We start from the raw sequence: 57,671 nt of genomic DNA, 5'->3' as shown, positions 1-57,671 counted from the left end.
AAATTGTCTCCCATAGAATCGCTTGGCATAGTTAAGCAATACTTCAAGATTGGAAACAATTAAGTCCGTCGAGTATATATCTATATTCTGGCTGAACTCCTCGATGAGGATATGCACTATTTTGGTTACAATATCCTTCTCCTTTTCTGATACATGAAGGGCCTCATTCGCTGCATAAGAAAAGAAAGTATACTCATCCATTTTGCTCCCTAATGTACTTTTTCTAATCAAATCCGGATGAAAACATAGCATCCATCCTTCCGAACCTTGATCACCCGGATCGTAGTCAACCGTTAATAGCTGCTCCGGCGCCACGAAGATCATACTTCCTTCACTAAAATCATAGTAGCGACGCCCATATTTGATGTCAAAATTCTCACCGTTCTTTAATGAGATCGTATAAAATCCGTTGATAAATTGACTGTTCTGGTATGCCATCCCCGGATTAAATTGGTGTAGTTCTATACAAGTTATCAACGGATGTTTAGGTTTATCATATCCCAAAAGCTCATGTAAGGAAGAGATTGAATCAATTCGGATCATTTCGTTCATCATATCATCCTTTAGTTATTACCATTAGAATTTAATTCCCGTCATTTCCTCTGAACGTTTCCATAATTCCTTGGCCATGGTTTCATCATAGGATCGTTTGTTCGATGAGTGTGCAACGGGATACCCTCTCATATTCATCAATTTTGATGGTCCATAAAACTCTCCAGCTTTGGCATTTTCATCAAAAGCAGCTCTGAGGGTAGGTAAAACTCCCATATGCACACGCTGCGCAAGAAACCTATTCATTCCGCTCATGAAAGCTGAGTTTCTCTGTAAGTCTGTAGCTGTCCAACCCGGATGTGCAGCCGTGATTCTGGGATGATCCCCTTCTTTACTTAGCCTTCTTGCAAGCTCATAGGTGAAGTAAAGATTTGCTAATTTACTGTCCCCATAAGCTTTCTGTGTATCATATTTTCTCGCTTTCCAGTTCAAATCTTCAAAATTGAGATTTCCCATCGTATGACCCAAACTGGATAGTACGACAATTCTTGATCCTTCTGTCTTTTTTAATAGCGGCATGAGTAAGCCAGTTAACGCGAAGTGGCCTAAATGATTGGTTCCGAACTGATTCTCGAACCCGTCAACCGTTTTGGAGTAAGGAGGAAACATAATTCCTGCATTATTAATCAGTATATCCAGTCGATCATAATTCTCCATCGTTAAATTAGCAAAAGCTCTTATAGAACTTAGATTGGATAAGTCTAATTTTCTAACGTCAATATCCGCTTTTTTGAATTCCTTTTTGATTTCATTGACAACCTCTGTACCCTTACCCACATTTCGAACAGCCATGATAACCTTTGCGTTCTTACCTGCAATGATTTTTACAGCTTCTTTACCAAGACCGCTCGTTGAGCCTGTTACGATAACCACTTTTCCTTGTTGATCAGGTATTTTGGTTGCGTCCCAATGTTGTTTACTCATCCTCGTCTCCTGCCCTTCTCTTCTTTCATTTACTTATTTTCTTAAGATTAGGATACTATTGTTCAACAGCTTGGTACATATACGCATCCACTGTGGAATTATCCAAATCTCTGTACTTTGTTGCTTGGTCTCAGAAAATTCCTTAAAGGGTTTCTATACTAAAAAAGGGTCCCGACAACATAGCAGTCGGCACCTTTTTTACAACATATAATGATTCCGGAGACCCTTTTTTACGCTTTTGACACAAGCGAATTCTATTCATCAATATACAAACTTATCTGGGACTGCCCCGTTTGCTTGATACACTATACCCTAGTACAACTAAACACTCCTTTGAAGCTTGACATCAAATTCTGTCGTTGACGCAGTTACATACTCCATATAATTCACAGATCCGTTAAAGTTCAAATAAGCTTCATAACGCATGCGGATTCCAGGTAAAGTAATCAAATCCAGAACACTTTCCTTCGGTACCCACCTACATTCGCTCGTTTCATTAGAAGTCGCTAACTCTCCACCCACAGCTTTACACACGAAATCAAACATGACCTTCGTAGGCACATCAGTCACACCGTCATACCACTTATGGATTGCTGTATTCGAAACAACACTAATCAAATGGCTAACCGTGGCATCTATTCCACTTTCCTCTTTGATTTCACGAATGACGCCATCAATTAGGTTTTCTCCTACTTCAGTTATCCCACCAGGATATACCCAACCATCGTCATGAGCTTTTACTAAAAGGATATTTCCAGTTCCATCTTCTACAATTCCGCCTGCAGATACAATATGTGTCGGGAACACCATTTTACAACCTCCAAATAAGATAAAGTTGTATATTTATTCCGTGCAATTCCTACATTTTCCTGCCTTTGTGAATTTCTAAAAGATACTGCCGACATGATTGAACCACTCTGCCAGTTGGCTTAATGAGGCATCATCACTCTAATATAATTTCTTTGTTCTCTACCGTCCCTAAAGGTATATAAAAAGGATCGTCAGCATTTCTGTAACGATCCCTATTATCATCCACTAGTTGTAAACCGCAGTTACCTTGGTTTTGTTATTGAATTCTATCTGAATTTATTCTCCATCTTCACTAAACTATCCCGGTCGTTAGTTGAACTTAATAGAATACCTGTAGGGAATTTGTGATGCATGAAAGTACAATAATTCAACGGTTAATGCATTCAACGTCGATACCAATAAATATATACTAATCCCACCACGTTAAGATAATGAATCACAACGGAATCGGAGGTGTAAATGACATGAATCAAAATTTTACTTTAATAGGCAAGACAATAAAACTCTTACCCCTAGAATCTAAACATAAAGAAGATTTACTTGAAACACTAATGAATCCAAACATATGGGAATTTACTTGGAGAAAAAATGCAACATATGATGATATTAAGCATTTAATCGAACAAGCCATACAAAACCAGCTTCATGGCACCCAACTCCCTTTCGTCATCGTCGAACTCATGTCGGAAAAAATTATTGGAACCACAAGAATCGGAGATATTGATATGATCAATCAAAATGCGGAAATCGGCTGGACATGGTTAACACCAACTTACTGGCGTACAGGTGTAAATACGGAATGTAAGTTTTTACTGTTAAATTATTGCTTCGAACAATTAGAGCTAGTCCGCGTGCAATTTTCCATTAGCGGCTATAACCTAAGGTCACAGCGAGCGATAGAACGGATTGGGGCAACTAAAGAAGGCATATTTAGGAAGCATAGGCGGGATACTCAAGGTAGATTTCATGACAATGTTTTTTATAGCATTACGGATAACGACTGGCCTGAGGTAAAAAGCACTCTTGAACATATGATCCATATAAAATACTCCCCAAAAAACACAAGATAGATGTTTGTACAAAAGAAAGTAAAAGAAGCACCCTAATATTTTCCTAGCCAAATGCCATTGGTAAGCTCAATAAAAGCCCATCGTAACAAGGGCCTTTATTGAGCTATCCTGCCCGTTAGTTGAACAAAAGCAGCCGATCATAATGATCAGCTGCCTTTTTTGTTTTATTGAACTAAAGTTCCCAGTCAGTTCAATTGGTTGGAGGGTTATAAATTGAAAGATTCCAATCAATTTTTGTAAAACCAATGCTCCCAGGAACGATATAAACCATCAAAAGGATTGTTGCGTTCTTTTAGGTTGATTTTTAAAGTTTGGTCACTTGACAGTCTACCTACTAGTAGGTAGACTAATGATATGAAAAATATACCTAATACATCTGATGACATTCTGACTTGTGCTCGTTCTTTAATCATCACTGGTGGTTACAACGGTTTCAGTTATGCCAACATCGCTGATATGGTTGGGATTCGTAAAGCGAGCATCCATCATCATTTTCCAAGCAAGGTCGATCTGGTTCGCACACTGGTTGCGCGATACCGGGAAGAAGCTGAAGCAGGGCTGAAACATATAGAGCTCCATGTATCCGATGCTCTTGAACAGCTTCGGTCCTACATTGGCTATTGGGAAGCCTGCATCGCGGACGCTAGCGCTCCGATATGTGTCTGTGCGCTATTGGCAAGTCAACTGCCCGTCCTGCCCGAAGAGGTTGCGATGGAAGTTCGGGCTCATTTCAGCTACCTGTCCACATGGTTGACATCCGTACTGGATCGTGGATCGAGGCTTGGGCAACTTCAACTTAGAAATACCTCCCATGCCGAAGCCGAAGCATTCATGGCGACAGTTCACGGAGCTATGCTTTCGGCGCGTGCCTACAGCGATCCGAATATGTTCAGCTTCGTGACAGGTCCGCTCCTGGACAGACTCGCACTTCCATCGTGATTGATCCAATGGCCGAAAAATCAGCCATGATCAATATGACAAGGGTTAACCTAATTGGTTACCTTAAATCATCTAGAAAGGAGGATACATATTATTTGGGATATGCTCGCTATTGAAGAACAAAATGCGTCATATCCGCTAAGTGCAAAAAAGTCACCTAGATATGGGAAGTCCACGAAGAGGCATAATTGTGCGCCCCGACACAGGTTGCTTAAAGGGAACAAGAACAATGACCACTCCCCTTACCTTTATCAGTAATGCTATCAACGGTAGTATTGGCTCGTTTGCTTAATCTATCAAACAGAACAGAACAAAAACTAATCCCCCTTTTCTATAAGACTGGAAGGAGACTTTTATGTTTGGAATCTCATCACTCGGCTGGGTCCATACGCTCAGCAGTTTGCCCGCCATTCCGCTGGCTGCATATATGTTCGCTCGCTACGGACGGATCGTGCCTCGTTCAAAGCCTGGTGTCGTCTATTTCATTTCAATGTTGATCGGCGCTATCACGGTATTTCCTATCGCTCATCAGTCAGCAAGTTATGTCATTGGCGCGGCAACGATCCTGCTGCTGCTCACCGGATACGGTATTGGATATATTTCAAGCCCGGGGCGTTTCGGCAGGTATCTGGAAACAGTCTCTCTCAGCCTGACGGCGTTTCTGCTGATGTTGCCGGCTGTTACCGAAACCCTGACCCGTGTTCCCAATGGCAACCCCATAGTCACCAATCTGAATTCGCCAATCCTGCTTGGTTCTCAAGGTACTCTTCTCATCATTCTTATCGTTGGTTTGACAGCCCAAATCATACATTTGCGTAGGCAAAGCAAGCTTCAGTCATTCGACTCATCAACCGATATGTCTTCCTGAAGGTGTTCGCCAGCAACCCTTCGAAAAGTCGTGCCCTACTTTTTCCGGCAAATGCTCGGAGGATATTAAATTAAAAAGGAGAAGTAAAACATGTCATTAGCTCAAGCTTTAGCCACAGCAAAACAGGAATTTATAGCGCACACCCCTTTGGAAATCCAAACGAAGATGTTCCGACAGATCAAGGAGCAACAGGAGTCCGGCATAACTTACGGCCGGCAAGAGGGGCAAAGGGCCAAGGACTTCGCACTCAAAAATGCTTTGGGAGAAACGGTTAACCTTTATGATGAATTGTCCAAAGGACCTGTAGTTCTCACTTTCTACCGAGGCGGATGGTGCCCGTTCTGCAACACTCAGCTTAAGAGCTATCAGAAGCTCCTTCCGGATATTGTGGCCCTTGGGGGGCAACTGATTGCAATCAGCCCGCAAAGCCCTGACAATACGCTTTCCCATCAAGAGAAAGAGAAACTTTCCTTCCAGGTGCTTAGCGACACCAATGGTCTTGTGGCAGCCTTCTATAATATTCTTTACGACGTTCCAGACTACATCCAGAACATTATGAAACAAGCAGGTATGGACCTGGCGGAATACAACGCGATGGACCGTTGGGTTCTGCCAATCCCTTCCACCTTCATGATCGATGAATCCGGTATTATTCGTTCTGCCTATGTGAATCCTGATTTTATGCAGCGGTTCGATCCAGACGATATTCTGCAGGAGTTGAGAAAGCTTTAACCCTCTGTTATTAGGAGTCCTATGGTTACACGCTGAGCATAAGAAAGCGCTGCCGATTCTCCAGGCGTACCATCTTCTTGTGCTCGACTGCGTGTTATGGGGCCATCGCTAGTCGATGAGGCAGTTCCATATTCCCAATTTTCGTTTAACTCCATATCTTCTCCAATTAAAATACTCCTCTTTATTATTGATTTTTACATCTACGATAATTAATATAATTCTGAAATAACCGGGAATCTTGTGCCTCTTAAGTAGAATTCAAAGTTCTGATCTACAATTCCCACGACACGTTATCATGTTCATAGAGATCCACCACGAATCCAGCCATTCCTTTCACCCAGCCTGAACATCTCAAGTTTATCGGAATGGTCTTAGTGGTCAAACCCTCAATCCCTCCACCCGCATAGCGGGTGGTTTTTGTTTCGCGCGTTTCACGCACTCAACTGGCTAAAGCCATAATAAAAGCCTGCGCGGTATACACCCAGACCTTTCGCCCCAGTTCTGGGTTACCATCCGATAGGCGAACCATCGCAACGTGGGTCGGTGCCCCCGAGCAGGAAGCCATTGTCATCGATCATAATGGCATGCGCATGTCCCATGACTCTAGCAAAATCTTCAACTGTGTGTACCTCGTGTCCGGCGAGTCGTAAACGCTGCTGCACTTCTGCCTCGATTCGGCCCTCCACTCTCAATTCTTGTGTTGCATCTCCCCATGTTCTTCCCCACACCCACCGGGGTTCACACACAGCGGTCTGGGGAGTCATACCATAATCCACCATCCGGGTCAGCAGCGCGGTCTGGGTCTGGGGCTGACCTTCTCCTCCCTGGGTACCGTACAAAATATACGGCTTCCCATCACGGCAAGCCATCGCCGGCATCAGCGTATGAAAGGTTCTTTTGTCCGGTTCCAGCCTGTTCACATGCGACGGATCAAGGGAGAAGAACGAGCCTCGGTTCTGCAGCAATATACCGGTGTCTCCCCCAACCACAGCCGAGCCGAACTCAAAATAGAGACTTTGGATAAATGACACAGCATTGCCCTCGCTGTCTACTACCGCCGCATATGCCGTATCGTGGCCTACCGGCTGGGTATTCATTGGCAGAGCTCGCTCCATATCGATGCAGGCCGCCAGCTTCGCAGCATAGGATTTGGATAGCAGCCGTTCCAGTGGAATGGGAGAAAATTGTGGGTCTGTCAAATAACGATCACGGTCACGGAAGCTCAGCTTCAGCGCCTCCACGAGCAAGTGATAGTACTCATAGGAACCATGCTCTATACTCTCCAAATCAAACTGTTCAAGAATTTGAAGCGCCATTATACCGGTAAAGCCCTGTGAATTCGGCGGGACCTGATAAAGATCAAGCCCTCGGTAACTCCCTTTGATCGGCTCCACCCATTCACCTCTGTGTCTCGCAAAGTCCTCCAGTGTCAGCAGACCTCCCTGCTCCTTAAGTGAGCGAACAATCTCCTGACCAACACTGCCTGAATAAAATACATCTCGACCCTGATCCGCAACCTGGAGCAGGCTGCTTCCCAAAGCAGACTGCACAAAGCGGCTGCCTTGCTCCGGGACCTTGCCTCCAGGCAGATAGATGGCGGCAGTCTGTGGATAAGCTGCCAGCACATCGAAACGCTCAGCCGTATTGACATGCTGGTCCGGCGACAGCGGGAAGCCTTCCAGCGCATAACGGATCGCGGGCTCAAGCACTTCTGCCAGCGTCTTCGAGCCATATTCCTGTAATATGGCATCCCAGCCGTCCACCATACCCGGCACGGTAATGACGCTTCGGGGTCCCCGCTGCGGGATGGCTGATTCGCCGGCAAAGCAGGCCGCGGTAATCCGACTGCCCGAACGTCCACTCGCGTTATATGCCCTGACCTTTCTCTCTTCGGTGCTATAGGTCAGCCAGAAGGAATCGCCTCCCAGTCCCGTCATATGGGGGTATACGACGGCAAGACAGGCGCTCACTGCCACGGCGGCATCAAAAGCGTTACCTCCCATTTGCAAAATACGCGATCCTGCCGCGCTGGCCAGAGAATGAGGGCTGACTACCATCGTCTGTGTGCCTGTGACTTGTGGAACCATCTTGCCACCTTCTTTCTCTTCTATGTTCAACTGAGGGTAATTCCTGTTTGTTGCTAATCATGTTACCAATTCAGACGCGAATGACTGAGCTGTATGCAAAGCAGACTGCCATCTGCCGGAGGCATACACCCAGCGACTCATTTTTGTACCTGATAGCAGCTGCGTGACATCCGAAGCATCCGTGACAACAAAGTTGCAGTCATGCCCTTCTTCTATTCCATACTCGTCGCGGCCCGTGATTTCAGCAGGTATATCCGTGATCATCCGCAGCAGCTGTACTAAATCCCGTTCACTGCCCATATGGGCAGCATATGATGTGATTTGGGCGATCTGTATCAGATCCCCGCGGCCGAACGGATGGAACGGGTCTTGAATATTGTCGGAGGCCGCAGCAAGCGGGATGCCTTCTGCAAGCAGCTCGCGAATGCGTGTTGTGCCCCGTCTTACCAGGCCGCGATCTTCCCGTCCCTGAAGATACAGGTTCACAGCAGGCAGCGTTACCGCGTTCAGACCGGCTTCCTTCATCTTCGCCATCACATGCTGTGCATCTTTTTCCGTCATTGCGGACAATGAGCACAGATGATCTGCCGTCACTCTGCCCTGATAACCGTAGCGAATCGTATGCTCTGCGATGCTCAGCACGGTTTTTTTTCCGGGATTATCACTTTCATCTGCATGCAGATCAATGGGTACGCCAAAACGTTCTGCTAACCGAAAAATCCTGCCAATCTCCCGTTCAGGGTCGTCTGCCAGATGAGGGGCTCCACCCAGTACATCAATTCCCATCCGCAGTGCTTCCTCGATTGCCTCATCCGCAGCTTCATGATTGCCGCGAAACGGTACCATGAGCGCATATTGGATAGCCATACGGCCCTTCAACTTCTCCCGTACTTCCAAGGCTGCCTCAATTGTCCGAAAGGCCACCTCTCTCCCCAAATGAACAGGGAAGTCGAGGTGGCTCCTTATGGTCGTGGTCCCGTAGCTTAGTGCCATTCTGGCTGCAGTCAGAATGCGTTCCGCTAGCTGCTCCTTGCTGAATGTCTGTACAGCCTGGCTGTAATTAAGAATGGCTTCATGAAGTGTGCCGGATCGGTTCGACACCTGCTCAAGCGAGAAGGCCTTATCCAGATGCATATGACAGTCAACCAGGCCAGGAAGCATCATGCCGCCCTGCAGATCGATGCAATCCGCGTCTGCGAGCCGTTTCAGATCCGATCCGGCCTGATGCGGGACCATCAGTCGGGAAGAACCACTTTCCCGTGCATCAAGGAAACGATCTTGCCGACGGATACTAACCCATTTTCCAACCTCCGCCTTTAGTTCATAAAGACCAAGGTCTTCCCGATGCGGAAGGCATACATTAATGAAACGCAGCCCTGCACTCATTGTGCGGTAGCCAGCGCCTGAAGCACGGCCAGATCCTCCTCGTCAAGCTCGGTGGCCGGACCTGCTTTGATCATATCCGAGAACATTTCGTCCGGTACCATGGTCGTCAGACAATACAGACGTGTGCTGCCCGTGTTAATAATATCGTGATGGTTGCCCGGTGGAATGATAATGAACGAACCTTGGCGGATCGGAGTCTCATACTCGTTGCCAACTTTGGCTAGCCCCTCCCCTTTTAACACATAAAAATATTCATAAGCTTCCCGGTGTTCATTGGATGGAGTTCTGCCTCCAACCTCGAAGATCTCCACAAATGAAGTGAAAGGAACCTGCTCCCTGTCGCACAGCAGGATGAACTTATTCGTATCCTGTGCGGAAATTTTGTGGACGGGACAATTCTCAAAGTTACCAGCAACCAGACCTGGGATGTTCACCATATACATTCAACCTCACTTTGATTAATTTTTATTTATGCTTCGCTTTTTATCTTTTTACCGGCAGCCTCAAACAGGATATGTCCTGTTCTGTACTGCGGACAGCCGTGGTGGCAATCTTTAACCCACCTGTTCCCGTGCTGTTCATCTCGTCCCTAACACCGTTTGGATGCCGGGCGAATAACGGGAAGGCGCTGCCTGTCAACTCAAGCCGGACATACGAGCCAGCCGGAAGGGTGGCCGCCAAGGGACGCAGCCGGATCTGCACTGTTCTCCATTCATTGTAAGCATCTTCTCCTTCACTGCAGATTTCCGTGCGACCCACACTCAGTAGCTGGGCCGTCCCTTTCTCGGATACGGTGGTGAGGATGGCTACCAGATCCGTCGGACCTCCCAATGTTTGGTACTGCACGGATAACTCCGGGGACCCAAAAATCGGGATATCCTCTGCAAGCGGTCCTCCCGTATATACCAGAATTTCTTGCCGTTCCTGAATGGCAGCTCGGTCGGACGGTAGGTAAGAGTCCAGACGCATCGGCAGACGTGAGTCGTACACGAATACATCCGGCACAGCATCCTCTACATCTTCCTTATGCTTTTCGAGTCTCCCCCCTCCTGCCGCACCATTCGCCGGGGTCTGTGACCCGGACAGATAAAACCATTCGGACGGAGAGGCCCCATCCTCAAATTGTGAAGGCAGCTGTTCCGCCGTATGCCATTCATGACTCAATTGGTCAAAATATCGGATCGGCAGTTCAGCAGACAGTTCCATGTCTTCCTTGCCCTTCAACCAATAATCAAACCAGCGCAGCTGCTCCAGATGATGACCACCATCCGCCTGCTCGCCATGATCGATTCCGCCCGCTCTGCGCCCCCATGGAATGTGGGCCCACGGGCCGACAATGAGCCGATGAAAGCAATCCGGCGTGGCCGTAGCTTGCAGAGCTTCGAACGACTGTAACGTGCCCATGAGGAAACCGTCATACCATCCCCCAATATGAAGCGCCGGCACGGGTTCCTTTACGATATCGTTGATCCAGTTCATCTGCTCCCAGTACTCATCGTACGCTTGATGATCGATCCAATCATAAAATGCGGGAAAGTATTGCTCCAGAATTGGATGTCTTTCATTCAATGGCATTTTCCAGAGCATCTCCTCGGGGCTGCGCATGAGTCGTGAGCATTGCTCTGCCGTTTCGAAGTCACCCGCTCTTTGTGCCGTGTCACGAGCCAGTTGGAAAGCCCACGGTAGATGGTTGCCAAGTGCGAAGGAGCCATGCGGATAAAATAAGCCATGGTACATATCTGCCGGACACATGCTCGGTGCAATCGCCTTGAGCGCAGAGGGGTGAAGGGAAGCTGCTGCCCATTGTGTTAGGCCTTGATAAGAGAAACCGTACATGCCTACGTTCCCGGTCGAGCCGGACAGACCGGCTGCCCATTCGATGGTATCAAATCCGTCCTCTGCTTCTTGAACAAACGGATTAAATTCGCCTTCCGACTCTCCCCGCCCCCTGACATCCTGGATTACCACGATATATCCCTTACTTGCATACCAGACGGGGTGGGCATGCGTAACGGTAGAAGCAATCGACCGTCCGTAGGGCTGGCGCATCAGCAGCACAGGATATTCTCCATTCTCGTCCGGCAGGTATATATCTGAATACAACGTTATACCGTCGCGCATCGTGCAAGGGACCTTCCGACGGATGACTACATTTCCAAATTTCATGCAACTCGCTCCTTTGCTGTAGATACGGATTGACTAATAAAATCCGCATGGCACGTTAACTGCTGCAGGTTGCGCCATTCTTCCGTCACCTGTTGATCAGATACCGCTAACTGCTGAACGCTTTAATTTCTCCTGATTCAAAATCCCCTTCGGGTCATTGCGATGTTTGATTTCCCACAAACGATCATGGGCGTATGATCGCCCGCCTTCCTTCAAATCCCATGTATGCGGATTGTTGACTACAACCCGGTTTTTCTCGTAACATTCCATCAGCTGGTTCAGGTTTTCCTCCGTTGTGAACGGGACCAGCGGCAGGCCGGAGATCAGCAAATTTCCGTTTTGCCGGGCAAACTCGATATGATTCATTACTTCCGGATATTCCTTTTTCATAGAGGAGATTTGCTCAAGGGCACTGGATGGTTCAAAATTGAGCTGCAGGTAGGTCAAGCCAGGATCTGCTTTGCGCGCCCACAATGTTGTATGATTCCATGTGAAATCGGAGACACCTACACCTTTGTGATACTGTTCGGCAGAGACCTTCATAGCCAAGTGACCTCCATACTTCGATAGGATACGTTCAAGCTGGGATTCGTTGGCTGTATCCACTTCCAGTAATGCGACAGCATGGTCAGCGGGGAGATCAAGCGGGAGAAAATAGGATGGTACCGGCCATTCATGGATGGAAATTAGCCGTTTCACCAAGGAAGTGTCCTCAGCTACCGACTGCCCGAAGCGAAAAGCCTGATCAAAACTGTCAAAGGTCACTGCCCATTGCATCCATTCCACTCGGGGAGCCAGATTGATTTCCACTTCGGACAAAATGCCGATTGTACCGTAAGTATGCAGGTAAGGCAGCACTTCGTCCCCCTGGAGCTCAATAGTACGGGGATGAACCTCGACGGTCTTGATTTTTAGAGAACGTACCAACCCATCCCAGATCGTCCCCCAGCTGATCGAACCGATGCCGCCAAAACCGCCGCATAAAAAACCGCCGATCGTCGCGGATTGAAAGGTGGAAGGCATCGTACGCAGCTCGTAACCTGCCTTGCGGGCAGTGGATTCCATTTTGCCGAGTCTGGCCCCGGCCTGGATCCGCATAGTCCCTTCTCCCATTTCAAGCACCTTGTTGTATTTGGCCAGATTCAGAACGATTCCGCCTGTGACCGGAACGCATTGCCCATAATTGCCGGTGCCGTTCCCCCTGATGGTCAGCGGAACTCCCAGCTCTGCTGCTATGGAGAGCAGATCGTCAAGTTCTTCCTCGGTGCGCGGACTGGCGATGCACTCGGCGACCTTACCCTGCAGCTGACTGGCCAGCACAGGAGAGAAGTGATGATAATCCATCGAATATTTGGCAAGGGCTGCCTCCTCCCACTGCAGCAATTCCGGATCCATGCGTTCTTTCAATACGGCTATCCAATGTTCATTCATTTGGTTCCCCTCCCGTATGTTGTAATACTGATCTCAATAAAGGAATCTCTTAGGAATTCGGCAAGAACTCATCCGTAAATACTTTGCTGACATCAGGCTCCTCTTTCAAGGCCCCAATCTCCTTTAGCTGCTTTCCGAGCTCCGTCCAGCGTTCCTCTGTCATGTAACCAACACCGTGTTCCCCCGCATCACCTTCGTATACAAACGGGATAAGCGCTTCTGCGGCATAGTTCAGCTTTTCTTTCGTAAAGTCAGGGTTTTCCTTTAAAATGACGTCATTCACGGTATCATAATTGGTCTTGTAATAATCCCAGCCCTTCATCGAAGCCTCAACATAACCACGCACAATATCAGGATGATCCTTTATGTACTGCTCCGTGGTGAACAGCACATTGGAATACGGGTTATAACCGGCATCTGCCAGTAACAGGAAATTAATGTCTACATTCTGCTGCTTCATCTCGTACGGCTCACTGGTTACATATCCCTGAATCGCAACCGTTTCATCGGCTACAAAAGGAGCCAAAGAACCGGTATAAGCCAATTCCTTTACGTTACCCAATTGGTATTTACTCTTCACAAAATCCCAAAACACCGAGCCTGTCCCCACGTATACGGAGCGGTTGTTCAAATCGGCCAGGGAGGACATGTTCTGATTGGCATGAACCATAAGTCCCTGCGGGCTTTTCTGGAATATCGTTGCAATCGCTACAAGAGGGATTCCTTCTTCACGAGCGACCAGCAATTGATCCGCTGTTGCCAGTCCGAACTGCGCCTTGCCTGAAGCCACGATCTGTGTTGGAGACACCTGCGGCCCACCTGCCTGGATGGTCATATCGAGACCAGCCTCATTGTAATATCCTTGTTCCTTTGCCGCATACAGACCCCCGTGCTCTGCTTGTGCAAACCAGTTCGTCACCTGTGTAATTGCCGTGAGTTCTTCGCTTCCCCCCGTAGCAGAGGCATTCTCAGCCGTTGGCTGATTCCCGCAAGCCGCCAGCAATGTGGATAAGGAAAATATTGCTGCGAGTAACACTACAGTTCCCTTTTGTCTGTACTTGTTCATCTCATTACCACTCCCCCAAGGAAAATTACTGATGATTTATACGACTTCCCCTACCGGATTTCGAAGCGTCATAAAGCCACTGATTCTACACTCGGCGACATCTCCTTCCTGAATCCGGACGGACCCGGGTGTGCCTGTCATGATCACATCTCCCGGATAGAGAGTCATCATCTGTGAAAAATACGAGACAATGAACCATGGATGATACATCATGTGAGACACCGTATTGCTATGAATAACCTCATCATTCAACACAGTTTCAACCACGAGGCTCTGCAGATCACTTATTTCATCAGGTGTTATTAGTTGTGGTCCAAGACTGAAAAATGTATCGAATACCTTGGATCGCTGCAGGAATCTGGGGTTCCGTGCGTGAATATCCTGGTTAGTCATATCCAGCGTTGCGGCAAAACCTGCAATGACCTCCTGTGCACGTTCTTCCGGCACATTTTTGCAGGTTCGGCCGATGATAATGCCAAGCTCTGCTTCTGATGTCACATTCACATCCTGAGCCGTCAGCTGGATATACTCTTCCGGCCCGATCAGGCTTGAGTCTGGCTTCATGAAGCAGACTGGCTCACGCTCTGGAGGAGTAGATGCGAGATCGATCGCTTTTTGCACATAATTCATGCCAATTCCCCATATTTTACGAGGGTGGCGGAAGAGAGGAGCGGATATGGCTCCTTCTGAAGGTATGAAAGGTATTGATGAAACTGCTCTATCCCCGTGCTTCTGATACCACTGGATTAGCTCCTCTAGCTGGCCTTGCTGCAAAATCTCCATAACGGAGGTGCCCCATGAGCTTCCTTCCGCCCTGTTGATCTCCTCTAGAAGAAAGAATCGTTCCGCATGTTCAATCGCGGCCTGTTCACCATCGCCGTGTTTCAGACTGACGAGCTTCACGGGGTGCTTCCTGCTGGCTGTTGAACCGGTTCGGTCCCGCGGACATCGGTGATTTCAAAATCACACAGTTCCTCCAGCGCATCTGACAAAATCGTTGAGATTCTATCCTGAATAATGCTGCCTTTCTCAGGCGTGGCCGTCGTAGCATCACCAGCAATGCCGGTAGCGGAAATATCAGCCATCTTCCAGGCGAAGCGGATTTTCCCTTCTAATGTAAGAAAGCGGTAAGAGGACATATCAGGAAGCTCTTTGACGAGGAACTCCTTGTTCACCCAGTCCGGTTTGATGGACATCACGAGAGAGGTCTCATAATCGCCACCATGAATACCGTATTCCAGCTCCTCGGAAGACAGGAGATCCTCTGCCACATTCAGACTGCTGGGACTGAGATAGAAAACCATCATCCCCGTTCTGATCCGTATTTCTCGTGATACCGTATTTAGCAAATCCGCGTTGCCGCCATGGGTGTTAAACAACAGTAACTTGCGAAAACCACTAGCCTTCAGACTTTCTGCAATGTCCAGCATGATGGCATGCAGTGTGCTCGCAGATAAGGAAATCGTGCCCGGAAGTCCGATATGTTCATTACTTTTGCCATACGAGACCGGAGGCAGCAGCCAGATCTCCTTATCCGCCCGCACCCGCTCCAGCGTCTGTGATAATGTCGCTTCCCCAATCAAAGTGTCCGTATATACCGGCAGATGGGGGCCATGCTGCTCCACAGCTCCGACTGGGAGAATAATCAGCGCCTTATCCTTCGGCAGTTCTTGGACCTGTTTGCTTGTCAGACGGGGCAAAAATCGTTCCTCCCACGCTGTTCCTTCATATCGTTGAAACATAACAGACACCCTTTCTCCTGAGGCTTTATTGTTTTTACGTGTAGCTTAATGGCCATGTATCGAAAATGATGCTCTTATCCTTTTACTTCGGAATGTACTGCTGAAAGAAAGGATGTGGCCCATTCCAGCAAACGTTGATCCTGTCCCGGACCGGCAATGATCGAAATACCGACCGGGCAGCCCAGTACCTCCGCAGCCGGAATCGTAAGCTGCGGCAGACCCGACAAGCCGGAAATGCAGGTTAAACGCATCGTTTTCACTCTTCGTTCTTCAATTAAAGGCCCGCCCAACCCTAGCTTCGGGGCCGCTCCAGTCGTCGTCGGAATCACAAGCACCGTATCCGTTCTGAGCAGGTCAGCCATGTGCTTGCACACCTCAATCCGGCTTTTTGCTGCCTTCTCCTGATCATCACGTTCAACGGTGGATGCCCAGGAGAATCGCCCGGCCGTATCTGGTCCGAAGGTCGGCTGCTCACGTTCAATCCACGCCCCGTGCTCCTGCCATATTTCATAACCCTGGATCGTCCTGAACTTGGTCATCCATTCAGGTAGACCCTGCGGGGCGATGCGAACAGTTTCATGGCTCGCAACCATGCTGCACAGCAACTTCAGGTAAGGGGTAAGCGCCTCTTTGCTCTCCGTATCAGCAAGCTCCCACGCATCCTCACCGATGAGCACCCGGCTGAAGCCTGTACCCGAGTCTGTCTGCGGCAAAAGCACTTCTCCTACCCGGCACAGCGTCTCGAGATCACGTGCCATCCAGCCGACGGTGTCGAAGCTGGGAGCGAGTGGGATAACGCCTTTCGCGGAGACAATGCCATGCGATGGACGCATTCCATAAATTCCACAGTACGAAGATGGAACACGGACCGATCCTCCCGTATCCGTTCCAAGGGAGAAGTCAGCAAGCCCAGCGGCGACAGCAACCGCCGATCCGCTCGATGAACCGCCAGGGATGCGATCGGGAGCCCTTGGATTCACTGGTGTTCCATAATGAACATTTTCACCATTCAAGCTGAACATCAGCTCATCCGTATGCGTCATCCCCGTTAGTCGAGCTCCTTGCTGCAATAGCAGGTTGAGCGTTTCCGCGTGTTCGGTCGCCGGCCCATGCGTCTGGAGCCAACACGGATTACCTGCGCCATTTGTATTGCCACGGACGGCAAACACATCCTTGACCATAAAGCTGAGTCCGTTCAGCCTACCCTGACCGGTCGGTTCAACGATTACCTGGTTGACAGTGGCGTTCCATTGGTCCTTCATTGCTTCATCCCATCCTTCCGCTCAGCCTTCTAACGATGCCAGCTCTTCTGAGGTATTTCTCTCTATAGGATTCGCTGCCCCGCTCAGCTCTTGTACCAACCAGGTGGAATCCGTAACGAAGCCATAACATTGCTTGATGTTGTACAATGTCGCTTCTATGCAGAAATCCGGGGAGCTTGTTGCCGAGCAATCCTCCAGAAGTATGCCGTCATATCCGAGACAAGCCGCATCCTGCAGAGTATGCATGACACACTGATCGAGATTTACTCCGGCAAACAACACCGTTTGAATATTGAGATTGCGTAGAATACTGTCCAGTGGTGTATCCCAAAACCCGCTCATGCGATATTTATCCACATAGATATCATCGGGGGACGAATCCAGACCATCGACAATTGCCGTTCCCCAACTGCCTTTCTCCAGCACCTTGGAGCCGTTCCCCGGCAGCGGGTCACCGATGCCGTTGCCTCGCCCATCCGAATTGTAAACATGAAGCACGGATGGCGGCACGTTCATTCGGTCTTCCCGATTGCCCCAGTTCACCCATATCACAGGCACTCCCGCTTTGCGCAGCTCGGGCATCAGTCGGTTCAGCCGGCTGACCGGATTAAGGAGCGGAGAGGTATCGACCCCAATGGAATCCAGCCATCCACCCGGTGTACAGAAATCATTCTGCATATCGATGACAATAACTGCCGTATGCTCGAGATCAAATATGACTTCCTGCGGCTGTGCAGGGAGGGTTACTGACTTGCCGTACTTTTGCGTTCGCCTTAGATCCACCAGCGTTTCGGACACTTGCCAATAGCTCTTTCGATTTCCAAGTTTGAACATATTAAGTCCCCTCATTTTTTCTGAAATTTCTGATTTGAAGCTTCAAATACTTATGGTTCAAGTTTATGGCTTCATCAGATACTCCGTTGTAAACGCCTGGGTAACATCTAGTGCCTTCGTTAATCCTCCGCCCTTGATCATCTGATCCTGCAGGGTGCTCCAGCGTTCCTTTGTCATGTAACCAATACCATTTGCTTCGGAATCCTTGTTAAGAATAAAGGGTTTTTCCTGCACTGCCTCATAATTCATTGCTTCTACCGTCATATCGGGATTGTAGGTTTGAATTAACGGGTTTACCTTTTCATAGTTGTCTAGATAATAGCTCCAACCTTTCTGACTTGCCTGCACCACAGCTTCAACAATATCAGGGTGTTCTTTAAGGTAATCTTCCGTCGTGAAAAGAACGTCTGCATAGTTCGCATAACCGGAATCGGCGATTTTCAGATATTCCACCTCAACCCCCTGCTGAGAAAGTGCGTAAGGCTCATTCGTGATGTAACCCTGATTGAGCGAACTGGGGTCATTGATAAAATTGACCAGCTGCCCGTTATACTTCATTTCTTTTACATCTGTCAGATTGTATTGGCTCTTGATATATTCCCAGTAAGGCACCGCTGTACCGATGTATACGGTTTTGCCGTTCAGGTCTGTGAAATCCTGAATGTTCTCCCCCTTGTGGTACATCAGAACCTGCGGTGTGCTTTGAAAACCGGCAAGGATACCGACAACAGGAATTCCCTGTTCCCGCGCCTTCAAAATTTCATCCGCATAAGAGATACCGAATTCAGCTTTGCCTGCAGCGACAAGCTGCATGGTTGACACCTCGGGGCCTCCAGGCTGAATCGTCATGTCGATCCCCTTGTCCTTATAATAGTTCTGCTGCAATGCCGCAAAATAGCCTCCATCTTCCCCTTTGGCGTACCAGCCCTCGATCAGTTTCACCTGCTTCAAATCTGTTCCGGCTTCTCCTCCCGCCGAGGCAGAGGATTCTAGAGCGGAGGAATTGGAGCATGCGCTTAGAAGCAGTAGGATCAAAGAAGCAGCCGACAGCAGCCATTTCTTGTAACGAAGGTTCATATGATGTGTGGACATGTTGGATCTCTCCCCCGGTTCTGGTATCATTTCATTGCTGATTCATGCCAGGACTTCAAAAGTTTGTTCGATACCATGTTGATGATCAGGAAAAATGCGATTCCTAGGGCGGATGCCGCTAAACCGCAGGCGAACAGATAAGGCGTTTGCAGGCGGGTTGCCGCAACGGTAATCCCGTAACCGAGTCCGCCTTGTCCGCCGCCAATGCCTGCAATGTATTCACCCACGATCGCTCCGACAACCGAACTGGAGCATGAAATTTTCAGTCCTGCCATAATGTACGGAAGTGCCGCCGGAAATCTCAGCCTCCAAATGGTTTGCAGCTTGCTTGCATTATACAAATAGAATAAATTCTTCATGTTCTGATCCGTTGAATTCAATCCGATCAGCGTATTCGATAAAATCGGGAAAAAGCTGATTAAGAATGAAATGATCACAATGGCATTTATTCCCGCTCCGAACCAGATCACTATGATTGGCGCTACCGCAACGACCGGAATAGTCTGTAGGATAATAGCGTAGGGATATACGCTTTTTTCCACTGTTTTGGACAGGGCCAGTAGAATGGCCAATGAAATACCGAGCACTACACTGATCGTAAAACCGATCAACGCCTCCACAATGGTTGTGCTTACCGACGTAATCAGATTCGCGCTGTTCTCAGCAGCGGCTGCGGCAATATCGGATGGCTTGGGCAAGATATATGGGGGCGTTCCCAGTATCCGCACGATTAATTCCCATCCACCGATAAACAGGACAAACACGACTATTGGCGGCAGAATTTTTTTCAGCAGTCCAATGATTGGGCTCTCTTCTGCCGGATGATGGCTGCGGGCATTGTCCTTCCCAGAAGCTCGGATACCTGGTGTCGTTTCAACGGCTGGATTAGCTACCATCTCTTCCATGTTGCTTCCCTCTCCTCTCATTTCTGGCTATCAATGATTCAGTACATTGGACACGCTGCGTACATATTCACCGAATTCAGGTTGCGTCCGGAATTCATCATCCCTTGGATAGGCAAACGGAATATCAATGAAATCCGAAATTTTACCGGGACGAGGCGTCATCACCACGACTTTTGTCGATAGAAACACACTTTCAAACACGTTATGCGTAATGAACAGAACCGACATCTTCTTGTCCTGTTCCCAAATATTTAGCAGTTCATTCTGCAGCGTCTGCCTGGTAATTTCATCAAGGGCGCCAAATGGTTCATCCATTAACAGCAACTTGGGACGAGATATCAACGCTCGTGCAATAGATACTCTCATCTTCATTCCGCCTGACAACTCACGGGGCAGCACCTTCATATAATCCTTCAGGCCTACCAGCTCTAGAACCCGCTCCCCTTCGGTAATCCGCTCCTTTTTGGATACGCCACGCAAAGTAAGAGGCATGGTGACATTATCAATCAGCTTGGCCCACGGGAGGAGGGTATGCTCCTGAAATACAAAGGCAATTTCATTCTGTTTACGTGCTTCCTTTGGAGAAGTACCCAGCACGGTCAGATGACCGGAGGTCGGTTCCGTCAAACCGGCAATCATATTGAAAATGGTAGATTTCCCGCAACCGGAAGGACCGACAAAACATAGAAATTCTCCTTCCCCCACATGCAGATTCGCATGCTGCACAGCTACAGTGCCATTGGGGTAGATTTTGCCGACATCATCGATTACAAGCATGGAACGACTGTCCTTTTGGGCCGCTGCCTGTTGATTTTGGGTGAGCTGCATCTGAATCCCCTCTTCTCTTTGAAGTTGTGTCCTATCATATAGCCAAAAAATACACGTGTAAATATTACTGACACAATTTTGGTTTTTTATCTAACGGCATACGCTTTACGTTGGTTCAAAAACAGAACAATTGATGTTTTGGGTTAACTTATATGACATATATGTAACAAAAGGGATTGCAGAAATTCGACAAGACCCTATATAATTGCTTAAAAAGTTACGTGATGTCCGGTACCTGATTCAGATATGTATCGTTTAGGAGGATGGATTGACATGCAATTAACGATAGAAGATGCGTTGGCGGTGTACCCGTTATCGGAAGGGAAGTTGGCAGCCGGTAAAAAAGGAATTTCTCGAACGATTAGCTCCATCAATTTGATGGATGCTCCGGATGTGATCAACTGGATGAAAGAAGGGGAACTCTTGTTGACTACAGCGTATGCGATTAGGGATTCACCCGAGGAATTTGTTAATTTGCTGCAAAAGCTGAATGAACGTGGGGCCTCCGGACTTGGCATCAAGCTTGGTCGATACTGGGCGGAGATACCAGAGATTGCCCTGCTGGAAGCCGATCGGCTGGGCTTGCCCCTAATTGAGCTGCCTTTCCAATTCACCTTCTCCGAGCAGATCACCGCTCTCTACCAATCCGAGTTTCAACGCGATACCCGCCGGCTGAATGAATTGCTTGAAACGCAGAAGAAGCTGGTTGATTTTGCGATGCAGGCGGATGAGTACACCAATTATTTTCAAAGTATCACAAGCATTTTAGGGGTTCCTTTAGCCATTGTTACCTCTGAAGGACAGACCTTGTATAATATGACCCGCTGTTCCGATATGGAGCTGTTGAGCGATTGGCCCTGGAATCAGGACAATCGGTTTTACAAGTCGGCGAGCAACCTGTTGTATCGTGTCCCCCTGCTGAAAAACGGAAAGTCATACGGCTACTTGCTGATACAAACTGAAAACCTGCTCGAAGCACATGAAATGGAGGGCATTTTTCACCAAGCCGCCGTTATTCTTTCCTATCATCTGGAGGTCATCCAGAATCAGGAGGCAACTGCAGCAGGCAGTCGTCTTGGCACGGTCATGGAACGTTACTTAAAGGGGAACGCCTCTCTGAAAACGGTGCTCGAATTTGCCGAAGCATTGGGAAGCACATTTTGGAGCACGCCCTACGTATGCATGGTATCTTCCTCAAGAGCAGATGCCTGGGACCATGAAAGTCAGAGGCGCAAACTGAGGGAGATTCAGAATAGGCTTCAGGATCATCCCAAAACGTCCTCCTTGGAATCCCATCATTTTTATGTGATGAACCGCATATATTCACTCTTCCCCCTTCTAGAAGTAGAGGCCAAGGATCGAAGGAAGTATGAGGATTCGGTACGTTTGTATGCGGATTTGATGCATTCATGGGACCACGGAACAAGGACATGTTTTATCAGTAAAGTAAGAACGGGAATGGAGGAGTTCATCGATGGCTTCCGGGAGTGCGGGGATGCTGAGAGAATCAGTACGGAGCTTGGTTTAAGCGAACCGGTTGTCATGTTTGCTGACCTGGAATTTATTTATCTCTTCAAGCATATTCCACAGGAGGTCATGGTCAGGTATTGCTCTTATTTATTCCGTCCACTGCTGGACAAAGAAGAGGAATACACCAGCGAGATGATGCACACACTTGAAGCCTATTTCGCCAACAACGGCCAAGTGAATGAAACTGCACGTGAGCTATATATCCATCGCAACACAGTGCTGTACAGGCTGGAGAAAATTTCGGGGCTGCTGAACCTGGATTTGAAGAATACCGATCATCTGCTGCTCTTAAAGCTGGGACTGATGTTTAGGCATTTAATGTCTCCAGAGAGACAAATTTAAAAAAGGTCTAGGGTATATACTTAATTCCAAATGTTTTTAAACGGCAAAGTCTTATATTAATGTGCTTTTTCCCGCCACACTCCGGGGTTAACAATCACATGGTGAACCCTGAGGACCTTAACATTAGTTCTGTCATGATAATATTTAGATAACAATCTAATCCGCATGACCAATTGATTACGTATCAGGGCATGCTTACCCTGGTATGGTTGTCCTTGTAACATCTAAGCATGAAGATAAACATAATATAATGGCTGCTGGCTTTCATACAACGATAGGTTATGCTCCTTTAATCTATGGTGTCTCGTTACGAAAAGAAGCCTTTTCATACGATTTGATTATGAACAGTGGTAATTTTGGTATCAATTTTGTTCCGGCAGACTATGCTGAACTAATTCAGATTGTAGGAACTAGAAGTGGCAGAGAGATGGATAAATTCTCGGAGTATAACATTGAGTATGATCATGGTATAAACCTTAACGTTCCGATTTTAAAAGAAGCTTATTTTGCTTATGAGTGCAAGGTAATAGATTCAAGAAATTATGGAAGCCATGAGTTTGTAGCAGGAGAAATCAAGACGATTTACAAAGATGAAGATAAATTCATAGAAATTGATGGATGGACTATGCCAGATATGAACAAGTTAGAAGTCCCACTTTATTTAGGACGTTCCATCTATGCTACTTTTAATGCTAGCTCGGAGCAGAAAGATTATGTAAAGTATCGTTTTCAATAAAGAAGGCCCCTTCATCATTCTATAGTACAAATAAACTCGCAGAAGCCCGTTTATGCACCATTCTAACCGGAGAGTGACCTACCCTGTTCCTATAGTCTGTATGCTGTAAATACAGGCTCCTGCGAGTTTTTCTCATAACTGTAGATAATTCTACTTTCGTCCCTTTAAGAGACGGTCTTTTGATTGTTATTCAAAATCAGCGTTGAGCGTGATTTCTTTCCATTCTTCTATGTCTGAAAGCATACCTGTGAATTTATGTGTTGCTGCTTGATATGCAGCTTTACCAAGAAGTAAACGAAGTGGTGGGCTTGGTGTCTCAACTACCTTGATTACAGCTGCCGCTGCTTTCACTGGATCGCCTGACTCTTGTCCACCATTCTGCTGAACACCTTGCAGCATCTGTCCTACAAACGAATCCTTCAATTCAGAAATTTGAGTATCCGTCTTAACGGACGATCTGCCGCCCCAATCCGTTCGGAAACCGCTTGGTTCAATTAATGTTACTGCAATGTTAAATGGAGTCAGTTCTTTCGCCAAGCTTTCTGATATCCCTTCAACTGCATATTTGGTTGCATGATAGTAACCTAGTGTTGGAAATGAAGTTAAACCACCGATAGAGGAGAAATTAATGATATGACCGGACTTCTGAGCTCTCATATGCGGGAGAACAGCATTGGTCATATGCATAAGCCCCCAGAAGTTAATTTCGAACATTCGGCGTGTCTCTTCTTCTAGGCTTTCTTCCACTGAACTAAAGTATCCAATCCCAGCATTGTTCACTAGAACATCGATACGGCCGAATTTGTCAATGGTTTGCTGAACTGCATCTTTAATTTGATCATCGTTAGTTACATCCAATGGCAACGCAAGCGTGTTCTCTTCATGTCCTGATACGATATCTTGAATCTGCTCGACTCTACGAGCAGTCACGACTACCTTATAACCAGCTTCAATTGCTTGTACCGCTATTTGGCGGCCAAATCCAGTAGAGCAGCCCGTAATAAACCAAACTTTTTTTTCTAGAGACATTCTAATCACTCCTTTTAGATGATATCTCTACCTTACATCTTCAAGTATACTTTAAGTCAAATAAGCAAATCACCGGAGCTTTCTCTTTTCTTATATAGCAACACGTCATAAACAGCTATCTTACGAATAATTTTTTCAAGATGATACTGTTTTTTAGCCAAGGTGATCTCTACATTTTTTTTGTGTTCAGTTAAAAAATCTCTTCTGACATCCAACGTGTCATCCCCTTGTAGGATAAGCTCTGTATACGATTTTATTTCTTCTATCGTCATCCCTGTGTCTTTTAATGCCACCACGAGTTCAAGCCACTCGAGTACTTTCTCATTATATTCTCTTCGCCCATTGACGTTTCTTTTCACTTCGGGAAGAATCCCCACTTGTTCATAATAGCGAAGCGTAGATGCTGGTATTCCGGTTATTTTTACAAGCTCGTTGATACTATACATTAGAGGAAACCCCTTTTTTGTTAAAGTTGGATTTAAGATAATACATATGAAGTAGTTAGTCAATATTTCTTTATCATGCTAGACATAACGCTAACCTGCCCGTTAGCTTAACCAAAGAAGAGCAGCTACCAATTGGCAACTACTCCATGCTGATTTTCAACTAACGTTTCCCTCTCTTGTATAATCAGTCTGAAGGAGCCCCTTCATCGATGCGGGCATTGCATTTAAACCCATATTTTGGCTTTAGACCTACCCGACAAAGCTTTATACAGTACTTGCACCCCTGTTAGTAATGAGATAAAAAAACAGCTGAAGACAAAAACCGAGAGGAGAGACCATTCGAAGAGGTCGCGGCCAAGATAGGTCTGCCAGCCGAGTGCGAGTAAACCGAGTAAATAGCTAATACCTGCCACATGAGTCCATATTCTTGGAGTTTTTATTGCTGATGTAATGCGTTCAGATAGCCAAGCGACTACCGGTATAGCTTGCAGCGCGTGAAAGCCAATGCCGTGTAGAACAATTATATTCCCCTGATCACCGACAATACGGCCATTGTTTACGGAAATCCAAATACCAGCGATAAACGAAAACATGACTGCGATCATTGCATATCGGATACCTGTCACCAGTGTTGGGCGAAGTATATATGCTTTTTTGCGAAAAAATTGAACAGCTAAAAACAGGTAGCATAGGACCAGTAACAGAGCTACAGCAGTAAAAATAAAACCGATAATGTTGTCAAAGGGAACACCACTCTTCACAAACCTTGGATCCACCCCTCGAAAATTTTGTACGGTTTCAGCAAAATAGGAATAGAGGGCAAGTAGAATATATGACCTTCGGAAGAATGACCTGCCTTTCACGCTGAGTGCTGAAAATGGTGCGATAGCCGCCGTTGACAGTAGGAATATTCCCATCGCAGCGTTAAAAGAAAATGCATCAGAGACACTACCGTCTGGAGCCACATTTCCTCCGTTAAACAAAACCCATACTGCACAAACCCCTGCAAGTAAAAAACCGAGCAGACCAGTAAGTACTAGCCACCTCTCTCCTTCAAAATACTTAAGTGACCTGTTTGGTGTATCCATATTCTCCGCTTCCACAACACCCATTGTTTTCCCACCTCATTGATTATTTGTTATAAATATTTTACATATAGTTGAGGGAAGCTGAGAAACGGCTTAAGACCGAGCCTTACCTTGGACTTTGGTCGTAAGTGCTACTAGACCGTTATGGAATGTTCAATGACATCGAAACTTTCAGATTTAAACGCCTTTCACCGTGATGAATTCATTCAAATGCTAAGTAAATACATCATTATACAAACAAAAAAACCACTACGAGTCAGCAATTTCCGATGCGACTGTCAAGAATCCTCTCTATCGCTGGATATTCCTCGAATCTTTTTTCGATGAAATGTTAAATAACCGCCCCGTAAAGGGGCGATTATTTAAGCTTGCATAAATGATTCTAACGGTTCCAGAATCGCAAACGTCTTCTTTGCATCCTTCTTCCGTTGCACATCATAAAGTTTGGTCAACTCTTCGAATGATTTAGCTTTAATCTTCGTATAACTCGATTTGGTGTATCTGATTATGTACGTCTTTACCCCTTCCTCTTCACTCCACTCGTAAACGACATCATATTGGTCCCTCAAATTCTTTAAATGAAGTGACCGGCGCAACACTGCAAAGTGTTCTTCAATGGCTTCATCGCATTCCTCCATAATCTTCTCGTATGTGCAGCCAACTCGCATCAGAATCTCCGATGCCCGTTCATTGCCGTATCTCGCGAGAAATTCCTTCAACGAAACCAGCGCATATAGCAATATTTGTTCCTTGTCATTCGGATTCCTATATTCATAACAGCCTACAACCAAATTGCGGTCGGTCATCTCCTCCTTACTGAATTGCATATTAAACAAATACTCGAGTGTCTTTTGCTTCATAACGGTTTCCAACATCTGTTCTTTATCAATCCTGATGCCCGTGGTCACCCACGGAAACGGTAGTTGGCAGTTACCTTCACGCGGTATGCTACCCCTAAGATTCAAAATCGGCATACCCGTAGCAATTGCGTACGACCTGTTATATCCTTCGCCCGCGAATATTTCCTGTTCTTCTAGCATGTGTCCTGTCTCCTTTTTGTACCAAGTTCCATTCGGCGACTATTGCATATCCATAAAACTACCACTTTTTTGTGTTGGTCTCTTATTAGTTCATCAGCGCTTTTCATTAACCCACGAAGATATTTCTGGAATATATTGTATCACAGGAGAACAATAAGTCCATCTAATGGTTCCGTCATCCTGCCCCCAGGAATTTCAATGTTCCTTTGTAACTTCATCTGCCGGTCCAGATGTACAGCCACTTAAAACTATGATCAATAACATAAAAATGGCTACTGGTATTCTTTTTATTTTCTGTTCCTCCATACCTATATTCAAATAAAAAGGCCGCTTAATCAGCGGCCTTTAACGAATGCTTAGATTTGTGCCATTCCACCATCTACGAATAGTTCGATGCCGTTGACATAGCTGCTTTCCTCCGATGCAAGGAACATCACTGCACTGGCGATCTCCTCTGCTTTACCAAGGCGGCTCAATGGAACGGTATCCTTAGCGGATTCAAGGACTTGATCCAACGCCTCTCCAAACAAATCATCGTAAGCCGGCGTATGGATCATTCCTGGGCTCAGTACATTAATTCTTATTCCGGTCCCCTTTAAGTCCGTAACCCAGTTTCTCGTCATCTGGCGGAGCGCTGCTTTGGTTCCTCCGTACACGCTAAACCCTGCATCGCCGATCGTAGATGCCGTTGAACCCGTAAGAATGATGGAACCAGTCTGGTCCGGAAATAGCGGCAGAGCCTTCTGGATGGTGAACAGAGTACCCTTTACGTTTACATCGAATGTAATCTGGTATTGCTCTTCTGTAATATGGCCCAAGGGCAGGATGCTGCCAAGTCCGGCATTAGCGAAAAGAATGTCCAGATGCCCTTTCTCCTGTCTCACCGTTTCAAATAGTTTGTCCAGATCGTTTAGATTAGATATGTCACCTTGAACGCCAGTGACCCGTTCCCCAATCAATTTCACCGCTGTGTCCAGCTCGTTTTGTCTGCGTCCAGTTATGAAGACATGCGCCCCTTCCTCCACAAAACGCTGTGCCGTAGCAAGTCCGATACCGCTTGTCCCTCCAGTGACGACCACGACCTTACCATTGAAATTCCCCATGATTTCTGTCCTCTCCCTCTTGAGGCCGTATGGCCTATATTAGTACCGCCGCTATAGTAACCAAACCATAACAACGCAGTGATTTTACTCGTGTAAGATGTAATTCCACCGTACAAGTGACATTATGTATCAAACATATCTAAAAAAGAAGTACTTACTTTTTTGTTATATAGTAACTAAAAGGAAACAATTGTAAGGTTGTTGGGCTAAATCTCTTCTATAGCCATTTATATAAACGAAAACCCCAAGCATGATATCCCTGGGGTTTTCGTTTTATACTATTTTTAATCCGTATGCAAAATTTGGAACTCATCCTGTGCGAATGTTTCCTCTGCATATTTTCCACCCCAGTTGCAAAGATTTTTCAAAATAGATTCAAGAGATTGACCAAGTTCAGTAGTTGAATATTCGACTTTCGGAGGGACTTGATTATACACTTTTCTATGTATCAGTCCACTCGTTTCCAGGTCTCGAAGTGTTTGAATAAGCATTTTTTGAGTAATACTTGGTATCAATCTCTTCAACTCGCTCGTGCGCTTTGGACCTTTAATCAAATAATACAAAACAAGCGCCTTCCACTTCCCTCCGATAATGTCCAACGTAACCTCAAGGTCACAATAATATGTTTTCATATTAGTAATAACAGCCCCCGGTTCTATTTATTACTTTATAGCTACTATATAATTAAAAAGCATGTACACTATTAATTAATACTATAATTCATGATAGCATTTGTTGGTGCTTAAGAACAGTTCTAAAACAGTTAAATATTCAGATCATACAGTAGCTGGTCATATCCTGAAGGATAACCTCGACAGCTTCCTTAATTCTCCGGTGGTTGAAGTAAATATGTGCCTCCAACCCCCGCACGTACATCAATAATTTTTGATTTTTTTAACATTCTTATGATTCTACGTATGATAACAGGGTTTGTATTTACACTTAGGGCAATTTGATCACCCGTTAATTCTGCATCATTAATAGCAATCAATGAAAGAATATGAATAGTCATTGAAAAACGTCCATGTTCTTAACCTTTTCAGCAATGATACTAAAGTTCTTGCCTTAGAATGAATAACTAATTTTTCAATAATCCAAAAAAGAGACTATCTTTAAGCCAATATATTTGGCATCAAGATGGTCCCCTCTTCAAGATGCATGAAAATTAAAAGTTTGTTATCTGACAAGATGTGATACGCGGCTGATCAAGGCAAAGTGATCCCGTTTCGTTGCCCCTCTTTGACTTTATTTAAGCATTTCTTTCATTGACCTGTACTGCTTATCCGAATTGGACCCAGGAGTCCACTTGGCTCCTGTTGCGCAAAGGAGGACAAGAAATCTTGTTGTTCTTTTACCAACGTATTAGTAACTTCGATTATTAGTTTATTTTCCCCGCTTTTTAACTCCCCATTGATTTCAAATCGATAAGGCGGACAAATTCGCACGCCTATATGTTCACCGTTTAACCACACCTCTGCCGTTTCAAAAACCTGACCCAGATCTAAAATTGCTTGGTTAACGGATTCGAACCATTCAAATTGTGTTTCATAACGAAACGTACCCGAAAAATATGGTAGATAGTCAGGCGAACTCATATTCATTAGATCGCCTAATTGGCCCCATTCAACAAAACGAGGATAATGTATTGCTTCTGATGTGGAAACGGCCCAAGCATTTTTTAATTCTATTGCGTTTGTGAACTCTATATCCACTGGTTTTTCAGCATAACCTTCAAGGTTACTTCCGAGCAGCAGCATAATGGATTCATATGGACATAGAGTCAGCAGCACCGAATTCGGATCATTGTCCGAAGCATTCAAACGTCTCAGGCGATTCAGGAAAGCATCATAGGCGTAGATATCGCCTTTTACCGGTAAAGCAACCTCTGTAGATATCGTTTTATGCGGACTCTCATTGAAAAACATAAACACATCCAAATCAGGATGAACATAGTGATAATACCGCAGATAAGGTTCAGGGTTATGAACATGAATATCGTAATACCCGTTGTTAATGAGTTCCTGAGACAACTTGTTCAGCGCTACATGCTTAACGTTCTTATGATTGAAAAGACAGGAGAGTTCTCCAGCAACCCCAATGCCTTCGCTGGAACGTGTTGGTAGTGCGTCAACAAAATAAATGACCAATCCCTGTTCAGCAAACTGTATTAAACGCTGCAGAAACAACGCAGGAAGAGCATCCGAATAAGGTAGGATCAGGCATGCGTAATCCTCAAGATGCACTTGCAGTCGGCCATCCATCACGCTGGCTCCGTCCAGAAGAACGTCGATTGGAAGAATATCGCAGTCAATTTGATGCTGCATTAATTCTTTGACGGGCTCCTGAAAATACATGGCTCCCCCTGACCATTCGGCTTCAGCGTGATAAACAACGCCTGCTGTCGCCACGTGCCTCCCACCTGAAATTAGGTGGCTAATCCGGTTCATATATTGATTTAAATGTTTATAGTATCGATACTGCGGATTCTTACCGCCTGCATACATATGCGGAGGACAATCCGGATCTAGGAAGGACTTTTGTGTAAAAGCATGCGGGACGAAGTAGTTAACCCCGCGCACCAGCATATGGTCGGTAAGCCATTTCATCAGCTTTAAACCTTCCGTCCAGCCATATGCTCCGTATAATTCGCACATGGTCCGACCTTGTTTTTTCGGATCAATGTGTCCAAGTGATACTGCCAGCTTAGCTAAGCCATAATGGAAGAACAAACTGTCCGTCTCTCCCGACGTAGTTCGGAAACTCAATTCATCGAAACCAGGCACAATCTGCCATAACACCACATCAAGACCCGACATATCCTGTCCCCAGAGTGAGCGGAAAAAGTGTCCTGCACCGGAGCCAAGCCTTGCATGAACATTGTTGTCTTCGAGCACATGTCCGATATATTCAACTCCGCGGGCTCGGCACCAGGCCCCGATTTTATTGCAAAAGTTATCCGCGTAGAGCTTGCTCACGATATTCATATAAGTGTAACGCAAGATGTCGGACCGTTCCTCCCCTTCTTGCCAGAGAAGGTAAAGCTCCTTGCGATAATCCTCGCCGAGGGCCTGCTCTAGCAAACCTGGCATTTCAAGGCTCCAGGGAAGCGACACCCCTGGTTTACCGGGTTTTGAATTGAAGTCGAATGTCGTTGGATCATTGTAGAATCCAGGTTCGTCCGAAAAGAAGCCAGCAAATGTCTTACCGAAATCTGCCTGATATCGTTGATAGACCGCCTCATGAACCGTATCGATCAGAATGCGTACCGAAGCCTGATCCAGCGGGTTCAGGTAATCTTCCTGTGCCTTGCTACCGCCCTCTTTATTGGCAGAAATAATAAATATGCGCCAGTATCCTTCGGGAATGTCCCAATATAGAACACCGTTCTGAACATATTCAGTGATGTCGACGCAGTCGCCGAGTAATGCCCCATTGGATGAATCTCGGCGGACTGCAACAGCGGATACCAGTTTGTTTTTCCCATTCGCATGTTGAGGGAACGATATTGTAGGCCGAAGCCCGGTCATCAGTAAAGTATCTAGCAAAAAAGAAGCACCTTCTGCTGGACCCAAAGTGTCGATATAACGTTCACCCAGAAACAATCGGTGAAGCTCTTCCGGAGCTTCCTTTATCTTACCTGCTGCGTGCCCCGTTGGAAAATGATCGTCATCAAGTAGCCACACTTTCATCCCACGCTTACGGGCTTCATCCATAATAATGTCCATGTCTGTCCACCACTTCGGTCCCAAAAAATCAGGATGCGGTCGGGCTTCAATACACACAGCACCGATGCCTGCTTCATCTACACGGGCCATTTCTTCCCGGATCACCCGCTCCTCCTCTCCATGCTGCCATAGGAATGGGAGGATATAATTGTGTTCTTGACCCTTGAGCACGTCTATTAATCGATTCGTCATGATTCCCTCCTGTATAGCTCGAAATTGAATTCTTAGGTTTCCGGCAAGACGGAAGATATTAAAATTCGCCCGCCTTCAACCGATAGCGGGCGAATACTATAGTTAATTCATTATTTCTGCACCTTGGCATACCACTCTCTTGCGCGCTTAGTCACTTCTTCCCCGCCTGATGTGTTCCACTTATCTACAAACTCATCAAACTTCTCAATCGGATATTGTCCCAAAATGATTTTGGTAGCGTATTCCACGTACAGTGTACGATTATTAATATCAGGGAAACTGTCGTATACACTGGCTGGCATACCGTCACCAGCAATGACTTTTGCATATTTCTGAGCTTCCTTCATATTCCGTGTAACCTGATCGATTGCCCATTTACTGTCTTTTGATGATGTACTGTTAAAGAGACCGATCGTGAAATCAAGTGTTGCCAAAGTCGAATATGGATTCAAAAGTTGATTTTCCTGACTGCTCTTGTCATCGGGAAGTTTAACAGCTTTGCCATCCTTCAACTCATAGTGCATGCCTTCCACGCCCAGGAACAGATCCTTCCAGTTCTTTTTGTCATATATATTGTTCAGCAGCTTCAAGGTGGCCATCAGCTTGTTCTCATCCTTATTGTTCTTGATGACCCACTGCGGAGGTGCAAATCTCTTCATTGTGTAAAAACCTTCATATCCTTCGACTTCTGGTACAGGGAGCACCGTAAAGTTAGCCTTCACGCCTGTGTTCTTCTTCAAATTTTCCAGAATCAAATTGCCATGCTCAACCCAGTGAAAATAGTTCCCTACCTTGTCAGATTGAATTTTGCCATCCCACTTATCCTTCGTGTTCAAAAGTGACTCCTTGTCGATTAAGCCTTCCTTATACAGCTTGGCCGCGAATTCCAGAGCTGCCCTCATATTCGGAGTCACTGCGGAATAAGTCAACTCTCCGTTGTATATATCCCACTCCGGATAGCCTTCGAACATCGCTACCCCGTACATGGCAAACAAGTGATCCATCCACCTAGCCTGCTCCCTGCCGCCTGTAGGAAGCTCATCCTTCTGGCCGTTGCCGTTAGGGTCCTTATCCCGAAATGCTTCAAGCACCTTAACGTATTCGTCCTGAGTCTTCGGCATCGTCAGACCGAGCTTATCGAGCCAATCCTGACGGATCATGCCAGCGTATCTTCCGTACTCCACAACACCGGGAATGTAGTAGATTTTTCCCTGACCCGTAGGATCGTTCGCCTTGACTACATCCCACATCTCCTGCGGGATGGCTTCCCATACATTCGGCGCATATTTGGGCAGCAGGTCGGTCAGATCGGCAATGGCACCATTTTTAGCCAAGCTGTCTTCAATGCCCTGCTGAGGGATGAACAAGTCTGGCATTTCATTGGCGGCGATTTTCAGGTTTAGTTGGTTGAGATAGTTAGTGCCTCCGTTCCATTCCACATACGGATGAATTACACCCACGCCAAGCTTTTCCTTATAAAACTCATATAACTTGCTGCCCTTGGTAATTGCTTTATAACCGATGTTCGTTCCCCATACTTCGATATCTACCGTTCCATCCTCATTGGCAGATGTTTGGCCAGAACTGGAAGAATCACCTGTAGAGCTTGAATTGCAGCCGGCAATTGTACTTATCGCAAGAACACCTGCGGCCATAAGTAAACTCATCTTTTTCAGAATCATAGCTAATCCCCCTTCAATCACTGTTATTTTGTACGTTCTCGCTATTCATTGATAAGATCGAGATCAGCCCTTCACAGAGCCGAGCATGGCCCCTTTGACAAAATACTTTTGCAGGAAGGGATACACAATGATGATCGGAATGATCGCAAAAATAACGGTTGCTGCTCTCAGTGTCCGCTCATTGTAATTCAGGTTCACCGTTGAAGCAGTACCTGCCATCATAACGCTATCGTCGGTGATAAACTGCCTGATCTTGATCTGCAGCGGAAACCAATTGGTATCTTGCAGAAAAAATAGTGGATGCTGAAATTGATTCCATAACACCACACCATAGAATAAGGCAAGGGTTGCCATTACAGCTTTGGATAAGGGAAGAACGAAATGGAACAGCATTCGGAAATACCCACAGCCCTCAAGAAAGGCCGCTTCCTCCAGCTCTTTGGGAAATTGTTTGAAGAAGGTTCTCATGATGATCAAATTAAAGGGATTCAGGATATGAGGCAAGATCAGGACCAGTGGATTATCATAGAGTCCAATGCTGCGGACCGTCAGGAAATACGGAACGATCGGCGCTTTGAAGATCATTGCAATCACAACGCATACCATAATCACGGAGCCCCATCGGAACTCTGACTTGGACAGTGGATACGCGAACAAGGCTGTCATTAGTAGAGCTAATATCGTTCCAATCACGGTCGTACCTACTGTCAGAAAGAAGGATCTCCACAGATCCGGACGATCAATGATGTACTTCCATGAATCTAGCGTAAATTCCTTTGGCCACAGTGTCACCAGATTCATGTCCACAACGCTTTTGGAACTAAATGAGGTTGAGATTACCGATATAAGCGGTATAATGGCCGCTATGGAAAACAGGATGAGAAAAATGGTAACTCCGGTAACCAATGCTCGTTCTCTTTTTGATTCAACCATTTTTACCAAAGCCCCCCATCCGACACTTTTTTGGACAGTTTATTAAATACAAATACCAGGATAAAGCCAATCACCGACTGAAATAGCCCAACTGCTGTCGCGAAACTGTACTGTGCTTGCTGTATACCGGTTCGGAACACATACGTATCCAAAATGTCCCCCACACTGTACGTCATCGGAGTGAGCAGATTGAATACCTGATCAAATCCGAGATCCAGGAAGTTTCCGATCTCCAGCAGAAAAAGTACAAGTACGGTTGGTAACAGGAGTGGGAATGTAATATGGCGAACTTGTCTTAGTTTTGATGCACCATCGATCATTGCCGATTCGTACAGTTGAGGGTCGATTGCGCTAATAGCAGCCATGTACACCACAGTCCCCCACCCGGCGTCTCTCCAGATGGACGAGATAGCATAGATGGGTCTGAAATAGTCACTCTCTTGCATGGCCAGCACAGGCTCCAGACCGAACCAGCCGATAACAATATTGAACAATCCGCTTAAAGAAAAGAAATCGAACAGGATTCCGCCTACGATAACCCAGGATAAAAAATGCGGGATATAAAGCGCCGTTTGAATTCCTTTTTTTAACGCCGATTTGCGAATCTCGTTTATCATGAGTGCCAGCAGTACGGGGAACGGAAAAACCAATACAAGTTTGAGGAATCCGAGCATCAGGGTATTTCCAAATACTCTTGCAAAATCGGGATGGTCGAATAAGGTCTTAAAATGTTTGAGCCCTACCCACGGACTATCATCGAACCCTTGAAATACCGAGTAATCCTTGAAGGCGATGACCGCACCACCCAACGGGATAAATTTAAACACAATGAGAAAAACGATGCCTGGAATAGCCATCACGTATAGTGGCCAGTACACTTTCAATCGATGAAACGCAAACACTTTCAATGTATCCCCCCCAATATTCTCTGATGAATCCGCTTACAAGATAACTATACAGCCAGAATAATCCTCTCTCAATTAGGCATTTTTAAGTTAAAATAAGTGTTTTTTAAGAAAAAAGATGCCACTTCGCTATGAAGTGGCACCCTTTATTTTCATTGCTCTGCAAGACTTTTTCGATATTCCCGTGGTTTGAATCCAGTCCATTTTTCGAACATACGTGCAAAATGCTGCGCATCTGAATAACCTACCTTATGGCAGATTTCATATACTTTCATGTCTGTCTGCTCAAGCATTTCCTTTGCTCTGCTAATCCGTATGTGGGTCAAAAAATTCAAATACGTTTCACCTGTCTTTTGTTTGAAATATTGGCTGAGGTAATATGGATTCATGTAAAAGCGAGCAGCTAATTCGGCCAAACTAAGAGACTCATCATAATGATCTGTGACATATTTCTTGATCTCTGAGATCATATCCTTTTTCTTGAGGGCACGATGTTCCAACATAAATGCAATAATTCCACCAATGACTTCTACCATCCATTGCTCCAAAGACGCCAGCGTCTTAAACCGTGAAATCCCCTCCAAAGATAACAGCTGACGGCTTAGCAAAGTGTTCTGCTGAAGCTGCTGAAAGGATATCTTTCGAATGCTCAGCAAAAGCAAGTTCAAGCATTGCTGCTGGAGATCTACCGGACTGAAATTGGGTTCAGCTTCTATTCTTTTGAAGATCCGGTGGATAATAACCACACTTTCTCTCTCATCCATGTTGTCGATGGCAGCCTCCAGGTCCCCGATTATCTCTTCTGTCACCAGCTCGTTTTTCCCTGTGAGACTCATGATCTGGGTAAACGAAATGACAGGTTCTGCGCCCTTAATGACTTGATAACTGAGTGCATTTCGTGCTTCTTCAAAGGATTGGCTGATACCACTAGGCCGATTTTGCACGCTCCCAATCCCAATTACGCTGGAGACGTTCAGTTGTCTGAACAGGACCTCATGAAGGCGCTGTGCCGTGTTACCCATATCTCTGCTCTCCAAAGCTGCACCGTGCATCACGATCACCGCAATTTGTGCACCAGTGTAACGAAAACGATATACACCACTGTATTGACTGAAGACCAGATCAATCTGTCTAAATACAGCGTCAAAGCCAAGTTCTCTCAGACCATCTGCCTTACTACGGATTTCAATGAGCATACAGGCAAATTGAGCACCCTCCTCAGGCGTACATCCGATCCTTAGCAGCTCCTCTGCAATTTCAGTATCGTCATTGCCCATATCCAGAATATCTCTCAAGCCATCTTCCTGAAAGCGCTGATACGAGGCAAGTTTTAATGCATCCATTTCCTGGACTTTGCTTCGCTCTATGCGAATTGTATCCATGACCTGACAAACACAGTCACGCAATTCCTGTTCCTCAACCGGCTTGTTGATGTAAAAATTTACACCCAGCTTCATGCCTTTCTGGGCATACTCAAAGTCCGCATAACCGCTTAGTAATATGAATTTGCTCTGAATGTCGACCGCTTTGAGCAGTTGAATCATTTCTAGTCCACCCGCCTGCGGCATTCGAATATCGGTAATAACGATGTCTGGCTGCCATTTTTGAATCAGCTCAAACCCTTCATGCCCATTGTAAGCTGTTCCAATCACTTCACATTCCGGAATATAGCGATCAATCATCTTTTTGAGTCCTTCCACTATCCCTTTTTCATCATCTACCAAGATCAGTTTCAACTCTCTCACCTTCCTTCTATGCATTGGCACTCAAATGCTCAGATATGCTTATCCCAGGAATCCGAATTTCAATAGTCGTTCCAATGTTGACATCAGATAAAACCTTAACGTAATAAGCATCTCCATATTGGAGTTTAATTCGTTCTGTGATATTGGTCAGGCCCAGACCGTTCTCTCCCACATCATCGTGATTTCCCAGGCTGTGTCTGTTTGAAGCCGCCTGTTCCAGGAACAGATCCAGTTCCGCCAATTTCTCCGCAGACATTCCGGTACCGTTGTCCGAAATTCGGATCAGAACCTCTCCATTTTCCGTCCAGCTCCCCTCGATATTGATACATAATGCCTGGCTGTAGCCAGCAAAACCATGGTTGATGCTATTTTCCACTATAGGCTGAAATACCAACGGTATAATGCTGCACTCCAGTATTTCTTCCGGTATGTTAACATTCAATTCAAACATGTCATCGAATCGGATGTTCTGAAGTTGCAGATAGTTAGCTGTATACTCCAGTTCATGCTTAATAGAATGATGCCTTCCTTCTTTCCCAAGCGTTAAGCGGAACATTCGAGCCAAAATTTTAATCATGCCTGCCGTATCCTCGTCATCTTTTACCAATGCCTTCATCCGAATCGATTCCAAGGTATTGTACAGCATATGGGGGTTAATCTGATTTTGAAGGGCGAGGAACTTGGCTTGCCGCTGCTTGATTTCTGCCACGTATACCTCTTCTATTAACGTTTTGATCGTGACAATCATTTTGTTGTAACTGTATACCAGGCTCCCAATTTCATCACTGGTCTGTTCTTTCTCTATGGGAAGATATTGACCTACCTCTGCCTGCTTCATGCTTCTTCGAAGTGCCTTGATAGGTCTTGTAATTGTATAACTGAGCCACAGCGAGATCAGAAAGATAATCAGACAGCTTGCTATGATGACGATCATCGTTAGCCCTTTCATCTGATTGATTCTCTGCAGCAATTTGGAACGGGGGATCTCTGTTTTGATGAATAATTCCTCTTGAGCCGTATGCTCGGATAAAATAATCCGATCTTCATTTCCGCTGTCTCCCGTGAGATCAAACCCTGAATGGAGCACCTGCTCCCATGTGATCCGGCCACTGGCAGCTTCGGAATGATAAACAATCTCTCTACGATCATTGCTTATAATCACGCTAATGCCATATTTATCACGAGCTTGCAGGAACTCATGCTCAAGCTGAAGCAGCGTAAAAGGATCTAGATCGATTAGAAGCATGCCGGCATATGCTCCTTTCGAATTAAACAGCACTCTTCCCACCGTCACAACGGCTCCTGCGCCCTTATCCTCGTAATAGGAACGATCGTGCAGACCGCTAATAAAAAAGGTCTGATCCGAATTGCGGAGCTGATTGTACCAATCCTGGGATAATAGTCTGCTCTCATCAACTCTGCTGGTCGTAGTTGTGTATTGGTACACGCTGTTATCGCGGCTGACCAGCATTACGGTGCCAATTTCGGATTTGAGCAATGACACCCTCATGAGAAGCTGTTGTACGGCCACCCGCTGATTTACCTCCTCGTTCATGGGTATATTTGACCCTTCTCCGAGCCTGTAGATCAATTCGTTTTCGACCAATACTGACTTCGTAATCTTGTCATATTCCTTGATAAATTCATTCAAAGAGGACTTGATCTGGGATGTGTACAAGGAGGCAAATTCCTGTGAGGATTCTTCCAGCCCTTTGGCCGACTGATGAAAAATGAATACGCTTACAATTATTAGCGGAATGATGCAGGCCAGCAGGTAACTCAACATCAATTTGTTTTGAAACCTCAACTTTTTTATCATGGGCATCCCTTCCTTTGGTGCTCATCTTATCTTTTAGAAACTACTGTTCGTCCATAATTGCGTTAACTTTAACGCCCCTACCCCTATCTTGTAAAGGGATTTTTGCTCGTTTCAAGCATAGTTTACAGCAGAAGGGGTCCTTGAATCATGCTCTACTTGTACTGTCTTAAAAATGACTATGTAATTCCTTAAAAACAACCTGTTGATAGCGAAGTGGACAACCCCCAAATGGATGTAAATCATTTTCCAGTAAAATACAATTAGACGAGATAAAGCAAGGTCATGTATGGTAATTACACAACACAAATTCTGAGGAGTAATTTTACACTATGATCAATCGATTCATCAGCTTATTTTCCATTCCTTCGTATACTTTACTCTTTATGTGTATGGCATTACAGGGAATGGGCATTTCACTCAGTACCCCCTTTTTATCTATTTATTTCACGGAACAGCTTGGCGTATCTATTGGAATGTTTGGTCTTTATCTAGCCGTTACACTAATTGCAGGAATATGGATCAGTACGCTAATCGGGAGACGTTCTGACCTCGGCTTGAATCGGAAGAGCGTTTATCTTTTCTCTACTCTCTCTAATGTTCTGGCCTTTAGTGGATACTTGTTTATTCAAGATTTTCCGATTTTGTTCATTTACATGACCGTGTTTACTGCCCTTGGTGCACCAGGAATGCCCCAGTTGTTCGCTATTTCTAGAGAAGCAGTGATAAAGAGTCATTTTACGGAGCGTGCGTTTGCTAATTCTACCTTGCGTTCTGCTTTCTCTCTCGGCTTTATTACAGGTCCTTTAATCGGCACTTTATTACTCGCTGCTATTGGATTTAAGGGGGTTTTTCTGGGAACGATCGGAGCTTTCCTACTCGTTGCTCTGCTTGTTTTCCTGTTTCTCCAATCAAACACAGAAATGAAGAGCAATAATGCTGAAGCGAATATAAAAAGTTTCCGACTGACTCAAAACCGGGATATTTTAATTCCTTTTCTCATTCTGATACTCATGTATACGGCTCATTGGATGAGCAGCATTAACACGGCTCTCTTTATTACAAACAATCTTGGGGGTACGACAAGTCATGTCGGTTTAATCAGCAGTATATGTGCTGCGCTGGAAATTCCCTTTATGATTGTACTCGGTCTACTTAGTGCAAAGTATAGTAACCGAATCTTGGTGTTTTGCGGGGCTATTTTTGGAGGAGCTTATTATTTCGTTATACTTATCTCGAACGAGATGTGGCAAATGCTTGCAGCACAAATTTTGCTCGCTGTTTTTGTCGCCGTCATTTCTGCGATTGGAATTAGCTACATTCAGGACCTGCTGCCTAGTATGCCGGGATATGCTTCCACACTCTATTCGAATTCATCCACAATCGGTAGACTGCTTGGTAGTCTTGTTGGTGGTGGAGTAGCCAGCATTGTGGGTTACCGATATTCATTTATCTTCTGCTTTATACTTATCATTGTTGCTGTAATTATGCTTGTGGTAAGTGGACGAAAGCCTGTAGATGAAACGCAAATTTCAACTTAACTACGTCGATTCAACGGGATAATTTAGTTTTTAAGTTTTTCTACGTATGGGTAATTAACATTGGGCACGGCATTATGCTTGAAGCACTCCCTACAAAAGAAACCGACCTTGGTCCTGCATAAAACAGGATCAAGGTCGGTTTCTTTGATTATAGCTGCAAGAAAATCTTATACAGAACCTGAGCAGCTTCTGCTCTGGTTGTCGTGCCGTCAGGACTCAAGGTGACACTGCTTCGCCCGTTTATGAAACCCATTTTAACCATTGCAGCCATGTCATCAATTGCGTACTTTGCTACATTAGCAGCATCTGTGAATCTCTTGAGATCTTCAGCTGTGCGGGTCTGCTCGGTTTTGCCCACTGCCCGCAAAGCCCGCATGGTCAGCACAGCCAAATCTTGTCTAGCAATTTCCGTTTCCGGATAGAAGCTGCCGTTCGTGCCCAGGGAGATCCCGAGTGCTTTGGCGATTCCGATTTCCTTATAATAGAGGTCTGTTTGCTTCATATCACTAAAGGTGGTGTTGAACTCTGCTTTGAGATCCAGTGTCCTTACCAACCAAGCTAGATACTCACCTCTTGTGACCTTTTGCCCGGGACTAAAGCTTGTTGCTGATGTCCCGTCGATGAATCCTTTGGACGCCATTGTTTCAACCGCTGGTGCGTACCACGAATCTTTGATGACATCATTGAAGAACTTCTTCGTATAAACAACTGCATATTGACCTGTGTTTGCCGCTGGAAAAACCATGGCTTGTAGAGCACTGTCGTATTTGCCATTCAGTAGCTGAACAAATGTACTATTCGCAGCCACGTTCGAAACTGTAAGGTATTTGGAATTGGCCAATTCTTCAACATCAGGAGTATAAGGCAGTCTGATTTCAGCGGGTGCATTCAAGGTTGCCATTTCTTCTCCATCTAATTGAACAGCGAATGCAATAACAGGTCTGCTGGCTGTTACGGAATTTACTTCTGAATGTAGCTTTGCCGTATCTAGCCAGCTCAGTGACAGTTCCACATTTTTGGCACCTGATACATACTTCAGCAAATTAGAAGGTACTGCAACGGTTCCAAATTCCGTATTAATCTCGATCTTAATGTTGGCATGCTCTGCGGATAGTGCAGCTGAAGGAAGCTCAACCGCATAGGAATTGGCTCCCTCTGCTTTCGGAATGTCCACCATGATTGTTTTAATATTACTGCTATTCGCCTTTACATGCTCCAGAGCCTTATTAAGGTCTTCCTGCCGGATAGGTGCTCCTTTAGCTTTACCGGTTTTGGTATCCGTCTTTGGTGCCACAATCTTAATCCAATTCCCTTCGACTTTGATGTTTTCAGGAGCCGGTGAAGGTGTGGTCACTGACACAGGTGCATCCGTTGACGGCGGTGTTTCCGGAGGCTTCGGATTGATGACTGGATTGCTGATAACGACAGTAAGGGATTGGCTCGCATAATGAGTTGCCGTTTCTTTATATCTTACTTCGTAGATTCCGTTACCAAGACCTGTAACCTCTGTGCCTGTGATCGCATTCCAGCTGCCAGCGTCCACTCCCACTTGCCGATATTCCATTACAGGACTTACACCAATGATCCTGCCATCCTTGGCCCCAGCTGCACTGACATTTACAGCCTTGATCTCTGCACTGGACGGCGGACTTTGCTCCTGCTTGGTTCCGTCAGGCACAACGATCAGGATAGCAAGACTTGGATTGCTCAAATCCGTTCCGGCGTATCGGAGCTCGTAGCTGCCGGCCTCGAGGCCTTCAATGCTGGTTCCACTAACCGGCATGTAACCACCTTGATCCGCCTTTCGGTACTCCATATCGGCAGTCACATTTTCAATTCTGCCATCATTCCCGCCTGCCGCTGTTGGCGGTGTAATGACGAGTCCTTCCGCTGTTGGTGCCTCTCTGTCTGCCTTGGCTTCATTGCGAATGTCCACGGTTACCGGCGGACTTGCCTTTAGGCTGTCTGTGGCTGCATACCGGATCTGATAGCTGCCAGGCTCCAGATCGTTGATACTTGAACCTGTAACAGGCGTGTAGTCCTCTTCGCCCAGCTTCCGGTATTCCATCGTATCATCCAAGCCCTCAATTATGCCTTTTAAGTCGGTGTCTGAATTGGCGTGTGAGATCACCCACCCACTCGCATCGGGTGCAGCCTGCTCCTGTGTCTGCCCTTCCGGAATAACGACTTCCTTATCCAGGCTAGCGCTCAGCAAACGGGTCTTTATATACCGGACATAATATTTACCGGCGGTGAGACCTGTGACCTCAATTGCTGCAATTGCAATATATTCTTCTTCGCCTTCCTTCTTATACTCCATTTCTGTTGTCACACCGATCAGTTTGCCGTCATCTCCTTCAGGAATGGACGGTGCCACACCGGCCGGTGTTACTGGAGCCTCACGATCAGGACTGGATATGGCCTGATGAACTTCCCATTCCCATAGGCCTACACCGTTATCTCCTGCCCGTGATTGCTTGGTCAGGGTGGCTCGCAGCGCCTTGACCTCAAGTACTGGATCAAATGTGTACGGATTGGAAGATTCCGTCGGAGAATGATCAACCACTTTGATTCCTTCTGTAACCGTTCCCGCTGTTACCCATTCATTAGTAACGCTGTCCACCGGGATATAGGAATATACAATTTGGGTAGGCTGCTTGATTCCGCCGGCATCTGACCACAGCACCAGATTCGAACTCCGGATTGATGCACCCTGCGGCCATTCATATTGCACCCACTCCTCTGCGCCTTCATGGCCCCAGGTCCCCCAATGCGCAATGTTGTTGCCATCTTTCTTTCCGTCGTTTACTGCAGCCACACTCTCCCAAGGAGAGGTATAGCTGGAAGAAGTATTTGCGAGGAAGGCCATATTGCCGTCTCTCGGACTGAGCAGACGCAAATCCATCAGCAGCTTCTGAAGCGCCAGGGTAACTTCTTCGTCTGTGGCATTCGTATTCTTGATCACAGCAGATGATTCTGTCTTCGCCGCTTCTATTGGCGCAAGACCTGGATCTGCAAGGTTCGAAGCATTTAATGTATTTACATAGTTATAGACCTTGATCAGTTCTGTCTTATCTACCGCTCCGGTATAGCCGTATACCTTCCATTCCAGAATACCGCTGCCATTAACGGAAGGCTTCATGTCCATACGGACACCTGTAATATAGGCGGGCTCAAAGGTCGTTGTATTGTATTTATTAAGTTCATTGCCCAATCCCTTTATGTCCCGCGGGGTGTACCATTTCCCATTTTCGTCGCGAAGCATAAGCTGCATATCCTTCGGACGGAAGTTCCCGCCGTTGTCTTGAAATACATATACATCTGTGGAAGAGGCCAGGAATGGCTGATCCCATTCATACGTCACCCATGCTGGATCTCCTTCTCTCCCCCAGTTATGCCATGCACTGTTGGGGGCACCGCGGTTCGGCGAGAAATCTGCCGAGCTTTTAGGTTCAATGCCGTTATTCATCGCTACCGGATATCCGTCGCCACCAGAGAAGCTAGCAGAAGCCTTGGCTGTCAGCGCCGCATTTTGCAGCTCAGAATTCACGACATGTACGGTAGCCCAAACCTCCAAAGCACTGCCATCGACGTTTCCTCTGGCTTCGAATTGGCCTGCACTAGCATAGCTGCTTGGATCAATGACATCCCAAGTGATTTCCTGCTCTAAATACCCGTCCTCTGTTAAAATATAAATTTGTCTATGAAGTTCTGGTACTATATCCTTCTTGGTCACTACGCTGAGTGCCCGATAAACGTCAACGGTATCTTCCTTGATCTCTACCGTTACATCCCTACTGGCCTTCTTGTCTCCGTCTGTAGCACTGAAGGTAAACACGTAGGTGCCTGCCGTGCTTATACGCGCATAGGCTGCTGCTTTGTCACCATCTACAAATGAAATGTCCGCTGAACCTTCGGGCTTTTGCTTAATGGCCCAAGAGTACTTCAACTGGGGTTCTTCTGCCTCACTATGCACAGGGTCAGGAATGGCTTCCCCGGACAATACCACGATACTGTTATTGGCAACATCCTGAACAGCAGTCACTTGGCCGATTGCTGGAGGTTGTTTATCCGGCGGTGAAGCCAGTTCGAAGATTATCTGGCTGGAGCCAGTCATTTGTCCATCACTTGCGCTAAGCTTAACCGTATATGAGCCTGCTTTGGTACCCGTGGCCTGTGTAATGCTTGCTTTCGGATGAGTAAAGGTTAGCTTGGAGCCTTCTGGGGCACTGACCAATTCCCATTGATAAGACAGAGTCCCTTCCGGCGCGCCATCATCGGTTACAATCCCGTTCAGCATCAATGGAATCAACGCCTGTGGATGCTGTGTCGCCAGCTCTACAGTAATTTGCGGAGCTTCATTTTCACCGCCGGCTGACTTTTCAATGATCAATTCAGCACGCTGTACGCTACCCATCTGAAACATGGCAACGCCTTCATTGTTCTGAACATAGAACTGTCCGGCAGATGTACCATTCAGCTTCATGGTATAGTATCCATTCTCCATCCCCACACCATCGAACAAAATCCGTGAAGTATGCTCTTTCCCTGATGGATTCAGGAGCTGGAGAGTATAACCCTTACCATCTTTTTGAATTTGCGCGCTTTCCACTTTATCGCTTTCCAGCTCCAAATAGATTTTCTCGTCGATCAGATTGATCCGCTTGCCGAAACCGTCTTTCGGCGTAATGTTGTAGCTGTTTCCTTCGTCAGTGACCAGCGCTCCATAACCGAACAGCCCGAATATCGGATCTGTAACAATATCAGAGCTGATGCTGAGAAGGGAACCATAGAGGCCTTCTTCCGATTCGCCTGAAAAATCATTCCAGCCGTTACTCATGACACGTGATCCGCCATCGTATACGTCCTTCGTACCTGTGCCTCCTTTATACATCGAATATCTCCAAGAGGTGCTGCCAACTGAATTAGCCGAAATCTGTCCCATATTGACGGCATTGAAGTTCGAAATCTTCGCGGCATAATTGCGCTGCTGTGCAATTGCCTTCTGCTCCACCGATCTGCCATCATTCTCATACCTTAGCCAGTCATCCATAATGTAACCTGCTAAAGACGCAGTATATTGGAAATTCCACCAGCCTTCACCGCCGCGGAAAACGGGCACGGAATAATGGAACCAGGTAGGTTGAATCCCCCGCATGGCACGTGTTTTCCAATCGGCCATTTCCATACTTTTCTCAGCTGCACCTGTAAGTGCATCTGCTGGATAATACGTGCGCAGTGCCTTCGCTGCTGCATAAGCCCCTTCTTCGCCAGTATTATCATATTCAAATTCCGAGCCGTAAGGATAAGTGGCTCTAGTCATATTCCGTCCCTTGTCGAGGGCGAACTTCTTCTGCAGATTGGTAGACTCGGTCTTCATCCCCTCTTCCTTCAGTGCTTCAATCATATCCGGGATTTGCTGCTCGCCATAGAATCCGATGGCCCCGGTGGAAACGCGCTTATAGTAGATGTTATAAGCTTTCTCCAGATAAAACTGAGGCGACTCCCGGTACTCGATCAGATTAGGATAAGCCTTCTGAATCCGGTACATGTTGAAAAATCCGGTAGCTTCCATGATTTCGGAGAAGGTACGTGTATAAGGTTTATCTTTGTCGGTGTACGCTCCAGAGTCTTTCAGCCAGTTCGCAACGATGTAGCTATCTTGAGTATTCTTCATGTATCGTTCCCACATGAAGTCGATCAGGTATGTCTCGATAGAGCGAATTTCGTCGGGACTAGGAGCCAGATAGTTCTTCATCGTCATGAAGTTGATGTTGTCATGGCTCCAGTCATCCCCCCAATGGCTTGTATTTAGATCGATGCCGCTCGTAAGATACCAGTCGAAATAGTTACCATAAGTCGGACTTTCCGGGTTCTTATCCTGTGTTTGCTGGACCATGAATTCGGAATGGGCATCCGAGATTGCATCCAGCTCGGCTAGAACATTGAATTCAAATTGAGTGAATTTATCCACCCATTCGTTGCCGTCCTTCAACTTATATTCAATACGCACGCTGTTATTGCCGATCGAATCAAACTGAAGTGAATAGATATGATGCTGTTCGCCATTTACGATCTTGGTCTCCACAAACTCAACCGACTCGTTGTAGCCAGGGTTCCCGTCAGGCAGTCCACGTCCGGCCCGCGAGTTGTCAACCATTTCCTTTCTGCTCTTCCCTGGCTTGATATCCGGAATATGCGCTTCGTCAAACGGATCATTCTCTGCCACATTTTGAATATCGATGGACTGTACATCAACGATACTGTCGTCGTAGTGCAAGTCTAGCTTGACAGGCATATTGATCGCTGTCTGGAAGCCCGGCACCGCTACGGCATCAATCATGCCTGATTTATATAGGATGGACCGGAGATTGGCTTCACGGTCTTCCATCGAGGTCGAACTGTTATTTGGGCTTTGGGCGCTTTCCTGCGGCGTATTGTCACCTCCACGGACTGCGGAGAATTTGAACTTATACGTCTTGGACTCATCCGGTCCTAGGACGAGGCTGGAAGCATCAGTAAAGTATCCGCGGCCCGTTTTCTGGATTTCTTTGGAGTGAATATAAAGCACGTTCAGCCCCGGATACCAGCCGCCACTGTCTCCTGTCCAGTTTTTAAAGGTGTCTGCAGCACGTCGCTCTCCTGCTTCATGCATCCAATAATCCACATACTCGATTCGAGCGCCGCTCTCCGGCACCGGAGTGAAGAGCATAAAGTTTCCCTCACCACTGGTGCGGATGGCATAAGAATATCCACTGTCAGCACCTGCGAAATTATGTACCGTCACACGGTCATCATAGGTATCAGATAAGGTCTGGTATTTGTTGTTCCAAGGCATCGGCAAGCCGATATCCCCGAATTCAATATACTGATTGCTCTTGTTCTTCAGCGTAATTTCCCAAAGCAGTGAACCGTCATCGGTCTCCATATCAAAAACGGATTTCACATCAAAGCCCTTCATTACCCGATGCTCTGTAGAATTCAGCTTCTGTCCAATAAAGTTGACTTCTACCTTCTTGCCGTCTGCTGATGCAGTCTTGTTAATATAGGGGTTATCCGGATTAATGGTCGAATATTGTGTAGATCCCCCCGCAGCCAATGTTTTATTGGTATCAACTTCTACAAAGCCGTCCCTGTTGTCAGGGAATTGTCCATTGGCACCCGTACGGTAAGAGAAGATCATTTCACCCATCCACTGGTGCTGTGTACCATTCTGCGGTGATGTAGTGTTAGGCAGGACGAAATTGATTGGCTTGCCCTGTTTATTGGTAGGATTGTTGTTGATATAGAGCTCCTCAATCTGACCTAAGTCGCCGACTTTGGCCGACAGGCTGGCATTGGAGATACCGGTCTTTACTGCAGCCGTCGCGGCCCCAGGCAAAGCGCTAACCTGCAGCGGCAGACTTGAAAATGCCAGGAGCAGCGCGATCATAAGCGGCTTCCACTTCTTCGAAATCATTGTCATTATAACCTCCTGTATATATGTGATCATATCCATTAGGGGTTTAATTCTCTTAAACCGGTAAGTATAGTTTCTTCTACGAAGTACCTTTGACCGATCAATCGAAAATGACGTTCAATCTTTCTTCTAAAGTAGAATCTCTATGTCGATTGTTAAGGTTGATCAGGATGGCCTGATTCTCACTGCTTGCCATACTCTCATAAAACTTCTGATGGGCAACCACAAAAGTCCAGAAGACCAGTTTGGTCACTCCTCCGTTTCCTGCCTCTTCAGATGTCCCGCCTGATACTTCCTTTGTTGTACTGCAACCACTCAGAGCCATCACTACCACAAGAAGACATGCCCCTAACCGTACCTGCATTTTTTTTTATGTGCAATCCCCTTCCCAAGGTCCTAAACCTGAATCCGTTGAAGGTTAAAACTGAATTTAGTAAGCGCTTTATTTTCTATGTTACTTGCTGTATCATAAAAAATAAATGCTCGATACCAACGTGAATTTTAAATATCTCAACCTGTTCGGAGGTGCCGGATTGGACTCGCCCATCCTTCATTTCATCACCCCGCCCATTCCCTATTTTATTGATTGCGGACGTGCTTGTTACGAAGCCGGTGAATATCACATTAGCCGCAGTGACATCGGTGTCTTTGATCTAATTGTCGTTACACGCGGTTCGCTCGCTATTAGCGAGAACGGGACAGAGTGGCTTCTGAACCAAGGAGAAGCCCTAATCCTTAAGCCGGATGGACATCATTACGGCAGCGCAGCCTGTAAGACGGAAACGGAAATGATCTGGATTCATTTTCAAACCTTTGGCAGCTGGAGAGAGTCTGCCAACATGGACGAATGCCTCGCCAATCAAGCCGATCTAATCGAAACACATAAGGTGAGTGCATATCTGAACCACTGTGATGTCTGTTCCATCTTCATTCCCAAACATTTGCACATTGCAATCAAAGATATGGAACTGCTGGAGCATTTCTCTCAGCTTGATCAGGAGCCTCAGTCCATGCGCAATTGGAAACGACAGGCGACATTCCAGCAATTTATGCAGCATCTGGATCTTGGGCTGTCTTCAATGTCCGACGTTGCCGCAATCCGAATTGCCGAGAAAGTTGAACTCTACATCCGCCACAATTACCCACTACCGATCTCCAATCCGATGCTGCAAAAGGAACTCAACTACCATCCAAACTATCTCGCACGCAGCATGCTGAAAGTGTATGGCATGACACCCATGGAATATCTGCTGCATTACAGAATCGAACAGGCCAAAAAGCTGCTGCTGCAAACCGCCTGGTCCGTTGCTCGCATCGCCGAAGAGATCGGCTTCAATCATGTATCCTACTTCTCTTCCTGTTTCTCGAAAAAAGAGGGCATCTCTCCTTCCAACTTCCGCAGCAAGTTTACCAACTCAGATAAATAAACTGACTCAATCAGAGCTGATGCCGTGAAAAAAGTGTCCGCTCACCAAAGATCGCGTTATCCTACAGCGCGTATTCTGGGTCTATCGTGCGATTTCCTTTTGCATACCTTTTTAGAGCAGCACTAGTACTTCTTATTCGCTTTCGCGAATCCAAACGCTCATTTCTCCTTCATCCCGATTGGCCCAAGTGAAGTAAGGAATGAACCGAAGTTCGGTAGGCTGTGTATCCCAGTGGACATTACTGCGATACAGATGTATTCCCCAGTCTTCTTGGGATACGATTCGCTGCCCAATGGTTGTAAGTGCCGGAACCCCAAGAGGCATCCGTTCCCCGCTACCGATATGAAACTCGGCATCCCGATGCAGCTGAATGCGATGCAATCCGCGGCCATTGTCGACTTCTTCAAGACAGTACATAAATGGTCCTCGCTGGATGGCTACTTTTCCGAAAGTGGCTTTGATGTGATCATGCCCTTTCATCCGAAGCAACTCCGTAGGGAAGTGAAGTTTAATCTCATCACCGGCTTTCCACGAACGGGTCACCTTAATGTAACCGTATTCAAAAATTAACTCATCCTGTTTGCTCTTCTCCCCATTAATCCACAGCTCGGGAATCTTGCACCAGTCCGGCTTTCTCAAAGCTATCGTAAACTGCATTCCCTCTGGGGAATCGGGCCGAACGATCAGCTTCACATCTCCGGTGGAGGTATAGTCAGAGTCCATGGTTAGGGCTGCTCTCCTACCCTGAAGTGTGAATTCCCCTTCCCCTCCGATGTACAATTGCACATACAACGTAGCCTGTTCCACAGCCGGGGTATATACATATTGATCCAATGAAGCAATTAATCGCGCAATGTTCGGCGGACAGCAGGCACAACCAAACCACCCTTGCCGGCGTGTTCGCACGTGGGCATAATTAGGATTCACACGTTGAATCTTCGGATCGACTTCAAGCGGATTCACATAGAAGAAACGTTGACCATCCAGAGACATTCCACTAATCACCGTGTTGTACAGGGCTCGCTCCATAACGTCTGCGTACCGGCTATCCTGCTCCATCTGCAGCATGCGCTTCGCCCAAAAGATCAGGCCAATCGAGGCACAGGTCTCTGCGTAGGCGGTATCTCCCGGCAGATCATAATCGCCTGTAAATGCTTCTTCTTTGGCTGATGAACCAATGCTTCCCGTAATGTACATTCGCTTGCTTACGATGTTGCTCCACAACCGTTCACAGGCTTCTTTCAGCACTGTATCCTCCGTCTTCGCAGCTACATCTGCCATAGCCGCGCACATGTAAACCAGTCGAACCGCATGGCCTTCTGCTGTCGACTGCTCCCTAATGGGCAGATGGGACTGGGAGTACGTATGACGGTGAACCATGTCCAACTCGCCAAAATGTATGGTACGGCCCCTTTGCTCCCATTCTTCTACAAAAAAATGCGGACTCGCTCCCCGCTGATCCAGAAAATAACGGCTCAGTTCCAGATATTTCTCTTCCTTTGTCGTCTCATACAATTTGAAGAGTGCAAGTTCAATCTCCTGATGCCCATCATAACCTGGCAATTGTCCCGGCTCTGTACCAAACACGGTGCCTATATGATCCGCCAGGCGAATAACCACATCCAGCAGCTTGCGTTTGCCCGTGGCATGATAGTACGCCACACCAGCCTCAATCATATGTCCTGCACAATAAAGTTCATGACACTCGGCGAGGTTCGTCCAGCGCGCCCCAGGTTCACGCAGGGTGAAGTACGTATTTAAATAACCATCGGCTTGCTGTGCCCGAGCTATGGTCTCAATAACAGAATCCACGAGGACTTCCAGTTCCGGGTCGGGCTTCGCGGAGAGCAGGTACGAAGCTGCTTCAATCCATTTCGCAACATCGCTATCCTGAAAAACCATGCCATAATGAACGCCCTCTTCATCCCCTGCAGCAATGCGAAAATTCCGAATGGCCCGGCTTGGTTCAGCTCCTTCGATACGGTCATTGAGCGCCTCCCATTGATAAGGGACAACTACGTTGCGGACCAGTTCAATATAATGTGACCAAAATGGGTCATTGATTTTATGGCTATAACCTGATGTCTGCGGATGGTAAGGGACCTCTGGGTTTGTCATGGGAACCTCTCCTCGTTCTTTTTAATAACTTTATTTTACAAATCATTACATCAGGGTGAAATCATCATTTCCAACTGAAATTTACATAATTACAACCTCGTACATATGCTAACCTTGTAACAAATCAGAAACTTACCCCCTTACGGTTCCTCTCGCTGTAAGTGATTCAAAGCCCGTTCTTTAGATGCACATCTAAACGGTAATTGGACAATGTTCTTGTCCATTCTGGCAATCGATAGAAGTTCTTGTCCTTGGCATGGACTAAAACTCGTACCGATCACATAAAAAAAACCGCCGATCCTATTGATCAGCGCCTTTTTTTATTGATATGATTTTCTGGGATAACTGAATCCATCAACCAACCTTGTTGGACACTCGTTCACTTTACAGAACGTGCAAGTGCTGCAACCGAACCGCCGAAATCGGGTCTGCCGTCAGCCGTCCACAAAAGCTCCGTCACAAATGTATGGCGATTCGGATCGTACAGCGGATCTCCTATAACTTTCTTGTATGTTCTTGCATGGAACACAAATAGCGTCTTTTCGTCGGTCTCTGACACCGTGAAGGAATTATGACCGGGACCATACATTGAGATGCTCTCATCTGTCGAGAAAACCGCTGACTGCGACTTGCGCCATGAGGTGGCATCGAGCAAATCAGCATCCGCATCGGCTTCAAGCAGGCCCATGCAATAATTGAAATCAGTGGCGCTAGCCGAATAAGAGAGGAATACCCGATTACCCTTGCGAAGAAATGCCGCTCCTTCGTTCACTCTATAACCAATGATCTCCCAGTCATATTCCGGCATCGAAATCATCGTTTGCGGTCCAGTCAACGTCCACGGATTGCTCATTTTAGATATATACAGATTAGAGTTGCCTTCGATATTCGGATCCTTTTGTGCCCATACGTAATAACGGCTGCCATTATGCTCAAAGGTAGTAGCATCGAGTGCGAAGCTTTCCCACGTGGTACGAATCTGTCCTCTTTCCGTCCAACTGCCTTCGAGCGGATTGGCATGTTCATTCTCTAGCACATACATCCGATGGTCGAACAAGCCTTCATTCGTATCCGTCGTGTGTGCGGCAGCGAAATATACGTACCATTTGTCATCAATAAAATGCAGTTCAGGTGCCCAGATATTGGCACTAAGGATACCAGTCTCGCGCTTTCTCCAGATCACTACAGGAGTTGAAGTAACAAGCCCCTCAAGGCTCTGGGCTCTACGGATTTCAATCCGATCATACTCAGGAACAGATGCTACGAAATAATAATATCCATCCGAATGTCGGTAAATAAAAGGATCTGCTCTCTGCTCAATTAATGGTTGAATGTCGTGTAACGCTCTTTGTTGGATTTCCATCTTATCACCTGCTTCATCATAATATACACTACCCTTTAACAGCACCTGCAGTCATACCGTCTATGAAATATTTCTGGAAAGCAATAAACAGTATGAAAATTGGAATGATGGAGAAGAAGGAGCCTACGATCAATAGGTCATAGTTATTGCCATAAGGAGTTAACAACGTTTTCAAACCGATTGGAAGAGTAAATTTACTCTGATCTCCGAGCACCATGAATGGCCACAACAGATTATTCCAGCTATTCATACCATTCAGAATGGCCATTGCTGCAAAGGATGGCTTCATAATCGGCATAATTAGTCTGAAATAAATCGCATATTCGTTTGCGCCATCAACCCGCCCAGATTGAATAATCTCTTTGGGTATGCTTCTTAGATATTGCCTGAAGAAAAATATCGTCGCGGCATTGGCTACACCTGGAAGAATGATTGCTGAATAGCTATTCACCATTTTTAAATCATTAATTAGGCTGTACAAAGGAACCAGCAGTATTTCGAAAGGCACCATCATAATGAGCAAAACACATATAAAGAGGAAGTTCTTACCCTTAAAATCATATGCTGCGAAACCATATCCAACAAATGCGCTTACAAAAAGTGTTAAAACCACTTGAACGATGGTTAAAGTCATACTGTTCCAAAACCATACAAAATAATCATGTTCTCCAGTAAACAGATAGATGAAATTGTCAAAACTCATGATACTAAAATCCAAACTTAGGTTAAGACCATATCTAATTAATGATTCACCTGGTTTAAAGGAAGATAGGGCCACTGCATAGAATGGAATCATAATTATAATGAATAGTATAATAAACAAACATATAATTACTATTCTGGAAATAAAATTATTCCTCATCTGACTTTTGCCCACTTTAATCCTCCTCCTTTTTGAACATTCCACTAAATTTCAACTGCGTTAAATTGATAATCATAGCAATGACTAACAGAATGATCCCAACTGCAGCTGCGTACCCCAGCTTATTCTTCTCAATCCCTTGTCTATACAGAAATCCAACAATGGTTAAGCCAATATTTTTGGGTGAATTGTTACCGTTAAACATCATCAGGCTCTCGGTAAACATGGCTAAACCTGCATAAACACTAATTGTCGTAACATATACCGTGGTCGGCTTCAATAATGGCATTGTGATCGTTCTAAACTTCTGCCAAGCAGATGCCCCGTCAATTGAAGCAGCCTCATAATATTCATTGTCAATGCTTTTCAAACCGGATAGATAGTAAAGCATATTAACACCTGTCCATCTCCAACATGCGAGGATTAACAGTGCTGCCATACTCCATTCTCCGTCTTTCAGGAATTTAATAGGCTCTACACCAAATAGACCTAGGAAACTGTTCATTAATGAACCTTCCATTTCACCGAATGTAAGGCGGAAAATGGTACCCGCTACTGCGACAGAAGTCAATGCAGGGAGAAAGAACGAAGATTTAAAAAACTCTCTTCCCAGCATTAACTTACTGTTGATCATAACGGCGAATAACATGGGAAAGGGAATTAACAGCACTAAGGTTCCTAACATGTATACAACGCTATTTTTAATCGAGGTCAAAAACACTTTATCTGTAAGTAATTTCGAATAATTCGCTTCACCAATCCATTTAGGATCCTGTCCCAACATCTTATCTTGAAAGCTCATTATGAATGAATTTACAAGCGGATATAACCAGAACAACAAAAATATGAGTATAAATGGCAATACAAAAACATAAGGCGCAACCTTTTGAGAGTATACAAATTTCTTTATCATATTCTCAATCTCCCTTGACTATGGTTAAACCTGCCGACTACTATACCTGCCGACAGGTTTAATCAAATCATTTACTTATTATATTTATTTCAATTCTTGTTCAATTGCTTCTTGTGCTTCATCCAGCGCTTCCTTCACGTCTTGGCCATCTTCAAAGATAGCATTCAAGGTAACCGTATTGAAGATATTGCCGATGGTCGGTGAAGCTTTAACGGATTTGATCGCTTGAATTTCGTCTTTGATTTCATTCAAAGTATCAAATGCATTTGTTTTAAAGTATTGTACGTACTCGTTATCAGGGTTTTTCGTTACTGCATCATCTTTCCATACTTCCATGTTGATTGGGTCAAATCCAAGTGTATTCCAGATTTCAGTAGTAGCTTCTTTCGAAAGCTTAGCAAAGGCTACAAATTCTTTGGCCAATTGAACGTCTTTACCACTCTTAGTAACAACTGTGCCAGTACCGCCTAAGCCAACGGAACGAGGATTACCTTCTTCAAATACAGGTAATGGAGCAATTGCATACTTACCTTTAAGGTCCTTCATTTCGTTTACAAAGCGGGACATGTACCACTCAGGCATCAATGCACTTGCGTAGTTGCCTTTGTTGTATTCGCCTTTTGCTTCTTCTGTGTCGGGTTGTCCGCCTGGGATCGTATGAATAACATTGTTCTTCTGCAGATCGACTAACATTTCAAACGCTTTAATCATTTCAGGCGAGTTCACTTTTGGATTACCATTTTCATCTGTAAAATCAGCATTTTGCTGAGCTAGTAGCAGCGAGGCTTGGAACGAAGCTGATGTATCAGCAGTACCTAAGTACTTGCCAGTCTTTTCGTAAACCTTGATACCTGCTTGTTTGTAATCTTCCCACGTTATGATTGTCTTGTAGTCAACACCTGCTTGTTCGAGAATTTCAGTGTTGTAGAAAGCAAGCGTAGCACCTACGTGATAATCAAAGCCATAAACCTGATCGGCTTTGGAGTAAATCTCGACACGTGAAGGAACAACAACGTCTTTGTATGGTGCAAATACATCATTCAAAGATTCCAGGGGAACGTTGTCACCTTCCAGGAATTTAGGGAATTGACCAAGCTCAATATCCGCCATATCAGGAGCACCTTTTCCGCTTGTAACTGCCAATAAGAGCTTGTTGTGCATATCATCGTAAGGCATAACCGTTACATTCAACTTAATCTGTTTGTCTGGGTTCTCTTGGTTCCATAACCCCAGCATTTTATCCAAATGCTTGCCGTGCAAATCTACGAATGTCCAAAATGACAATTCTGTTGCATTCTCACCGGCATTAGCGCCTAATTGCTGTGTTTCCGTTTTTGAATCAGAAGGATTACCACATGCTGTGAAAAAAAGGGACATAATAAGGACTGTAACGATGGAGATTAACGTACTGCGTTTCTTCATTTGTTCGTCATCCTCTCTTTTTGTGTATGCATTTGAAAAGTCGGCTGACTAGTTAGTTCTGTTAATTTAAGCGGTTTCAATCTACCTTGGCACCACCATCCTTAACATAATTCTAACCTTTCAAAGAAAAGACCCCTTCGCTAAAAATTCTTAGATTCCATATTGTAAGCGCTTTACATGCCGTATTATAATATATATAAAATAAGCTTTATATAACCAATTGATTATAAAATCATAAAGTTTATGGGGAGATGCTAATCTTTGAAAAAGCTGGCGCTCTACAAACAAATTCGAGAAAATATAATACAAAAAATTAAATCAGGACAGCTTCGGCCCACAGACCGCATTCCTTCTGAGCAAGAACTAATGGACGAATTCAGAGTAAGCAAAATAACCGTCAAGAACGCCCTAACCTCACTAGCTGACGAAGGATTAATTATACGCGTACAAGGTAAAGGCTCATTCGTCTCTTCAAGTCTTGTTGTTTCTAGCAACCATTCTCCCCCATCCCAAGGCAGCGCGTCCTCCATACCGCTCATCGGCTTCATCATTCCGACGATGAGAACCCGTGTCATTCAAAAGCTCGTTGACTACACAGAACAATTTCTGCAAGAAGCCGGCCTTAACATGGTACTTAGTATCACGCGAGAGTCCTCCTCTATCGAAACAAACGTCATCCGTACACTAACGGAACTCGGTGTGAAGGGGCTAATCGTTTTTCCGACGGAAGATGAGAAGTACAACGAATCATTACTACGTCTGTCGCTCGACAAATTTCCGTGTGTGTTCATCGACCGCTATCTGCGCAACATTGAGACGTACACCATTACATCCGATAATTACGGCGGTGCGTATAAGGCTGTATCCCATTTGTTATCCAAGAGTCATCAGCAGATTGCGCTCATCTCACCTGAAAATGCCAATACAGCCGTCGAGGATCGCACGCTTGGCTTCGAGCAGGCATATACAGATCAAGGTATCTCAATTGACAAGAGCTTGTGGTGTCACATCCCTCTCAACATTCTACGCAGCGAGCATTCATTGGACTATGTAAGCGAATTCTTGCAAAACCACAGTGGAATCTCGGCAGCCTTCTCTTTGACTGAAGAAACAGCACGCCTTACATCGTCCGCTATCCATCGACTGAACGATCACTCCAATATCGATTTGCTATCTTTCGATAATCCACATCTTTCAGGCGTAGCTTATGTGCAGCAGGATGAACAGGAAATGGCACGAACAGCCGTAAAGCTGTTACGTGAACAGATGGAAGATACTTATTCTCCTAAGAACGCCATTATTCCCGTGCAACTCATCTTCCCTTGACACGACAATCGTTGCAAGTTCTTGTCCTTGGCTCGGGACACGAACTTGTGCCGATAAAATAAAAAAAGCCGCTGCAATAGCGACTTTGGTATTATCCCCTTTAAGTAGACACTTGAAAAAACCTTCATGTTATTATGAGGGTTCAAGTGACACCTGGAGGGGATATTTTTATGGCCAAAAAAGGACAAACATTTCAGACGTATACCGAAGAATTTAAATTGAATGCGGTTAGAT

45 protein-coding genes (1 of these 45 running past the window's edge) are annotated in these 57,671 nt (G+C 45.8%); 9 read left to right on the top strand and 36 right to left on the bottom strand.

Annotation, left to right across the window (positions count from 1 at the left end):
* The 3 genes from AB4111_RS11220 to AB4111_RS11210 form a co-directional block, all read right to left on the bottom strand.
* On the bottom strand, nt 1–555 hold the 5' portion of the coding sequence (locus AB4111_RS11220; protein WP_442031667.1) for a helix-turn-helix domain-containing protein. 354 nt of this gene lie to the left of the window's left edge; only the first 555 of its 909 coding nucleotides appear in the window; the start codon lies at nt 553–555; its stop codon lies off the left edge, out of view.
* Nucleotides 556–576: 21 nt separating this feature from the next.
* Entirely contained in the window at nt 577–1,476 is a 900-nt protein-coding gene (locus AB4111_RS11215; RefSeq protein ID WP_442031666.1) for an oxidoreductase, read from the bottom strand.
* A 321-nt stretch (nt 1,477–1,797) separates the two neighbouring features.
* The gene (locus AB4111_RS11210; protein WP_442031665.1) at nt 1,798–2,286 is read right to left on the bottom strand and encodes an NUDIX hydrolase; all 489 of its coding nucleotides are present in this window, start codon (nt 2,284–2,286) and stop codon (nt 1,798–1,800) included.
* Between the two features lie 464 nt (nt 2,287–2,750).
* On the opposite strand from AB4111_RS11210, the gene AB4111_RS11205 reads away from it, so the two are divergent.
* The 4 genes from AB4111_RS11205 (at nt 2,751) to AB4111_RS11190 (ending at nt 5,895) form a co-directional block, all read left to right on the top strand.
* Entirely contained in the window at nt 2,751–3,356 is a 606-nt protein-coding gene (locus AB4111_RS11205) for a GNAT family N-acetyltransferase (protein ID WP_442031664.1), read from the top strand.
* A 354-nt stretch (nt 3,357–3,710) separates the two neighbouring features.
* A complete protein-coding gene (locus tag AB4111_RS11200) occupies nt 3,711–4,295 on the top strand; it encodes a TetR/AcrR family transcriptional regulator (RefSeq protein ID WP_442031663.1) in 585 nt (194 codons plus the stop codon).
* Between the two features lie 355 nt (nt 4,296–4,650).
* Nucleotides 4,651–5,163 (top strand): hypothetical protein, encoded by a 513-nt coding sequence (locus tag AB4111_RS11195; protein ID WP_442031662.1) that lies wholly within the window; start codon nt 4,651–4,653, stop codon nt 5,161–5,163.
* Between the two features lie 90 nt (nt 5,164–5,253).
* Nucleotides 5,254–5,895 carry a peroxiredoxin-like family protein gene (locus tag AB4111_RS11190; RefSeq protein WP_442031661.1) on the top strand — a complete coding sequence of 214 codons (642 nt, stop codon included), beginning with the start codon at nt 5,254–5,256 and terminating at the stop codon, nt 5,893–5,895.
* 506 nt (nt 5,896–6,401) lie between these two features.
* Here AB4111_RS11190 and ggt read toward each other — a convergent pair.
* From ggt to AB4111_RS11125, 13 genes are all read right to left on the bottom strand, one after another.
* The gene (gene ggt / locus AB4111_RS11185; RefSeq protein ID WP_442032750.1) at nt 6,402–7,982 is read right to left on the bottom strand and encodes a gamma-glutamyltransferase; all 1,581 of its coding nucleotides are present in this window, start codon (nt 7,980–7,982) and stop codon (nt 6,402–6,404) included.
* Nucleotides 7,983–8,039: 57 nt separating this feature from the next.
* Nucleotides 8,040–9,368 carry an amidohydrolase family protein gene (locus AB4111_RS11180; protein WP_442031660.1) on the bottom strand — a complete coding sequence of 443 codons (1,329 nt, stop codon included), beginning with the start codon at nt 9,366–9,368 and terminating at the stop codon, nt 8,040–8,042.
* Nucleotides 9,365–9,805, bottom strand: a complete 441-nt coding sequence (locus tag AB4111_RS11175) for a cupin domain-containing protein (RefSeq protein WP_090898515.1) — start codon at nt 9,803–9,805, stop codon at nt 9,365–9,367. Before AB4111_RS11175 ends, AB4111_RS11180 begins: the two co-directional genes overlap by 4 nt.
* 46 nt (nt 9,806–9,851) lie before the next feature.
* Nucleotides 9,852–11,534 carry a CocE/NonD family hydrolase gene (locus AB4111_RS11170; protein WP_442031659.1) on the bottom strand — a complete coding sequence of 561 codons (1,683 nt, stop codon included), beginning with the start codon at nt 11,532–11,534 and terminating at the stop codon, nt 9,852–9,854.
* Nucleotides 11,535–11,630: 96 nt separating this feature from the next.
* Nucleotides 11,631–12,965: an FAD-binding oxidoreductase gene (locus tag AB4111_RS11165; RefSeq protein ID WP_442031658.1), complete on the bottom strand. Its 1,335-nt coding sequence runs from the start codon at nt 12,963–12,965 to the stop codon at nt 11,631–11,633.
* A 49-nt stretch (nt 12,966–13,014) separates the two neighbouring features.
* Entirely contained in the window at nt 13,015–14,031 is a 1,017-nt protein-coding gene (locus AB4111_RS11160; RefSeq protein WP_442031657.1) for an ABC transporter substrate-binding protein, read from the bottom strand.
* Nucleotides 14,032–14,067: 36 nt separating this feature from the next.
* On the bottom strand, nt 14,068–14,934 hold the full coding sequence (locus AB4111_RS11155) for a fumarylacetoacetate hydrolase family protein (protein WP_442031656.1): 867 nt from the start codon (nt 14,932–14,934) through the stop codon (nt 14,068–14,070).
* Nucleotides 14,931–15,773 (bottom strand): creatininase family protein, encoded by an 843-nt coding sequence (locus tag AB4111_RS11150; protein ID WP_442031655.1) that lies wholly within the window; start codon nt 15,771–15,773, stop codon nt 14,931–14,933. The genes AB4111_RS11155 and AB4111_RS11150 overlap by 4 nt, the downstream gene beginning before the upstream one ends.
* 74 nt (nt 15,774–15,847) lie before the next feature.
* Nucleotides 15,848–17,035 carry an amidase gene (locus AB4111_RS11145; RefSeq protein ID WP_442031654.1) on the bottom strand — a complete coding sequence of 396 codons (1,188 nt, stop codon included), beginning with the start codon at nt 17,033–17,035 and terminating at the stop codon, nt 15,848–15,850.
* 21 nt (nt 17,036–17,056) lie between these two features.
* The gene (locus tag AB4111_RS11140; RefSeq protein WP_442031653.1) at nt 17,057–17,869 is read right to left on the bottom strand and encodes a cysteine hydrolase family protein; all 813 of its coding nucleotides are present in this window, start codon (nt 17,867–17,869) and stop codon (nt 17,057–17,059) included.
* A gap of 63 nt (nt 17,870–17,932) precedes the next feature.
* The gene (locus tag AB4111_RS11135; RefSeq protein WP_442031652.1) at nt 17,933–18,961 is read right to left on the bottom strand and encodes an ABC transporter substrate-binding protein; all 1,029 of its coding nucleotides are present in this window, start codon (nt 18,959–18,961) and stop codon (nt 17,933–17,935) included.
* A gap of 26 nt (nt 18,962–18,987) precedes the next feature.
* Nucleotides 18,988–19,866, bottom strand: coding sequence for an ABC transporter permease (locus tag AB4111_RS11130; RefSeq protein WP_442031651.1), 879 nt, complete (start codon nt 19,864–19,866; stop codon nt 18,988–18,990).
* A 30-nt stretch (nt 19,867–19,896) separates the two neighbouring features.
* Complete coding sequence (locus tag AB4111_RS11125; RefSeq protein ID WP_110822780.1) at nt 19,897–20,694, bottom strand: ABC transporter ATP-binding protein; 798 nt, start codon at nt 20,692–20,694, stop codon at nt 19,897–19,899.
* Nucleotides 20,695–20,967: 273 nt separating this feature from the next.
* Between AB4111_RS11125 and AB4111_RS11120 the strand changes: the two genes are divergently transcribed.
* Together AB4111_RS11120 and AB4111_RS11115 are read left to right on the top strand one after the other, a co-directional pair.
* Nucleotides 20,968–22,566, top strand: a complete 1,599-nt coding sequence (locus tag AB4111_RS11120) for a PucR family transcriptional regulator (protein WP_442031650.1) — start codon at nt 20,968–20,970, stop codon at nt 22,564–22,566.
* 205 nt (nt 22,567–22,771) lie between these two features.
* A complete protein-coding gene (locus AB4111_RS11115; RefSeq protein ID WP_442031649.1) occupies nt 22,772–23,302 on the top strand; it encodes a flavin reductase family protein in 531 nt (176 codons plus the stop codon).
* A gap of 186 nt (nt 23,303–23,488) precedes the next feature.
* Here AB4111_RS11115 and AB4111_RS11110 read toward each other — a convergent pair whose 3' ends face one another.
* The 13 genes from AB4111_RS11110 to AB4111_RS11050 all read right to left on the bottom strand — a co-directional run bounded on the left by AB4111_RS11110 (nt 23,489) and on the right by AB4111_RS11050 (nt 39,009).
* Nucleotides 23,489–24,331 (bottom strand): oxidoreductase, encoded by an 843-nt coding sequence (locus AB4111_RS11110; RefSeq protein ID WP_442031648.1) that lies wholly within the window; start codon nt 24,329–24,331, stop codon nt 23,489–23,491.
* A gap of 56 nt (nt 24,332–24,387) precedes the next feature.
* Nucleotides 24,388–24,777 (bottom strand): MerR family transcriptional regulator, encoded by a 390-nt coding sequence (locus AB4111_RS11105; RefSeq protein WP_442031647.1) that lies wholly within the window; start codon nt 24,775–24,777, stop codon nt 24,388–24,390.
* 224 nt (nt 24,778–25,001) lie between these two features.
* Nucleotides 25,002–25,889, bottom strand: coding sequence for a hypothetical protein (locus tag AB4111_RS11100; RefSeq protein WP_442031646.1), 888 nt, complete (start codon nt 25,887–25,889; stop codon nt 25,002–25,004).
* 338 nt (nt 25,890–26,227) lie between these two features.
* Nucleotides 26,228–26,905, bottom strand: a complete 678-nt coding sequence (locus tag AB4111_RS11095; protein ID WP_442031645.1) for a hypothetical protein — start codon at nt 26,903–26,905, stop codon at nt 26,228–26,230.
* 356 nt (nt 26,906–27,261) lie between these two features.
* Entirely contained in the window at nt 27,262–28,008 is a 747-nt protein-coding gene (locus AB4111_RS11090; RefSeq protein ID WP_442031644.1) for an SDR family NAD(P)-dependent oxidoreductase, read from the bottom strand.
* A gap of 284 nt (nt 28,009–28,292) precedes the next feature.
* Nucleotides 28,293–28,640: a winged helix-turn-helix transcriptional regulator gene (locus AB4111_RS11085; protein ID WP_442031643.1), complete on the bottom strand. Its 348-nt coding sequence runs from the start codon at nt 28,638–28,640 to the stop codon at nt 28,293–28,295.
* A 191-nt stretch (nt 28,641–28,831) separates the two neighbouring features.
* Complete coding sequence (locus AB4111_RS11080; RefSeq protein ID WP_442031642.1) at nt 28,832–29,020, bottom strand: Rrf2 family transcriptional regulator; 189 nt, start codon at nt 29,018–29,020, stop codon at nt 28,832–28,834.
* 250 nt (nt 29,021–29,270) lie between these two features.
* A complete protein-coding gene (locus AB4111_RS11075; protein ID WP_442031641.1) occupies nt 29,271–31,925 on the bottom strand; it encodes a glycosylhydrolase-like jelly roll fold domain-containing protein in 2,655 nt (884 codons plus the stop codon).
* Nucleotides 31,926–32,035: 110 nt separating this feature from the next.
* Nucleotides 32,036–33,607 carry an ABC transporter substrate-binding protein gene (locus tag AB4111_RS11070; RefSeq protein ID WP_442031640.1) on the bottom strand — a complete coding sequence of 524 codons (1,572 nt, stop codon included), beginning with the start codon at nt 33,605–33,607 and terminating at the stop codon, nt 32,036–32,038.
* A 63-nt stretch (nt 33,608–33,670) separates the two neighbouring features.
* A complete protein-coding gene (locus tag AB4111_RS11065) occupies nt 33,671–34,540 on the bottom strand; it encodes a carbohydrate ABC transporter permease (RefSeq protein WP_442031639.1) in 870 nt (289 codons plus the stop codon).
* Nucleotides 34,541–34,542: 2 nt separating this feature from the next.
* Nucleotides 34,543–35,448, bottom strand: coding sequence for an ABC transporter permease (locus AB4111_RS11060; RefSeq protein WP_442031638.1), 906 nt, complete (start codon nt 35,446–35,448; stop codon nt 34,543–34,545).
* A 149-nt stretch (nt 35,449–35,597) separates the two neighbouring features.
* Entirely contained in the window at nt 35,598–37,190 is a 1,593-nt protein-coding gene (locus tag AB4111_RS11055; RefSeq protein ID WP_442031637.1) for a helix-turn-helix domain-containing protein, read from the bottom strand.
* 7 nt (nt 37,191–37,197) lie between these two features.
* Nucleotides 37,198–39,009, bottom strand: a complete 1,812-nt coding sequence (locus AB4111_RS11050; RefSeq protein ID WP_442031636.1) for a cache domain-containing sensor histidine kinase — start codon at nt 39,007–39,009, stop codon at nt 37,198–37,200.
* A 329-nt stretch (nt 39,010–39,338) separates the two neighbouring features.
* Between AB4111_RS11050 and AB4111_RS11045 the strand changes: the two genes are divergently transcribed.
* Complete coding sequence (locus tag AB4111_RS11045) at nt 39,339–40,547, top strand: sugar efflux transporter (protein WP_442031635.1); 1,209 nt, start codon at nt 39,339–39,341, stop codon at nt 40,545–40,547.
* 148 nt (nt 40,548–40,695) lie between these two features.
* Here AB4111_RS11045 and AB4111_RS11040 read toward each other — a convergent pair whose 3' ends face one another.
* Together AB4111_RS11040 and AB4111_RS11035 are read right to left on the bottom strand one after the other, a co-directional pair.
* Nucleotides 40,696–48,012 (bottom strand): DUF5695 domain-containing protein, encoded by a 7,317-nt coding sequence (locus AB4111_RS11040; RefSeq protein ID WP_442031634.1) that lies wholly within the window; start codon nt 48,010–48,012, stop codon nt 40,696–40,698.
* 94 nt (nt 48,013–48,106) lie between these two features.
* Nucleotides 48,107–48,340: a hypothetical protein gene (locus AB4111_RS11035; protein WP_442031633.1), complete on the bottom strand. Its 234-nt coding sequence runs from the start codon at nt 48,338–48,340 to the stop codon at nt 48,107–48,109.
* A 199-nt stretch (nt 48,341–48,539) separates the two neighbouring features.
* Between AB4111_RS11035 and AB4111_RS11030 the strand changes: the two genes are divergently transcribed.
* Nucleotides 48,540–49,433, top strand: coding sequence for a helix-turn-helix domain-containing protein (locus AB4111_RS11030; RefSeq protein WP_442031632.1), 894 nt, complete (start codon nt 48,540–48,542; stop codon nt 49,431–49,433).
* Nucleotides 49,434–49,565: 132 nt separating this feature from the next.
* On the opposite strand, the gene AB4111_RS11025 is transcribed toward AB4111_RS11030, so the two are convergent.
* The 5 genes from AB4111_RS11025 to AB4111_RS11005 all read right to left on the bottom strand — a co-directional run bounded on the left by AB4111_RS11025 (nt 49,566) and on the right by AB4111_RS11005 (nt 56,111).
* Nucleotides 49,566–51,551, bottom strand: a complete 1,986-nt coding sequence (locus tag AB4111_RS11025; protein ID WP_442031631.1) for a glycoside hydrolase family 127 protein — start codon at nt 51,549–51,551, stop codon at nt 49,566–49,568.
* 379 nt (nt 51,552–51,930) lie between these two features.
* Entirely contained in the window at nt 51,931–52,914 is a 984-nt protein-coding gene (locus AB4111_RS11020) for a glycoside hydrolase family 43 protein (protein ID WP_442031630.1), read from the bottom strand.
* Nucleotides 52,915–52,942: 28 nt separating this feature from the next.
* On the bottom strand, nt 52,943–53,791 hold the full coding sequence (locus AB4111_RS11015) for a carbohydrate ABC transporter permease (RefSeq protein ID WP_442031629.1): 849 nt from the start codon (nt 53,789–53,791) through the stop codon (nt 52,943–52,945).
* Between the two features lies 1 nt (nt 53,792).
* Entirely contained in the window at nt 53,793–54,689 is an 897-nt protein-coding gene (locus AB4111_RS11010; RefSeq protein WP_095357894.1) for a carbohydrate ABC transporter permease, read from the bottom strand.
* Between the two features lie 84 nt (nt 54,690–54,773).
* Nucleotides 54,774–56,111: an ABC transporter substrate-binding protein gene (locus AB4111_RS11005; RefSeq protein ID WP_442031628.1), complete on the bottom strand. Its 1,338-nt coding sequence runs from the start codon at nt 56,109–56,111 to the stop codon at nt 54,774–54,776.
* Nucleotides 56,112–56,372: 261 nt separating this feature from the next.
* Between AB4111_RS11005 and AB4111_RS11000 the strand changes: the two genes are divergently transcribed.
* A complete protein-coding gene (locus AB4111_RS11000) occupies nt 56,373–57,437 on the top strand; it encodes a GntR family transcriptional regulator (RefSeq protein ID WP_442031627.1) in 1,065 nt (354 codons plus the stop codon).
* The last annotated feature ends 234 nt before the right edge of the window (nt 57,438–57,671 follow it).

It is taken from the genome of Paenibacillus sp. 2KB_22 (genome assembly GCF_052115745.1).
In the GTDB taxonomy this organism is placed as follows: Bacteria; Bacillota; Bacilli; order Paenibacillales; family Paenibacillaceae; genus Paenibacillus.
This window is presented reverse-complemented; position numbering and strand designations above follow the sequence as displayed.

Bases quoted from the DNA above. Each gene is read 5' to 3' on its own strand.
- AB4111_RS11130 (WP_442031651.1), bottom strand. From the start codon at position 19,866: ATGGAAGAGATGGTAGCTAATCCAGCCGTTGAAACGACACCAGGTATC.
- AB4111_RS11190 (WP_442031661.1), top strand. From the start codon at position 5,254: ATGTCATTAGCTCAAGCTTTAGCCACAGCAAAACAGGAATTTATAGCG.
- AB4111_RS11125 (WP_110822780.1), bottom strand. From the start codon at position 20,694: ATGCAGCTCACCCAAAATCAACAGGCAGCGGCCCAAAAGGACAGTCGT.
- ggt (WP_442032750.1), bottom strand. From the start codon at position 7,982: ATGGTTCCACAAGTCACAGGCACACAGACGATGGTAGTCAGCCCTCAT.
- AB4111_RS11205 (WP_442031664.1), top strand. From the start codon at position 2,751: ATGAATCAAAATTTTACTTTAATAGGCAAGACAATAAAACTCTTACCC.
- AB4111_RS11020 (WP_442031630.1), bottom strand. From the start codon at position 52,914: ATGGAAATCCAACAAAGAGCGTTACACGACATTCAACCATTAATTGAG.
- AB4111_RS11110 (WP_442031648.1), bottom strand. From the start codon at position 24,331: ATGTCTCTAGAAAAAAAAGTTTGGTTTATTACGGGCTGCTCTACTGGA.
- AB4111_RS11135 (WP_442031652.1), bottom strand. From the start codon at position 18,961: ATGTCCACACATCATATGAACCTTCGTTACAAGAAATGGCTGCTGTCG.
- AB4111_RS11200 (WP_442031663.1), top strand. From the start codon at position 3,711: ATGAAAAATATACCTAATACATCTGATGACATTCTGACTTGTGCTCGT.
- AB4111_RS11140 (WP_442031653.1), bottom strand. From the start codon at position 17,869: ATGTTCAAACTTGGAAATCGAAAGAGCTATTGGCAAGTGTCCGAAACG.
- AB4111_RS11160 (WP_442031657.1), bottom strand. From the start codon at position 14,031: ATGAACAAGTACAGACAAAAGGGAACTGTAGTGTTACTCGCAGCAATA.
- AB4111_RS11005 (WP_442031628.1), bottom strand. From the start codon at position 56,111: ATGAAGAAACGCAGTACGTTAATCTCCATCGTTACAGTCCTTATTATG.
- AB4111_RS11105 (WP_442031647.1), bottom strand. From the start codon at position 24,777: ATGTATAGTATCAACGAGCTTGTAAAAATAACCGGAATACCAGCATCT.
- AB4111_RS11040 (WP_442031634.1), bottom strand. From the start codon at position 48,012: ATGACAATGATTTCGAAGAAGTGGAAGCCGCTTATGATCGCGCTGCTC.
- AB4111_RS11090 (WP_442031644.1), bottom strand. From the start codon at position 28,008: ATGGGGAATTTCAATGGTAAGGTCGTGGTCGTCACTGGAGGGACAAGC.
- AB4111_RS11075 (WP_442031641.1), bottom strand. From the start codon at position 31,925: ATGACGAATCGATTAATAGACGTGCTCAAGGGTCAAGAACACAATTAT.
- AB4111_RS11165 (WP_442031658.1), bottom strand. From the start codon at position 12,965: ATGAATGAACATTGGATAGCCGTATTGAAAGAACGCATGGATCCGGAA.
- AB4111_RS11010 (WP_095357894.1), bottom strand. From the start codon at position 54,689: ATGATAAAGAAATTTGTATACTCTCAAAAGGTTGCGCCTTATGTTTTT.
- AB4111_RS11150 (WP_442031655.1), bottom strand. From the start codon at position 15,773: ATGTTTCAACGATATGAAGGAACAGCGTGGGAGGAACGATTTTTGCCC.
- AB4111_RS11145 (WP_442031654.1), bottom strand. From the start codon at position 17,035: ATGAAGGACCAATGGAACGCCACTGTCAACCAGGTAATCGTTGAACCG.
- AB4111_RS11080 (WP_442031642.1), bottom strand. From the start codon at position 29,020: ATGACTATTCATATTCTTTCATTGATTGCTATTAATGATGCAGAATTA.
- AB4111_RS11025 (WP_442031631.1), bottom strand. From the start codon at position 51,551: ATGACAAACCCAGAGGTCCCTTACCATCCGCAGACATCAGGTTATAGC.
- AB4111_RS11100 (WP_442031646.1), bottom strand. From the start codon at position 25,889: ATGGGTGTTGTGGAAGCGGAGAATATGGATACACCAAACAGGTCACTT.
- AB4111_RS11210 (WP_442031665.1), bottom strand. From the start codon at position 2,286: ATGGTGTTCCCGACACATATTGTATCTGCAGGCGGAATTGTAGAAGAT.
- AB4111_RS11045 (WP_442031635.1), top strand. From the start codon at position 39,339: ATGATCAATCGATTCATCAGCTTATTTTCCATTCCTTCGTATACTTTA.
- AB4111_RS11120 (WP_442031650.1), top strand. From the start codon at position 20,968: ATGCAATTAACGATAGAAGATGCGTTGGCGGTGTACCCGTTATCGGAA.
- AB4111_RS11175 (WP_090898515.1), bottom strand. From the start codon at position 9,805: ATGGTGAACATCCCAGGTCTGGTTGCTGGTAACTTTGAGAATTGTCCC.
- AB4111_RS11070 (WP_442031640.1), bottom strand. From the start codon at position 33,607: ATGATTCTGAAAAAGATGAGTTTACTTATGGCCGCAGGTGTTCTTGCG.
- AB4111_RS11085 (WP_442031643.1), bottom strand. From the start codon at position 28,640: ATGAAAACATATTATTGTGACCTTGAGGTTACGTTGGACATTATCGGA.
- AB4111_RS11195 (WP_442031662.1), top strand. From the start codon at position 4,651: ATGTTTGGAATCTCATCACTCGGCTGGGTCCATACGCTCAGCAGTTTG.
- AB4111_RS11215 (WP_442031666.1), bottom strand. From the start codon at position 1,476: ATGAGTAAACAACATTGGGACGCAACCAAAATACCTGATCAACAAGGA.
- AB4111_RS11095 (WP_442031645.1), bottom strand. From the start codon at position 26,905: ATGCTAGAAGAACAGGAAATATTCGCGGGCGAAGGATATAACAGGTCG.
- AB4111_RS11115 (WP_442031649.1), top strand. From the start codon at position 22,772: ATGGTTGTCCTTGTAACATCTAAGCATGAAGATAAACATAATATAATG.
- AB4111_RS11170 (WP_442031659.1), bottom strand. From the start codon at position 11,534: ATGAAATTTGGAAATGTAGTCATCCGTCGGAAGGTCCCTTGCACGATG.
- AB4111_RS11065 (WP_442031639.1), bottom strand. From the start codon at position 34,540: ATGGTTGAATCAAAAAGAGAACGAGCATTGGTTACCGGAGTTACCATT.
- AB4111_RS11180 (WP_442031660.1), bottom strand. From the start codon at position 9,368: ATGAGTGCAGGGCTGCGTTTCATTAATGTATGCCTTCCGCATCGGGAA.
- AB4111_RS11050 (WP_442031636.1), bottom strand. From the start codon at position 39,009: ATGATAAAAAAGTTGAGGTTTCAAAACAAATTGATGTTGAGTTACCTG.